Origin of the sequence: Clostridioides sp. GD02367, from assembly GCF_045900275.1 — a bacterium.
GTDB classification, from domain to species: domain Bacteria; phylum Bacillota; class Clostridia; order Peptostreptococcales; family Peptostreptococcaceae; genus Clostridioides; species Clostridioides difficile_A.
The window spans coordinates 1-56,632 of the sequence record NZ_JBJODK010000019.1; the positions used below are offsets into that span (position 1 = coordinate 1).

Genomic DNA, 56,632 nt, shown 5'->3' on the forward strand with positions numbered 1-56,632 from the left:
CTTGAATGATATTTCTCTTATCTTCTCCCCTTCTTTTTTAATGTCAAATTCACCTAAATTCACTATATCAACAGTTTCAAATCTTTTTTCTTTCTTTATAAATAAACTATCAAGTGGAGTTACTGGAAAATGGAAATCTATTTTTTCTTTTTCATTTTTTAGATATATGTCTATTACCAAGTTATCACTTCCTTTCTAAAATATGTTTGAACATTACACCGCAGTTTTCTTACCATATATTCACTTCCTTTGATTTTTTGTATAAAAAAACACCTACATGTTTGTAAGTGCTTACTGTATTTACAGTTTTACAATTAAATTTATTCATTAATTTAGATTCATTATTATTTTGTATAAAAAATTTCATCTTTTTATTGACTATAAAAAATATTATAGGTAATATTTTTTCTAATTTGTGGTATAATAAAAGCAAGAAGAACTACAATCTATTTAGTCGTAGAGTGGAGTTCATTAAAACTCAATCATTTTTTGGATTTAAACATAAATTTAAATTCAACTATTAGGTCACTCTTTGCACGAGAGTGGCTTTTTGCTTTTTTGATTAATTTACCAATTACGTAAGCTATTAGAGTAGCTGTTAAGCTAGCTAATACGCCAATCAAAAAATTATCCATACATACACACCTCCCTTCTATACGTTGGGAGGATAATCTTTTGTATGAACTCCACTCTATAAATTGTAGATTACATCTTCTTGCTAAAAATATTATAACATATATATTTACATATTTTTCCCATATATTGCTTTTTTCATTATAATCACATCCTTTCAATTAAAAAAACACCTACTGTTTAAGTAAGTGTTCTTTGATATTTTTAATTTTAAGTCCACATAGTTAGTATAAAATTATTTACTATTACTTTACTGTTTATCTCAAAAGAAGACTTTACATACCACTTAGTTAATATAAAACTGCTGTTCTTGTTTCCTCTTTTTCATCCTCAAAAAACTTTACATACCACATAGTTAATATAAAACTCTAAGAGCTGCCATTGCATCATCCATAAATTCAACCTTTACATACCACATAGTTAATATAAAACCTAAAAAAAGTACATTTCTTGCTATAACATCATAACGCTTTACATACCACATAGTTAATATAAAACAAGCTGAGACTCTTAATACCGCATTACAAAAAGCTTGCTTTACATACCACTTAGTTAATATAAAATCAGAAGACGTCGTAAGGGGCTTGTGGGAAGGTATTACCTTTACATACCACATAGTTAATATAAAACAATTTTGAAACATAATTCTTTAAGAGAAAAAGCATCTCTTTACATACCACTTAGTTAATATAAAATGCTTTGCTGAGACTCCAACTGTTCCTACTATAGACTACTTTACATACCACTTAGTTAATATAAAATAATAACAGAACTTACAGGAACTATAGGAGATTTAAACTTTACATACCACTTAGTTAATATAAAATCCCAAAATAAACTTAGCATTTTCAATACTTATACATATATAACTCTCTCAAATTTGCAGTGAACGGCTAGTAGCGCAATTGATAACACTTATCAAACCTGCTCAATGCCTTGTGTTCCAATTGTTAAACCATACTTAAACATAAAAATTGAACACTGCAAAACTCTTTCCTATATTATACCACTTTTTAACATACAAAGCACTTGAAACAACAGAATATCCAAGTGCTTTATCCATATTATTCTACTTATTTTCTCTCTCTTCTTGTTCTCTAAGAATACCTCTCAATATCTCTGCATATTCTTGAAATTTTTCTTCGCTATTTTGTTTTAGTTCATATAACGCATTAGCAAATTTCACAAAATACTCTATATCTTCATCAGTTTTTAAATTATATTCATTAAGTAAATTCTCACGCATTGTATTAATCCCCCCCCAAATTAAACTAAACTAAATTATTTAATACAATCTTATAAATTTACTCAATCTTATAAACTACATGATAATTCTTCTTTTCACCCTGTATCTTAGCAGGTCTATTATTATCATCTATCCAACACTTAACCTTATCTATTACACTTTGTGTATACTTATTGACACTTCCACTCCAACCTCTTTTACTCTCTAGTACTACTAACTTTTCATTATCTTGTATATCTAACTTCTTAATAATTTCACCTACTGCATGAAACGCAGGTTTATTAGACTTAGAATAAATATTTAACTTAGTTGCTATTTGTACTGTGTCAAAGAAGTGTTCCTTTTCTTCTATTTCAAGAGGTAACTCTATTCCTGCCTTTTTGTAAATAGTTTTTGCTGTAAGTAACTTTGCTTTTTCATCTATTCCAGCATTATTTAGAAAAGGAGTTAGTATTTCTATTGTTTTATTAACTGTGTCTAGGCTTTCTATTTCATTTGCCTTGTCACGTAGTGATTGAGGGTTGGCATTATTTGTTATGTATGCACCTGTTTGTCTTATACTTGGTAAAACTTCTCGTCTAAGCCATTTTCTAAACTGTACACCAATTGGTTTATCTGTGTATTGTAAAAATCCATATAAACCATCTTCATAAAAAATAGTTATACTTCTAGCTTTATTACTAATTATATTATTTGCGACTACATTTAAAGTAGTTACAAAATCATTAAATTCATTTCCTTTCAATACATCATACTCTTGTTCAATCTCAAAGTCTTCTGCTTTTATGCAATCCTGTATTGTTTTAGATACATCAGCATAATCGAATAATCCAACTATTTGATTAGCTATCCAACAAGATTTTTCTTTCCACATAAAAGTATAAATTTGACTTCCATTGAACTCTTTTACTATTAAATTTTTCATAATATTACACTCCTTAAATTTGAATTTTTTTAAGGAATGATGTATACTAACATTAGTATATTTGTAGTATACATCAATAGGGGTTACTCAATCTTTGGTCGGGGAGAGTGACCCTTATTTTTTATTCCTTCTCTTCTAACTTCTCAATACCTTTTCTTACAGCTTCATTTTTAGTAATACCATATTTTTTTGTATATGTTTCTAAAATTTCTTCATGCTTACTATCCAATCTAACTGTAATTCTTTTATTCATAGCAGTTTCCGTTTTAGGTCTGCCAACCTTATTTTTAGTTATAGTAATCACCTCCTGTATAATTATCGGCTGACACTTATTATTATAATTGATGTCTGCCAATAATTCAATAGGTTTTTACTAATTTTTTCTAATTATTTTACTCAACCGACCAAATTTGAGCAAAACAAAAGCACCTACCATAAAAGTAAGTGCTTTCTTTTTCTATTTAGTTTTTCTCCACATAGTTAATATAAAACGGAATAAATATATACATTTTATGCCAATTGATTCATTCTTTACATACCACTTAGTTAATATAAAACTGCTCTCTCGTAGTCTGGCAAATCTGTATATTCATGCTTTACATACCACATAGTTAATATAAAATATTGCATGGTTATATTATTGCACCACAGGACTTCACCTTTACATACCACATAGTTAATATAAAATACGAGGATTAAATGATAATATGGCAATAATATTGTCCTTTACATACCACATAGTTAATATAAAACACAAATCAATAGACTTAATTTTATGCGACCTTCCTTACTTTACATACCACATAGTTAATATAAAACCAGCATGGCGATTGGCAAGAGTAAATTACTATCAACCTTTACATACCACATAGTTAATATAAAATCTTTATAGTAGTAGTTTTTATTCCTTTATCTTTCAACTTTACATGCCACTTAGTTAATATAAAATTTGGAAATGTAAGCCAAACTGCACATCATTTAATAAGCTTTACATACCACTTAGTTAATATAATCTTCTATTTCCATTATACCACTTTTTAACATACAAAGCACTTGAAACAACATAATATTCAAGTGCTTTGTATGTTCATACTTATTTATTTTCTCTTGTTATAAATTCAATAATTCTTTTTTCTTCTTACTAAATTCTTCTTCTGTTATTGCTCCCATGTCTAATAACTCTTTTAATCCTTTTACTTGTTGTATTGCATCATCATTTGATTTTATTTGTTTTTCTTTATTATTTTCTAAATTATTCTTACTTATATTTATTTTTCTCCTTATATTGTCAATAAATTCTTGGCTATGAAAATTAAGTATTGAATCTTCAGCTATTATTTCCCTTAATTCTCCATGAGAAAAATATTCAATACTTATAAACAACTTTTCAGTTTTACTTTTTTTATTTCCAGTTCCTGACAACCCACCAACAATTGTTCCCATAGGGCCAAATAAAGTTCCTATAGCTGCTCTTCCAACAACAGACTTATTATTATATGCTATTTCTTTCTCACTATACTTATTTACACTATATAAATCAGAAAATTTAATACGCATTTTTTCTTCTTTTAAAAGTTTGCTCTCAATAACTAAACATGCATTATGGTTGTCAATAATTATACTTATTGCTTCACCCCTACAATTAGGAACTCCAACAGAATTATAGTAATCCATCTTCATTACCCCTTGTTTAACTATTTTATTTTTATTTCTTAATATAGTATCTGTCTTTTTATCTTGCATATCTGTTATATTTTGATTAATTATATTGCATATTTTATCTTTTGAGTTACTTTTAAAATACAATACACTTTTTTTGCTTTCTATAATTAGCATATCATTATCAATAAATACTTTCTCTATATCTAAAAGTTTTATTTCACTAATAGGTACTTGTTGCAATGTATATACAGATACTATTTTTTTATCTATATACATAGTACATGTAAGTTCATTGTTAAAATGTGGGTGCCCTTTTATATACATAAGCTTAAAATTCTTTATGTCATCTTTTCGTTTAAAAAAATTCATTTTAATCCCCTCATAAATCAAATCAATAGTCTATAATGTTATTATAACATCTATAAGGAGGATTTTTTTAACAATAATTCGACATTATCCAATATCTTGTAATGCTTCTCTTAGCTCATTTTCTACTTGAGACAATATTTCTTGTATCATTTCTTCTTTGTTATTGTTGTCTTGAATATTTATAGATATTCCACCAACATTAACCGCATTGCTTCCACTAGAAATTATGTTTTGTGGTTGAGCTTCTTGATAAATTCTATTTTCTGTATTATTAAATTCTTCTTGTCTAGTAGGAAAATCCCTAACATTATTAATAATATTAGAAGTACTATTTTGAACACTACTTGTAGAATTAAAGCTAGTTCCTAATTTTTGAGATATTGGAATTACATTATTACTTGCTTTAGTTCTAAGTATTTGCCCTGCTTGTTCATATAAACTTAATGCTCTACTTCTCTTGCTATTAGAAAGAGGAATGACCATTTCAGGACCTGCTTCTCCACAAATACTTGGTTTACTTGCAACACCACCATCTGCAAAATGGTCTAGTATATTGCTTACTCCACTCTTTACTATACTTACAAAACCGGTTATTTTAATGGAAAGTTTCTTTTTAAGAGAATCCCACGCTGATTTAATTGAATCCACTTTGCTTTTAAATCCATTTTCTACAAGACTTACAAATCCACTTATTTTTCCAGATAATTTAATCTTTAATCCTTGCCACCATAAACCAACTTGTTGGACTTTTTGTTGAAAACCATTACTTATAAAACTAACAAATCCACTTATTTTTTGACTTACATTAGCTTTTAAATCAGTCCACCATTGTTTTATTTGCCCTACTTTTTCTGAAAATCCATTATCAATAAAATTTACAACTGCTTTAAGTGGTGCTCCTAAAACCCCTTTTACACCTTCCCATAATGATTTAACTACATCTCCAATACCTTTGAAAGCATCAGAAAATCCTTGTTTTATTTTTTCACCATCACCACTAATTATTCCACCTATGATTTCAAATATTCCTTTTACTATATCAATTACACCTTTTATAGCACCTGCCACAGTGTTTATAATGGATGTAATTGCATTAATAACAGAAGTTATAACTAAAACTATAGAGGTCGCTACACCTTTAAGTAACCCTCCCCCTATATCTCCGAAAGTAGATACTAAGGAATCTTTTATCTGCTTTAAATAGTCTATAAAAGGTTTTGCTGCTTCTTTTAATTGATTGAAAGCATTTCCTAGCTCTTTGAAAGATGTTCCTACACTTTGTGTTGATTGTTTTAACTCATCCATATTAGTTTTAGTTGTTTTAGTTGTTCCATCATCTTTAACAGGCTTAAATAAATTTGAAAAGAAATCTTTTATTCCACTAAATGCCTCTTTTATTGGTTCGAGAGCTTTTCCTAACTCTGCAAAACTAGATTTTAAGTTATCAAAAACTGGTTTTAAACTTTCTTTCGTTTCTAAAACTTTTTGTTTTAAATTTTCGAAAGGTGTTTTGATATTTTCATCAAATACATTTTTTAAACTTCCAAAAGCTTCTTTTATACTGTCCAAAGAGCCCCCAAAAGTTTCTTTAAGATTAGAAAAAGATTGTTTAAATGTATCTATAGCAGGTTTTATGCCTTCTAAAAGTTTATTTTTTAATTCCGTTGCTTTGTCACCTACAAAAGAAATTATATTATTAAATACTTCTGTTGCAGATGTTTTGAGTTCTTCAAATTTCTCTTTAATTTTCCCAATACCTTCACCTATTTTTTGACCTAATGAGCTTATATATGCTTTTGCTCCGTTTGATGAAGCTTGTAACTCGTTTGATGCTTTCTCTCCAGATAAATTGACAGGTTGAACTTTTGGAGCTGCTTTAGCAGGATTTTTTAAGAAATCTTTTAATTCATTCCATTTTTTCTTTATACCTTCCACTTTTTTACCAAACTTAGTATCCAAAATATCGACTACAGCTTGGATTGGTGATGTCACAAAATCTATTAATCCACTCCATAATGATTTAACAATATTTATAACCCCTTTAAAAATAGTTTTAAACCCATTAGCAACTTGGCTCATATCTCCATTTATAAATCCTTTAGCTATATCAGCTATTCCTTTAAATACATCTATTAATCCATTTACTACTCTTGTTATTGTATTCACTATAGCTATTATCTTATTAATAATCACATTGAACGAATATATAAATTTTATTATAAAAACTGTTGCCAAAAATTTTATAACTGGTGATAATGCATTTATAAACATTGAGCTTAATTTAGAAAAAGTTAAAAACAAAGGTTTTAACGCACTTATAAGTTCTTTAAATTTACTTTTTATTTGTTCTATAAAAGGATTTAAAGATTTTAAAAAATTAGATATTGATTTTCCTATGTTTTTAATACTGCTCCTAAACGTTTCAGATTTTTGATAAGCAAGTAAAAATGTTCCTGCTAACACACTTATGGCTAAAACTATTGCACCAATAGGTCCAAGAATCCCAACTATTCCCCCAATTAGTGTTGATGCTGTAGCTATCTTTGTAATTATACTTATTACACTAGAAATTACTGTTAAAGCTTTAAAAGCCATAAATCCAGCAACAACAACACCAATAATAGAAATCACACCTTGTAAAACACTTTTAATTTTATCAAAGTTATTTATAAAATTACTCACAAAGTTTACAATTGAATCACCAACTTTAGGCATACTACTAATTATATTTTTCATAAAGTTTCTTGTTACTGGACCTAATTTTTCTCCTATACTAATTTTTACATCATTTATAGTGTTTTTTAATTTAGCGAACTGCCCATTCAAGGAATCCATCTTCATGTCAGCTATTCTTTTAGCTTCTTCCTCGCTTTCAGCTATGGCTTTTTTTAGTTTATTGTAGTCACTTTCACTAGCATTTACTATTGCAGCCCAACCACTTGAAGCATTAGCTCCTACTATATCTCCTAAAGCTCCTACTTTTTTCGTGTCACTAAGCTTACTAAGTTTATTTCTAAGTTCATCTATTGTTGCAGCTAAATCTAAGCTTCCACTTTTAGTTGTTTTCATTTCTATTCCATATTTTCTCATAGCTGTTGCGGCTCTCTTAGGCTCATTTATAAGTCTTAAAAGCCCCATCCTTAAAGAAGTCCCTGCCTGACTTCCTTTGATAGCGCTACTCGCCATTAAACCTGTTGCCAGAGCTATATCCTTCATAGGTACACCTAATGAACCTCCTAGAGAGCCAATGAATTTAAGTGTTTCCCCAAATAACTCAACATTGGTGTTAGAGTTTGTTATAGTTGCAGCCATAATGTCAACGAATTGTCCTGTATCTTTAGCAGTCATTCCTAACGCAGTTAATCCATCCAATAGTTATTATCTCTAAGCTTTTTATCTTAGACTCTAGAAGTTTCCCTCATTTTCATCGGCTTGTCTTTTCAAGCCTAGTTTGGCGTACATTTTCACCCTCGTCTAATTCGTTAGGGTGTTCGGCACTCTTGGGAGTATTATATTTATTCAACTCCTACGCTCTACGGTGTATTACAACCTTTCGTAATCTGTAATATTACCTCGGTACTTTCATATTCTTATTAAAAAACTTTAGTATAATAAAAAGCATCTTAAAATTTAAGATGCTTGATTCTTGTTATTTTTCATAAATTCTTCAAATTGTTCTTTCTTGTTATCTCCAAATCCATATAAATTGTGAAATTTATTATGGCATATCTCACATAAAGTTACTCCATTATCTACATTAGTTCTTTTCTCTTTGCACCAGTTATAACCATCTAAATGATGGGCTTCTAAATTTCCACCTTTATCATCACTACAACATTGACAAGTATAATTATCTCTTTCATATACAAGTCTTCTCCATGTGTTATACCCATCTATGCATCTTAATTTCACTCTATCTTCTTCACTTAAATCCAATTTGTAAAATGGATTATTTTTTCCTACTAAAATTACTTGTTGATGTTTAGCGTTACAGTCTTGTGAACAGTAATGATATTTATGAATTTTATATCTATGTCTCTTAACATTTATTTCTTTCCCACAATTATCACAGCTACAATTAATATCTCCACCTTTGAAATTTGGATTGCTTTCTTTTTTTAGAATTTTCTTTTGATGTTCTGCTTTACATATCTGAGAACAATAAAAGTTTTTTTTAGTTGTACCATCAGAATTTTTAATAGTACATTTAAGTATATTAATTTTTTTTCCACAATTACTACACTTAACATCAATATTAGCTTTTTTAAAGTTAGGATTACTTTCTCCTTTTAATGTTAGCTTTTGGTGTTTAGACCTGCATTCAGATGAACAATAATGGTGCTTTGACCTTTCTATCTCATATGGTCTTTTTTCTATTTTTTTGCCACAATAATCACATTTTGTTATTACTTTCGGAAACTTTAATTCATTGGAACATTTCCTTGAACAACACTTCTGATTAACCTTTCCATTAAATTCTTTCCCACAATTTTTACATAGATTTTTCATTTTTAAATACCTCCGCAGTATTTTTCCTACTTAATTTATAAAAGGGAAGAAGTCTCGGAAATACTCCTTTTCAATTAGGCTCGCGACTTCCTAATCTATCCCTATAAATATTATACTATAAATTATCAATTAGAACTTAGAATCTACCGATTTTGCCGAATGTTTTATGCTATAGATTTCTCCATAACCGACCAATGTATTTCAGTCACAATATCAGACGTTAGTGCCAAATCTGTTCCTCCTGTTGCTGCTAAATTCAAGATGCCTGGCATACCTTCGATAATCTGATTAGTTTTCCAACCTGCCATACCTGCATAATACATTGCATCAGCCACTTCCCTAGCTGAATATGCAGTTGTTTTTCCAAGTTGTCTAGCTTTATTTGTTAAACTTTCTATTTCTTTTCCGCTTGCTCCTGTGACAGCTTGAACATTTTTCATTCCTTGTTCAAAATTAGCAAAAGTTTTTATAGAAGAACCAAACCCTATACCTCCAAGTGCAACAGTAATTGCTGTTGTTAATTGAGCGAATTTACTTATTGCTCCACTTATAAATGAATCTATTTTACTTCCAATACCACTCAAAGTTGGACTAGCTTCATCTTTTAATTTTACAATTGCTTGATAAGTCTTATTAGAAAACTCTTGTAATTTACTCTTAGTACGAGAAATAGCATTTAATGCTTCTTCACCTTTTGCTTTAATATTTATTATTGTGTTGTTTTTGAGTTCTCCTAACTTACTTCTAGTTTGAGAAATAACTCTTAGTGCTGGGTCAGCTTTCATATTCAAGCTAATTATTGTAGCCACAGTCAAATTTTGTACCTTTGCCTTTACTTTATCTACAATTTGACTAGCTTTGTCTCTAGCTTTTAACAAAACTTCTCTTTGTCTACTTGTAAGTAAACTATTTACTTTATTTTTAACTCTATTTACAACGCTAGATGCTCTATCTTTTGCGTTTATAGTTGTAGATATTGTTCTACTCACTCTTTTCAAGTTGTTGCTAATTCTATTTACAACACTAGACGTTTTATCTTGAGCTTGGATGGCTGGATTAGCTTTTATCCTATTAAGTGCTTTCATCCTTTTTTCAGTTTGCTTCATGTATCTTTCCATAGCACTTAATTTATTTTTAGTTTGTTCATCTCCTGTAATATCAATAACAACATCAATGTGATACATCTCTTTTTTAGCTATTTCTCTCACCTCGCTTTCGGTTTAAATTTTATTTCTTTTTCATAGCTTTGTTTTCTTGCTCTATTTCATGTTGAGTAAAAACTCTAAGAAGCTGTTGAGGTGTTTTCTCTCTTTTTAGAAAATCTTCAGGAAGAACACTATGTTTAACATATGCATTATATAAAATAGTAATCTCCCCACCTCTTTTTATTAGTTTTTTATATCATCATCACTTAATTCTTCATAAAATCCAGATAACTCTAGTACTTCATCACTAATTAATGCGATTTCACCTGCTAAAAACTTTCTTCTTATAAATTCCACCCCACTAGAAACATTCATAGAATTAAGAAGCCTTGCATCGCCAAAATTAGGAACTATTGTAGCTTTTTCTATTAGAGCTATATTAAATTCATCTTCCATTAGTTTACTTTCCCTTCTACCCCTTACCTTAGTAACTTTTGTATATTTTTTCTGCAATGCACTTATCTCTTTTTCTGTTAAAGCTCTAAGTGTGAGTGGTATATCTAACCTTTTTACAAAAATAGTTTTTTCAGGTAATATAGCATCCTCTGTTAATTTCATAATTATATTATCTTCTTGTTGCTTTGCTATTTCATCTTTAGTAAGCTCTCTTTCTTCTTCTATTTCTTCATTTAAAAATTCTTTATCTAAGTTTGCCATTTTTAACTTCCTCCAATTTTATAGTTTTATAAAAAGCTACACATAAAATTAATTACGTGTAGCTTAAATTTATTTATTATGCTATTTCATCTAACAACTCATATCCTTCAAAAGTTCCATCTATTTGTATTTCTATATTTTCATCAGATTTTATGCTTGCTAGTTGTATTTTATCTACCATGCAATTTTTATATCTAATTCTTTCATATCCAACTAGCCCAGGATTTTCTATTTCTGTAATTATTTCAAATTTATTAAATCCTTTTTTAATCCATTTAGACGTAGTTTTAAGTACAGTAAAAGAGAAAGTACCTTTTTGAGTAGATGCTTTATTAAGTTCCCATTTGCAACCAATTACTCTAAAAGTCTTTTTATCATTTTCTACCTCAGCTGTAAATTCTGTTCCATATCCTTCTTCTTCTCCATCAATTATTATTCTAGCATTTGAACCATCAACAACATTTGCAGCATCTATAATATTTTCATCATATTTGCTCATCTTTTACACCTCCTTTATCCTAAATAACCAGTACCATATATTTTTTTCATCACATCAACCTTAATAGCATCCCATTTCCAATAAAACTCATCTGCTTTGGCAGTTGCTTGAAGCTCTGTATCTATATCAACATTAAACTCTGATATAATACCTTGTGACATTAATTCTTCAAAATATTTCTTTAATGCACATATAACAGTTGTCTGTCCTGTCGCATCATTAAATATTTTCCCTACAAACTCTTTTCTTTTCAATGAAGTATCTTTATTTATAGTGTTAATAAACATAATATTAGAGATATATCCCATAGCTTCATTCTTATCATCTACATACTTTTTAAATGTGTTTACATCATCAACTATAATCACGTCTCCATCATCAAAATCAAGTATTAATGTTCCTGACTTTAAGCACTCTTTAATCTCCGATTGGCTTAGACGTGGTTCTACTTCCTCAAATATAGTCTTAGCATTACATACACTACCTGTTATGCCTTTGCTTACTGCTAATGCTCCTATATAAACAGCTACTTCGCTAGGTGTATATTTTATTCCCTCATAATAAGCTGAGCTTCCAGTGTTAATTATATTTTCATCATTAAAACTTTTTGATTTATCATTAATTTGTTTTATATTATCCTCTGTTTTTCCACCTAGAAATAACAGTATGTCTTTTCCTAATTCTTTATTTTTAGCTACCCAAGCCTTTGTAGTTTCTTGTAAAGCTTCCTCAGCTACACCATCAAGTACAAAGCTATCAAAACTATATCTCTCAAATTCTTCTAATGCTTTTAAATAAGACTCATTTGTTATAGATGTGCAACCATCATTACCACCCTCGAGTGCTACATTTACTAAGTTTGCTAATGTTGTATCACTATCAGCTACTTTAGTTGCAATTACATACTCATTATCTAAATTAGAGTTTATTTCTAGCACTATTTCATCTATAGTACCTTTGACACTTGAACTAAATAATTGCTTAGTTCCTTCAAAGAATATAAAGTCTTTTTTATCTGCATCAACTAAATTAGATTTTATTGTTACATTAAAGTTTCTAGCTGTTGGATACTTAGTTTCTAGCTTAATTACATCTTTTGCACTATTCTCTGTAGTATCTTTTAGTGTTAATGTCCCCTTCTTTTGATTTCCATCTACAAGCCTATATAAAAGTAATTCCTTTACATTCCCTAATAAAGCTAATTTACCTAACTTATATGCTGAATAGTTCATATCATCACCAAATAAAGTTTTAAGTTGTCTCAAATCATTTTTTATTGTTATTACCTTACCAACTTCTCCCCAATTAGCCCTAATAGGCATTGCTAATCTACCCTTTAAACCTGTGTTTGCAGACTTTTCTGCTTGTGTTTTAAAGCGATTGTAAAAACCAGGTATTTCTTTTTTCTCTTTTTCATTCCATGTTCCAGTTGCCATATACTATTTCACCTCTCTTTCTAAAAACTCTTTTATTGCTTTCTCAAACTCTGATTTTGTAAGTTCTTCTTTCTTACAATTAAATAAAGCACCTGCAACTACTTCTTTCTTGTAGCCAAGTGCTTCACTATTTTTTAAGAAATCATTTTTCAAATATTTTTCTTCCTGCTTACTCACATTAATCTTTTTATTATTTGTTTCAGCCAACCCTTGCACCTCCTATCTTAAGTTTCCATTACTATAAATTTCATTCATAATAGGTCCTTCTCTTTTTATCTTACCTATCATTTTAAATACTACAGTTAATTGTCCTGTGGTAAACATGTCTGATTCTCTATCTTCAACTACACTAACAAGAGTTAAGTACATATTCTTATCTTCTCTAAGTCTTACTCTCTTATCTATTATTAACTTAGTCTCCAATTCTTCAAGAAGCTTAACTATTTCATCTTTATTTTTACTTACAACATGACATTTCATAGTTTTAGTAATCTCAATCAGACGATAGTTAATCCTTTTATTTTCAATATTTGTAGTTCGCCATAATGCACATGGAGCTATAAAGTTTTTCTTCCAATTATCCTTGTAACTCTCGATTTCTAATAAATCTTTTGTGTACTTAGATAAAGCTTCAACCCATCTATCACTAGTTATATCTTCTTTATCATCTAAAGCTATTACACTAAACCTTAGACATCTTATTATAGCTTCCCATTCTTCATCTATGACATCTTGACCAACTGCACCTTCATAAATACATGTAAATACCTCGTTGGTAGTATCATCTGTTATAGTTTTAAAATCTAATATTTCTATAACTTCTTTTGTAAGTTCATCTAATTTATTAAATGTGGTTCTTTTCTCATATAACCAAATATTTATGTTTCTTCTAAAACCTATAACCTCGCCCTCGCTGTCAGAATCTTCGCCTTGAACAATTACAGCATATGGTTTTATAGTCTTTTTATTAGGTACAGTTGGTTCATAACAATCTTTAAGCCTTGGTATATTATCAATTAAGGTTTTTCTTATTCCTGCTCTCATATTATTTACTCCAATGCCCTTCTATTAATTTACCTATCTTAGGCATATTCCTGCTGACCGTAGTTTTTAAAGAATGTGTGCCTTTAGTTCCAGGATGTTGGACCTTCATAACAGGATGTGAAGCTCCATTCCAAAACAAAGCTTTTGCACTTCTTGGTTTTATAACATGAGGTGCTGAACCTTCCTCTAAAACAGTTCCATAGTCAACTCCATGCCCTAATCTAACAATGTATTGATTTCCTCCACCTAGACTAGTTCCTGTTATACCTTGTCTTGCATTCCCTGTCCTATCAGTCCATTTTGCACTACTCTTAGCTTCTCCTTCTAACATAAAAGCTATATTCATACACAAAAGTGGCATTGTAGACTTCTTCCTATCAATTTCATTTATAGCCTTAGTAAACACACTCATAATAAATCACCTCTAATCTAGCTTTTCAAGACCACATATATAACCACAAACCTGTTCCTCAACTACAATAGGATTTACATAGTTTAGTTTCATAGTGCCTTCAATACATTTAAAAGTTATATCACTTTCAGTATTTAATCTTAAACTAGCTTCTCTATCTGCAACCATACCAAAATTTTTATTTTTATAAGCTGTACCAATAGTTTCACTATTTATTACTGTATCATTAGTTTTTTCGGGATATATAACTACTGTTAGTTCTTTTATTTCATTTGTAATCTCAATAGCTCCATCCACTATTTGTTTAATTTCCTGCTCTATAGTTATTGTTTGAGGATTTAAAGCTATCCCTCGATTAATAGTTTTTATTATCTTATCAGCTCTTAATTTTCTCATTGGCCATCAGCTCTTATCATAGATGTCTTATATCCTGTAATAGTTGTTTCATTCTTTGATTTTTCTTCTAAATAGTCAGTTTTATATATATCTGCTAGAGTTAACCAATACGAACTGTTGCTAGACTTAGTTTCGATAGGACCTATTTTTATTTCATCATCTGTAGCACCTTTTAATAAACAACCTCTCCATGAAGCTTTTAGGATATTATTATCATTAGATTCAAGAAGTAACTGTAATTGTTCATCTGTAAAATAAGGATACTCTTCTTCTTGCAAATTGAGTTTTAATTTATCTAAATTGTTAATAGCCATGTCTACTCACCATCTTTGTTGAGAATCTCATTATTATTCTTTTCCTCAGCTTCTCCTATTACTTCTATATATCCTTTTTCTTCCATAGATTCTTGGTCTGCTTTTCTAATCTCAAATACATCACCTATTTTATAGCATTCATTATCATACTTTAGATATACCAAAGCTTTTACTTGCATTAAATTATCTTTCTTTTTAGCCATAATATCCTCCTTTTTTAAGATGCTACTGTAGCAAAGAAGCAATCATCTGCTCTTTCAAAACTTGGTATTCCTACCATAGAAACTTTTGTATCTATTGCAACAGGGTCTTCCTTAACCATAGTTGTAATTGCTATGCCAGTTTTTACAACTTGTGTATCTAACTTACCACTACCATATTGACTGTCAAATTCTTCAGGAGTAGTTCCAAATATGGTTTTTCCTAATGTACCTTTTGGAATCAAAGACACAAGATTGTCTTCATAATAATTCATTGAAATTTCTTCTTCATTCAAGAAAGTTCCATTTAGAATTGCTACTTCTAAATCTAACTTTTTCTTTAAAAATGAAATATAATCTTCATCAGTAATTATAATATCTCCAAAGTTTCTAGTTTTCAAATCTTTTGTTATAGCTTCATTTTGAGTTATATATATAAAGGTCTTTTCAGTTAATAACATTCTTGTTGGTTTTTCTAAGCCTTCATCTACAAATACTTTTTGCCATCTTTTTATGTCTCCCACTATATCAGCTTTAGGGTCGCTCCACATTGCACTTCCTGTTAAAGCTTCTTTATGGTTAGCTGGTATATCATAATCAACAACAACATCTCCATCTTTTGTAATCAACTCTATTTCACCTTTTTGCATCAATTGAGCTCTCATTCTTGTCATTTGAACTCCTGCTCCATCAACTAGATTTGCATAATTTTCAAAAACTGTTTTTGTCAGAAATTCTACTAGATTTTGATTGTTAGCATCTTGATATATAGTTAATTGTCTTCTGTCATTTTCATCAATTCCAACAGCTTCTTTAAAGAATGGCATTTCTTTTTTCTTTATAGATACATCTGCTTTTAATGCTCTTACTTTTGCTGCTGAATTAAATGTACTCATTCTTAATGCAACTGGATTTTTCTTACTACCTTTTGCTATTTCTATCTCTGTAGATAATTGCTTTGTTACTGGAAATAGAGCTTCATCAATAGTTACTCTTGGTGGTAAGTTTTTAATATATAAAGCTATTTCCTTTGAATTTATAAAGTTTTTTAATTCCATTAGTCTTTTCATCCTCCCATTATATAAATAATATTCTTCCTGCTACTGCTTTTTCAGCTTCGACAGTTATTTCTTCATTTGTGTATTCTTTTAATCTAGTTTTATTAAGAAAGCCGTGTACTAACACTGGTAATATTTCTGTTCCTTTTGAATCATTAAAGTCAACCTCATTAAATACTACTCCATAAGTTGTTGCATCATTTACAGGTATTCCACTACTATTTACTAAAGTACCTGCTGGTAATACACCATCAACTAACTTACTTTGTACATCTGTCTTTTTTACCTTAAAATTTAAATTTATATAATGCTCTCCTGCTATATCTCTAATGTCTTTTTTGCCTACAGAAATTGTTTTTGAGCTTTGTCTCATTTTTTTATTCCTCCTTTATAATTTATTTAAAAAAGCTATCTAGTGATTCTGTAGCTTTACTTGCTTCTGCTTTTTCAGCTGCTAATCTCTCGCCTAGACTCTTTTTCTCGCTTCCTTCTTCACTTGATGTAGTAGAACCTAAGTTATCAAGTTGTTTACCATCTATTTTTATCTTTATATCTTCTTTATCTTTAAATAAATAACTATCACTTTCTTGATAAGCTTTTATTTGTTCATCTAAGCCAATGAAATTACCATCAATTAATTTAACATTTTCTTTGTTTATTAGGGCTGCTAAAGCTTTTGGATTTTTAGGATTATAACTTTCAATAGCTCTTTCAAAAGCTGTATTAAATTTTAAAACCTCAATTTCTTTTTCTGCATTTTCTTTAATTTCTTTATTTGCATTTTTAAGACTTTCAATTTCATCAGATAATTCTTTGTTGTCTTTAACTTTGCCTTGCAAGTCATTTAATTGCTTATCTCTATCCCCTATTTGCTTTTTATACTCTTTAATCTCTTTATTAGCATTTTCTAACTCTGTCTTTTCAACATACTTAGAGTTTTTAATATTATCTAAAAGAAGCTTATTTTCTTTATCTTTAGATAATTTTTCATAAACTTTTTGTCCTTCTTCATCTCCAAGTAACTTTTTAAAATACTCTAACATTCAATTCCCTCCTTTAATGATTTTTGTAAATTTTTTACTACTTCATTTGTTACAAGATTTAAATCAAACATATTAGGTATTGATATTTCATCTGAAACAAGTTTTATTATATTTTCACTTATTATCAATGTATAATGAGAATTATAATTTTCTCTTAAAAAATCTACTACTGGATTACAAAGAGATTTCAATTTATATAACTCTAACTCTTTCCTTAAAACATTTTTTTCTTTCTTTTCATTATTTAATTTTCCTTGTAAACAATTTATTTCTTTAGATTCTCTTACTACTGATTTTATTCTTTCTTCTTCTAAATCCATACTTCATGCCCTCCTTATAATTAAGCATAATAAAAGCACTCATTAATATTTAATTAATAAGTGCTTACTTTATTTTTGTATCAATTTCTTTAACTTTTCTTTATACTCAGCATAACTATTGTATTCATCATAGTTAAACCCAGGTGCGTTTTTACCATATTTCTCTTTATATAATCGTCTTAACTCTAACAATTTTTTATCTTTTCTCATTTCTTCAAGCAATCTAAATCCCTCCTAACAATTCATTAAATATTTTATCCAAATCATTTAAATGTTCTTTAATAAAACTATTTATTTCTTTATTATTTTGATACTTTAGTGTAAATAAATTAGCAAATATTTCTTTTTCTTTATTTCTGTTTTTACTCCAATATTTTTCGCTATGAGTTGCTAATAAATCCTCAAATTCATTATTAGATAATGCTCCTAGTATATCACTAATAAATTCATTATTATACAACTCATTAGAATTAGTATATATACTTTGCAAGTTCTCAATATTCTTCATAACATATATAGAGCTATTTTCAATAGCTTTTTGGAACTTAATATTATTATAGCTCTTAATTTCTTTTATATCAATTCTATGTGCAAACTCATGAAGTAAAGCAGCTTCTTTATTATATGATTTAAATTCCTTAATATTTGGGTTAATACCAACTAAATCAACCTTAGTATAATAAATAAAAGGTATTTTTTGACTATTATCAATTAGTATTTTGCTTGGTTGCACATACTTGTTAATATATTTTTGAACTTGTTTAGGTGCTTTCTTTGACTTATTCTTAATTGAATTAGTAAGGTTCTTTTTAATTCTATCATCTTTACTATTTGTAGCTATTTTATTCTTTTTATTTCTTTGTTTCTTAATAAGTGGAACACTATTATTTTGCTGTACTGCTCCATTATACCAACTATCAAGAATATCATTATCTCCACCAGTTGCCCAATCATTCATCATTTTAGAAGCTTCACTAATTGGTACAATTACTTGAACTGGATAACATAAACAATTAGGGTGTGGAATAGGATATTTTTCGGGTGGGAAAACTCCCTCACCTAATCCATATCTATTTTGCCCTGCATACTCGTCACATTCATCCTCGCCCCTCCATTTTACTTGTCTAATATAATGTTGAGAACTTAGGTTCCATTGCAGACCAACGCAAAATGGATTATTTATCGCATTTTGAACACTTGTTTCTACAAAAGCATGTGTTATAGAGGTTCTAGCAAGTCTTTGAGCTTGATAAGATATACTTTTATTCATTCCAATTTCTAACGTCTTAGCATCTGTTCTTTTAGTTGGATTAACATAATTATCTAAGCTCTTTGCTAAAATTTTTGCATTAGCACCTCTTGCAACATTAGCTTTTATTAATCTATCAATATCTTTTCTATTTTTATTACTATAACCCCAAATCCTACCCTCTAATGACTTTTTATCTTTATAAAAGTTACCTGTAACTAGTTTTTCCACTACACTAGTAGTTGTCTTTATACACATAGCATCACATGCAAGGTTCATAGCTGTATTTGGAACTATTGATTGATAGTAATACATTTGTAATTCTTTAGATATATTAGAAGCTTCTATTACACTTTTTTCTGTAATAGGTACTAATCTTTGATTTAACTCGTTAATGTACTTCTCGATTGATTTATTTAGCTTTTTTAAGTATTTAGTATTTAGATTTAACGCTTTATTTTTAGCAATATCACTTAAAATAGTTTTACTAGCATCTTTGTAGACATTTAATATCTCTAATTGTACTTTTTTATCTAATAATAAAAGTTTTTTTCTAGATTCAAGAACTTTTTTTGTATAAGAGTTGTCTTTCATATTAATACCTTGTTATTCTTCAATATTCTTATTAGAATTTTTATTATTAGATTCATTATTTAACTCTTCATCAATATTATCAATCTCTATATCTGCGTCTTTTCTGAACTGGTCTTGCTCTACTGATTGTATTTTTTCAATATCTTCTAATATTTCATTAAAAGATGTTTCATAATCATCATCACTACCAAAGTCTTTTATGTAACTTCTATGACTTCTAACATTATTGTTAACTTCCTCCATTGCTAAACGCTTGTTGTCTTCCTCGTCTTCGGGTATTGGGAATTTCTTTTCTAAAACTATTAAATAGTCTAGTTTAGTCCAAATTTTATCATAGTTATCATAACAATTAAGTTTGTCACATGCTTCAATTATTAAATTAATCAATAATTTTATACCTGGTTCCCAATCGTTCCACTTCTCGTAGCATCTAGCTATTAAATCATAATAAATATACTTCAAAGCTTTAGCACTAGGGATATTAAGAAGCTGTTCAGGCTTTGGAATACTCAATTTATCTGACATACTATCTTCAAGTCTCTTTAAAAACATATTAATTGGTTCAGCACTAGAGAATGAACTTTCAACCCTTTTTGCTTGTGCCTGTTTCCCATTTTCACTTGCATCATTACTTTTTAATGGCATCAGTGCATTAGGAGCTATTTTTGTTTTATTTACAGTTTCCTCAGTAGCATCTATAATAGCTGTTTGACCAAACATTTGAAATCTTAGAGCATCTGAGAAATCAGAAACTCTTCTATTGAGCTGATTTTGAAGCTCTTTTAACTGTGTTATGTCACTTTGACCTCTTGTATTTATTAGGTCGCTTTCATTTAAAAATAATATGCATGGTATTTTTGTAAATATTGTATTATATGTTTCAACACTGATAGGATTACTTAAATCTTTCTCTTTGAACTGTTCTATTTTAAACTTACACACATCATTTTCTAAATAATAAGTATATCTATTGTATAAATTATCATCATCTATTTTACTTATAAATCTAACCACTACAACTTTAGTTAGATTACCTTTCATATCAACTTCATAATTAAAGTCGCTTGAATCGTGGTAATATAAACTAATTGGTTCATTTTTATTAGCTTCAATCCTTAATAATACTCTTTTAGTTACTGTTGCAATCCTAAAAGCTTTTAGTGTCTCGCTCCAAAATTTATTATCATCTAATATATCATCAATGAAAATTCTTAAATTCTCACAAGCTTCTTTATCTTTTTTATCTCTAGCTTTAAACAACAAATTAGGCTCTTTTCCTAAAAAAAATCTTGCTTGTTTTTTTATTAATTGTTCTATTTTATTGTCAATTAATTGTGTTGGAACATAGTCTAAATCATCATTTACAACCCAACTTTGACCTAATAAAGTTTTATCAAGTTTATACTTATCTTCTTCGCTAACTGCACCTTTATAGAAAAAATAATCTTCTTTTATCTTTCTCATTTCTTTCTTTTGTTCAGATGTTAAACCAAGCAAAGTATTTTTTACACTATCCACTAGAATATGACTCCTCCTTTCTTATTATATTGATTTTGTATATTATTTTTCTTCAGTCCTAATCCTTTGTTATAAATATCATTACTATATTTTAGCTCTTTAATGTCTGATACCTCATAACCGTCAAGTGCATACCATATAGCACTAAATGTGTGAGGGTCTATATTAAATTCATCATATATTAGGTTGCTATTTTTATCTGTAGCATATGTTAGGTTCTTTAATTCTTTTATTGTGTGTTTACACTCATTTGAACAATAAATTTTTTTAAATCTCTTAACCTTCTTAGTATTTTGTAGTCTACTTCCAGCGTATTTCTTAGCACCAAATATATTAAAACCTTGTTGTCTAAAATATTTTATAGTCTTAGGTTCAGCAGCATCAGCTTTTATTAGTTCTTGAGTATCTTTAAATTCCTTAATATCTTTAACAGTCACATCATCTGTAGTTTGATTCTTATAGTACTCCCAATAGATATACAAATATTTGTTTTCATGGTCTATAGCTAATCTTAAAAGTGCATTGTATGATTTTTCAAATCCAAAATCGAATCCAACTTTATAATACCTTTGTGGTATATTAGATATTTTATTTATAACTTCTTGATGTTCCATAACTTCAAACTGTGGTAATACCTTAGTTCCATTTATACCAAATCTTCCTTTTCTTGCTATTCTGTATAAATCGTAGTCATATTCTTTCATTTCATCAAGTTGCTCTATATAGCTTTTTGGCAGAAAAAAATTATCATCTGCAACTGAATGATGATAATATGTATTATTTTTTATTACTATTCTATTTTTATATAACACAGTATCATCTAATATAAACCTGTCTTTTTCTTCATCTCTAAAGAAATGTTTATAGGTCCAGTTATCTTCGCCAATTGGATTAGTTGAACAAATTATATGATTAGATAGACTAGGATGTCTCAAACGTCCTAAGAGTTCTTTAAAGCCAGTGTATTTGACTTCTGAACATTCTTCCAACCATATTATAGATACACTATTTATTGATTTTAATTTGGCTGGATTATCCATGCCTTTAAAAATTATCTTACTCCCATTTGGAAATATAACTCTCATAGGGCTTGTTTTAAATGATAATATATCTCCTAAACCCATACTTTCTGCAACTTCTTCTAATAGAGAAAAACAACTATCTCTCATTGTGTCATATACTTCTCTTACCACTAAAGCTTTTCTTTTTTCTTCAAGAAGCTTAATAATTAATTTAGTTGCTACATGATAACTCTTTGAACTTCCATATCCTCCAACAAGAAAATAAAATTTGTAATCCCAATTGAATATAAAATCATAAAAGTGGTCATTTGATATAAATTTACTTTCCATTTTCTCTACTCGCTTTCATAACTTTTACAGTTATCTCTTTATCTGTATCATCTTTACTTAGGTTATCAACCTCACATTTTAACTTTTCAACTCTATTTTTCTGCTCCTCTGTAGCCAAATTCCAATCCTTATGAATCATTTCATCATACTGCTTAATTAAACTCCTTAACTCACTCATAGCCCTACTCTGTGCATTAAGAAAAGATGCTTGCCTATCCCACGCAAATTGAAATTCATACTCTATCCTCTCGCCATTTTCTGTACTTTCATGTTTCTTGAGTTCCTTAATCATTTCTTCTTTATCTTTTACATACATTATCTTTTGTGCTCTTATTATTGCTGCATATTGAATGGTTATCTGTTCCCAAAGAATATCGAATTTATCTTTTATAGATATTTCTTGTATTAGCTCTTGAGTTTCTTTGGGCAAATATTTTGAGAAGAAACCAAACTTTTCAGCATTCTTATTTCCAGGAGGTCCAGTGGCATTTTTATTACCTATGGGTGCACCCCTTTTACTTTTAGGTGCACCTTTCTTTTTTTCACTAGACCAATTGTATCTTTTTATCCATGACTTTAAAGTGTTTAAACTAATGTCATACTTTGCTGATATTTCCTTTTGTTTCATACCTTTTAGGTAATCTTGTTTTACCTTTTCTTTGACATCTTGCACATCACCACCTCGTTTGTTTGTCGTTTTGAGAATAAAAAAAGAACTCTGGTTAGAGTTCTTTAGTTTATTTAAAAATTCTATCTATCTTATTTTTTTCTTTTGGATATTTATTTTTAACTTCTTTTTCTATGTATTTATTAAATTTGTTTTCCTGTGTAATTCGAATAATTGGCGCAAATGCAACAATCATTCCTGATACCATAACTAACATTAAATCATCTTTTTCAATTAAAAAATTGCTTTCTAAATTCAATACCTCTAAAATTTCATCTGTAATTATTGACTTTTTTACATTAAATTTATATATATTCATCTGCCAGTAACAAAGAATATATATGCTTCTTTCTAGCATTTTATTTATGTCATTTTCATTTTTTTGATTCAAATGTTTAATAATATTCTTGAATATCTCAATATAATAAGTATCTATTTTTAATATTTTATCTTCATTTTCTTCAGAGTACTTATCATCATAAATGTTAAGCGTCTTATCAGAAAAAAGCATTCTAATCTTTTCATTTTCATTTTTTGCTTCTTCTAATCTTAAAGTAGCATTTTCAATGTTATCAACTATATCCTCCAGTTTTTTGGATGTATCTAAAAGACTATCTTTAGTGTTATCTGATTTAGTCTCTCCTATTAAGGTTAATATAATTGCTAAAACAGATAATATTATTCCAGATAAAGTTGCCCCAAAAGCAATCCATTGTGATAAGTCTTTATTATCATATCCTCTATCTGTTATAACAACCACTAATGCTAATATTAATATAACTATAATATAAAACATGTGAACTTTCAGTTTATCCTTTGAAAAAATTTTATCTGAATCCATAATTCCTCATCTCCCTCCAAAGTATAAAATTCAACTTCAAAGGTCAATATCCTTCAACAATCGTTCGACAACTACAAAATAATATAAAAAAGACCAAGTCGAGATAACTTAGTCTTTTTCAAGAGAATATATTATACACTTGTTTCATACTACCATTATAACAGGATTAAAATATCATTAAAATATCATCTTTTTATCATATATTTATCAAACAATTGATTTTAGACCATCTACACCAAATAAATATATACCAAGTTCTATTATCATCTCATTAACCCAACGTCTTGATGTAACTACTCCACAGTTTAATATTTCTGATATTTCTTCATAAGTTTTTTCATCAAAATAGTAAAGCTCCAATGCTCTATATTTTTCATATGATTGTAATCTCTCTTGTCTTAACTTTAAAGTTTTTAATGCTGAATCTATATGAGCTATCATAATAATAGTTCTTGTTTTACTTTTTTTAATGCTTAAAATATATAACTCTTCATCTTCAAAATCAGATAAATTTTCTTCTAAATAATCTACTTCTTTAGCTTCACTTACTGCTGAGTTTATATGTCTTTTAAAATCATTATAATGCTTCATCAATAATCTAGTATTATATAAGACTCCTTTTTTTCTCTTTTCTCTTTCTTCTTTTCTTAATTCTCTTACAATTTCTTTTATACTTTCTTTATCCACTTAAACAACTCCTTTTTCTATCTTTAAATTTCATATTAAGCTTATATAATCTTATGTACCTCTCCAAGCTCATTATCTTCACTATCAAAGACTTTATAGATTACAACATTGCCTCTTTGTCTTTTGAGCTTGTAATTTACTGTTATATCTATAATTGATTTTCTCTTCAACTGAAATACTACAGTGCTATTTCCATAATCTCTGTAATTACTTATTAATTCTTTTATATTTATTTCTTGTACTGATTTCTCCATTGTACCATCACTATTCATAAAGTAAGATGTATCTCCAAATACTTCATCAAATACAGAATGCATACTTTCTTGTATTTTTTTATTATTTTCTATAAAATTATCCATATGGCTCCATAAAGCATTAAATAGTGGCATTTCCCAATCTGGACAATCAACAAAATCTTTATATCTTCCTTTTCTCCATCTATATTCTCCATGATGAACAAAGATTAATTCATATATAAAGTTAAAATCTCTACTCATTTCTTCTTTAGAATGTTTTTTCATAAATTCATGGTATTCATCTAATATCTTTTCATTAGCTCCAATCAATTGACATATTTCTTTTTTAGTAAATTCTTTATTTATACTATCAAATAATGGTATTAAAGCATTTCCATAGGCACATATAAGAGATTCACAACTATCAAGTAAACCTTCTAAATAGTTTATATACTCTTTAATCTTAGTCTTATTACCAAGTTCTTGCTTTAAATACGATTTATATTCTCTTCTTTTATCTCTTATTCTTTCCATGTCTTTTAAGTTATCTCTTATTTCAAACTTGTATTTCACTAATAAATTACTTAAAAATAATCTATCATTAACCGTATTCTCAGTAAGATAAACCTTTGCTCTATCCTTTTGAATTCCAGAAAAAGAATTTAATGCTTTTTCCAATACTTCTTTTTCTCTTTCTTCTTTTGTTTTAAACGCAGTTATCATATTAATTCCTCCAAAATAATCATTTTTGAATAGAATATACTATATTAGTATATCCTATTTTATTTTATACTAGGTATTATATAGTCATATTATGCTTACTTATTTCTAGTAGACACTTTTCTTTAAGATTTTGTATTGCCCTATGTTTACCACTATATATCGCGTTATAAGATTTATTTATTTTTTTTGATATTTTTTCTGTGTTATATCCTTTTAGATACATCCTTATAATTTCCTTTTGTGGCTGAGGAATATATCTAATTTTTCTTTTCACTATTTTCATTTGTAATTTTTTCTCAGCTTCTATTTCTTTCTCAATTATGATTTCATCCACCAATAAATCTTCATCTTGTATAAACTCTATAAGTTCTGTATATTCATTAGAATCTACATTTTTATTTAAAACTAAAATCTCATTTGCAAACTTTTTTGTTTTACTTTTATTTACTAACTTAATCATGTTATTTTTTATAACTTTTTGAAAATAAGCATTTACATGTTCTATTTCAATTTTATAATTCATTGTAGCTTTCCATAATTCTGCTTGTGCTTCTGCTATTAAATCATCTTTTTCAAAAATACCTTTTAAATACTTCACATAAATAGATGCATTAATTTTTATATCTTTATCAAGAACATTTAGTATATCATTAAAAGCTAATTCATCTCCACTTCGAGCTTTTCTAACTAATTCTTTCAATATTTCATTTTTATCCATATCTCTATCCCCCATAAATTCTATAATTCAATCTTTTGCCCTTTAATTCAATCAAATAATTTTTACTCATTTCAATTAATCTACTTCCAATAGCCTCATCTATTTCGATAAGCTCATCAAAATTTTTTTCTGTTGATACAATCAATGGCATTTTATTTAAATATCTATAATTAACTATTTCAAACATTATATTTATGTCACTATTTGTTATATTGCCTTTATATAAATCATCAATTAATAATACCTTAGCTGATTTATACTTTCCAACTTCTCTTCTATAAACTTCTTCATCCATTATATTTTGCTTTATTAATGTCATAGAATCTCTGTAAGGCATATAAATAACACTTATAGACCTATTCATTAGACTATTAGCTATTGCTAGTGATAGATGAGTTTTACCACTTCCTACTTGTCCCATAAACATAATTGAATTTCTTCTAATTTCTCTTATTTGTTCAAAATAATTTGAATACTCAATAGCTTTAGTAAATGCTTTTGCTACTAAAGAATCTACTTGATAATTAAAATTATCAAACTTTAATTTTCTAAATTCTTCACTTACTCCACTATTTTTTAAAATATCTTCTGCTATCCTAAGTTTCCTACATTCACATTCTTTAAAACCTTCATCAGTTTCTATGAAAAGTCTATCCTTACATTTTAAACATTTATATTCAGTATCTTGGTTCAACTCCAATGTCTCTAAGTGCCTGTCTTGCTCTTTCAAGCTCTTTATCATTGATTCTTGTGTTTTTACTGTTAAAATCAAGTTCTGTACTCTTTGTTTGAGAATTTCTTTTTCCTTGTTTGTCATTTTTTAATCCTCCCAAACTATTACTTTTTCTTTTTTTCTTTTTGTATTCATTCTGATACTCTGTTAAATCTAAATTAGTCTTTATACCTACTTCTATCCAGTTATTCAATATGGTTTTTATATATCTATAATTTTTAACTCCATTTGATGTTGCTTCATCAATAGCTCTTATAATTACATCAACCTCCATACCATCATCTAGAAAGCCTAGTAACTCTAAAAAGTTGTTTGGAGTAATTACACCTATATATTTTTCAAAGTATTTTTTTATATAAGCACTTTCTTCTTGTTCCTTATTAATAGTAATAATAGTATTATTATTTTCTTTTATACTATTTTCTTTTATGTTGCCTAAAAACTGGATTTCAGTTTTACTGTCGCCGGTTTTTTCGCTCCCTGGTTTTCCGATTTCGGAATTAACCGTATTCGGTATATTGAAACACGGTTGACTTTTAACATCTTCCTTTTCTTCTATTTTAATTTGAGGAATATCAAATATATCATATCTATATCCTTTTATTTGACCTTTATCATTTCTTATTTTACTTCTTATTACAAATCCTTCATTCATTAGCTCATTTAAAGCACTACTTATCCTTGATTTGCTATCTTTTCTATAGCTAATTAATGATTTTGCATATATCTTGTGACTTCCTGATTTTTGAAATCTTAACATTTGTGTAACTACACCTATAGCTGAGTAGGTTAGATTTTTATTATCTAATATCGCATTTGGAACCCTTGTAAAAGGGTCTTCAAAATTTATATGAAAATATGTTTCGTTATCAAAGTTCAATATATCACCTACTTTTCAATATTTTCAAATGACTCTTCATATATTTTGTACTCATACCCTCCAAGTACTTTGCCTGTTAAAGTATCTCTTCTTATCTCTCTACTTACATAACCTTTTTCTATGAGTTCATTCAGAATATTTGCTGTTGAATCTCTACCATTGCTACTTTTATTTTTTAAATCTTCTAGATATATTTTTTCATTTTCTGACTTAGTCATTAAATATAAATGAAGACCTTTAGCTTGCCAACTTAGATTACTATCTTGTAAACAGGCACTATTTAATATCACATAGAATTGTTTATTACATCCTTTTACAACATTCACAATATCACCTAAACTTTCTAATATACATATAATCTAATTTTTTATTTGCATAACACTGCCATTTTGATGTATAATCTAATAAATATAATTTGTTTTTTTATTGAATTGAGCCTCGTCACAGGCTCTTTTCTACATTTGAATACTTAATGGTCTATCTGTTTCAAATTCTTCTCTCATTAGCAGTTCTTCTGCTTCTTCTGTATCTTTTTCTATTCTCTTGTACTCTGCATATGCTTCATGCTTAATTCTGTCTTGCTCATCTGTTGTAAGTCTTCTATCTGCCCATGCTCTTTTTACTATATCCAAATATATTAAGTATTGTGATTTTCTGTATTTTTCTATTTCCTTGATTAATTCTTGTCTACTTTTCATTTTCCAATCCCCCTATTGATTCAATTTCTGAATTTAGCATAAGCAAAATATCCTCATATGCTCCTAATTCTTTTTCATCTGCTCTACACTTATATCCAATTGACTTTTTAAATTCTATCCTCTCATTTAGAGACTGTATCTTATATTCTAAAAATCTTTTAGTTACTTCCATCTTCAATCCCCCTTAAAGTTCAAGTCCTCTTTGTTTACATTCTTCCATATAAGCTACACACTCTGCATAAAATCGTAGTGTAGGTACTTTCTTGTGTTTTTTGCAAAATCTTAGAAACCATCTTAGAGTCATTTAAATCACCCCCTCTCTAATTTCTTTCATTTCTCTAAGCATTTCTTTGATGTTTTTTCCTTGATTTCTAGTTATAAAATCATCTAATTCATAACTAGAAACTTTAGTCGCTCCTACATCAACAGATTTTAAAAGTCCCATTTTTATTAACTCATATCCAAACCCTTTATCTATCTTTAATCTCTTACTTGCTTCTTCAACAGACATTAAATAATCTGGATAACCTTTACTTATAACAATTGTTAGCTCCTTTGGTTCTAATAATTCTATTTTCGAAGTTTCATTTAAGTACTTTGAGATTTTATTTTTATAGTTGTTTAAATTGATTTCTACAACTTTACGAATACTTTCTGAAAAACAAGTTGATATATTATCTAGGTCATTAAAACTTTTATCTTCTTGCTTATCTAAATTAAAGTTAGATATATTACTCAATTTTCTCACTCCTTTTCAAAATATTCTGTATTTAGTTTCTATCTTCCAACTAGTTCGTCTAATGTAAGGTCTAAATAATCAGCTAATTTTATCAATGTATCTATCGTTGGATTTTTATTTTTCCCTCTTAAAATTGCATATAAATTTCCTGAATCTACTCTTATTTCTTTTGCTAATTTCCATGCTTTTATGTTTCTATCTCTTAAAATTTTATTTATGTTGTCATTAATTGCCATTAATTTCCTCCTTTGATATAATATATTTGCAGGATAAATCCTATATCTTTTTATGAAAGTTGGTGATATTATGCAGTTCAGTAAAGATATATTACATACTCTTACTTTAGAAATTCTTAAGGAAAAATATGATTTTAAAAATTCTTCTGAAGAAGAACTTTTAAAACATTACCATGAAATCTTTTTGAAACTTTCAGAAGTCAATAATAGTTTTTCTAAAGGTGATGGTCTCAGTGTCTTTAAACAAACGTAGGCACTAAATTATATTTAAGAGCTTCTTTGCAAAAATCTAGAATATCTTTTGAGGAAAGGATACTTTGTTCATTTTCATTCAATATATTAAGTATCCTTTTAGCTATTTGTAACTCTTCTTTTGATAATATTAATTCTGTTTCATTATTTACATTGTTCACTACACTTTCAAATGAAATTTTCATTTAATTACACACTCCTTTAATTTCTATATTTTCTGAATCACTTTGTTGCTCCAGTTTTTCATACTCAACTTCTTTTGTACATATGCAACATATCTTAGGCTTCAATCCTTTTTTAACTTCTACCTCATTATTAAACCCACAATGCGAACACTTGCAAAAATATCTTACTCTTGAATCGCTTGTATTATTTTTCATATATTTAACCTCCTAGTTAATAATTAATTAAAATAATATATTTCAAAATATTCTGTATTTAGTTTTCAAAGTGTTAGTTTTATCTAGTTATCAAAGCTACTTAAAGCTTTTTTTATAATAGGTATCACATTTTCATAATATCTAAAAGTTGTAACTTGTTTATTCGAATGTTTAGCCTTATCCCAAACCTTAATGCCATATTCATCTGTTTTCAAATTATAAGCATTTGCTAGACTTCCAACTTTATTAGCTGAAACTCCTAATATTTTACCTATTTCTGTAGCTGAATAAGTTTTTTTATTTGCTACAGGTAATGGTATTAATGCTTCTCCATACAGTTGTTCTGTTGCTTTAGAATACATAATCTGTTTATATTCTTTTATATCTACATTTTCTGCTATCTCTAGATATATCTTTGCTTCTCTTGCCCTTGCATTTTTTAATCTAGCTTGAGCATTCATGTATTTTATTTCTGATTCATCTTTAATATATTTAGGTTTTTTATTTTCTTTAACTCTGAAATAGTTATTAACTAATTCTCTTTGTACTGTCCAAGCTAAATCATCTGTTAGAGATTTTACTAGCATTAGATAACCACTTTCAGTTATTAAATATGTTCCAGAGTTATTTATTTCAGAACGACGAATTTCGTTGTTCCCGATATCAGATGGTTTAACAAAGAAATAGTCCACACCTTCTATGAAGTGTTTCTTATTTTCTCTAAAATTTCTTCCTGCTGTTCCTTCTACTCTTTCATGAATCAAATCAACTTCTTTGAATGTCACAACTCTTTCGCCTTTAAACTCTTTAATTTGCAATTCCTTATCATTTATTAAAACTAAGTTATTCATATAATTTTCTCCTTCCTATATTGTTTTCTTTGAAAGTTTCAGAATTAAAATTGATTTAAAAATGTCTTCTAATTCTTGCATTACCTCATTCCAAACTTCTTCTTCATCTTCATCAATTACATCATCTTCAACTATTTCTATGAAATCATCTTCCTTTTTTAGATAATCTTTGATTTCTTTATGTAGCTTCAAAGTTATACTTGAAAGACTTCTCATTTCTAATTTTGGTAAGAACATTACTCCTGCCTCTGTGCTTTTTCTAACATGTTCATAGCCTAGCAAATTATTGTTATATATAGATACCATCTTTGCTACTATTTGATTGTTTGGTATCCTCTTGTCGTTCTCGTAAGCTCTTAAACTCTCTACAGATATGTCCAGTAGTTCTGATGCTTTTTCTTGTGTTAAATTGGTATTTTCTCTTCCTTTTTGGTATATATTTTGGTATTGATATGACATTCAGTTTTCCTCCATTTCATCTTATAATTAATCTATAAAATAATTTAATTAATTAAATCTGTTATTTCTATACCTAATGCTTTTGTAAGTTTACATAAAACATCTATCCTAGGATTATATTTATTTTTTTCTAAGTCACTAATTGTTGTTTGTGCTATACCAGTTTTTTTGCTTAATTCAATTTGAGATAGAGAATTGCTTTTCCTATAATATTTGAGCTTATGACCTATGCACATTAACCTCACCTCTTTTCTTCTTAACTATATATCGTTAATATATTTTTATTATAAACCCTTCTTTCGCTATTGTCAACGTTATATCGTTAATTATTTTTAAAAAAATGTGTTATCATTTATTTAAACGATTTCACGTTATATATGGAGGTTTATTATGTCTTTATTAACAGCAGTATCCAAACGAATATTAGGATTATGTCAAGAAAATGACATTACAGTAAATAAATTATGTACAATGGCAGGTGTTACTCAATCTACGATAGATAGTATTTTAAAAGGTAAAAGTAAAAACCCTGGTATATGTACAATTAAAAAACTTTGTGATGCTCTAGATATAACAATTATTGATTTTTTTAATCACTCTTTTTTCAAAGATTTAGATATTGATATTAATTAATATTTGTTGAATTTATTGAATAATTGCAAACTTTATAACTCATGTGAAGGTACTTATAATTAATAAGTATCCTTTTTTGCTTTTTATTGGGTAATACTAGTGTTATCTCTACTAATTTGATATATATTTTGGTATTAATATGACATTTAAATTCCTCCTTTTAGGATGTATAATTAGTTTAATCATTTAAATATTTAAACGCTATGTTTAACTTATATCTAAAAAAATTTCTTCTAACTCAACACCAAATATTTTAGATATTTTGAAAGCATATTTTATTGGAAAACTTCGTTTATTATGTTCATACATAAAATATCTTTGGCGAGAAATTCCCAATAATTCAGCCATCTCAGTTTGAGTTAGACCTTGATTTTCTCTAATGATTTTTAGTCTATTCATTTTTTTCACCTCTCTTTTTTAAACATATTGTTTAATATATTTATATTATATTCAAACACAACGTTTAAGTCAATACTTATCACAACATTTTGTTTAATTTTTTTAGTAAAATTTTTACCTATGATATACTATAGTAAACAAAATGTTTATTTTGGAGGTTGAAAATATGACTTTTGGAAATAGATTGCGTAAACTAAGAGAAGATAATAATATTAAACAAGTTGAATTGGCAAAAGTATTTAATATAACAAGTCAAGCCTTGTCTCAATATGAAAGAGATTTAAGAATGCCTGACGCAGTTTTACTTGATAAACTTGCAACTTATTTTAATGTTTCTGTTGATTTTCTTTTAGGCAGAAACTTGAATACTTTATCAAAAGAGATAGATAATGAGATAAAAAAAATAGTTGATGCAATATTTGAATTAGATAAAGAAGATAGAGAAAGTATATTTAAAATAGCTGAATTAGATAAAGGAGATAGAGAAGCCATTTTGAAAATTCTTGATTCTTTAGATAATAAACAGAAATAAAAATACATTGAGTTGTATCCAATGTATTTTTATTTTTTTATTATAGGAAACTTAAAATAAATTTCTGATTATCTTTTTATAACTTCTCATATGTCCGTATAGCTTGCTTTTAAAGGCTTTACGGACTTTTCTTATTCGGTTGATACTTCACGTTTCTTCTTATATCTACTCATGTTTTGGCTTTCAAACGTGGTAAATTGAGTGGTAAATACATTAGGCTATTAGGCTTATCAGTTCATTCTTTACTCCGTCCATTGACACATGAGCGTACAAGTTCATTGTGATATTGATGTTGGAATGACCCATGATGTACTGTAAACTTTTTGGGTTCATGTTCTTGTTTGCTAATCTCGTACAGAACATGAGGTGTTATCTTTGGCAACTTATCCTCATGGCTCTTGTTAGGCTTCTTCACTCATAGGAACTTTTCGTATTCCGCTTTTGGTCTTTGGGGTTTCAATGTAGTAGCCTACTTCTTTGTTTCTCATTAACTGGTGATCTACGTTGATGAAATTTTGAATAAATCTTATTTTTAAATAAAGCAGATATATCACTATCCTTATGATTTTGATATTGATTTTCAAATCCCTTATATAGTTGAAAACCTACTAATGTACCTGCCTCAAAATAAATATCATCATGTATAGAGATAAAACTACAAACAATGTCAAATAGTTTATTGTCATTTCTACTTGCTTCTGAATACAGTTCTTCAAGTTTATTGAAGAATGTATCAAATGATTTTTCAATTAACATATCATAGTTATCTAGGACGTTCTCATTATCTCCTATCTCACGAATGAGATAAGCCATAAAGTTTTCAAATTTACTTCTTTTTAGTATACGATTTGATTCACACATAATTTTCTCCTTTATTAACGGTATAAGGTTAATTTATCACATACACAACACTTTATCAATGGTATACCATTAATGTTGCGACGTTAAATAGTATATACTTAAATTAACCGTACACGAGTAAAGGAGAGAACATATATGACATATTCAGATGTAATAATAAAAAGGCTAACAGAATTATGTAATGAGAGAAATATAACAACCAATAAATTAGCGACTTTATCAAGAATAACACAATCAACAGTTGAAAACTTGATGAAAGGTAAAACTAAAAATCCAAAGTTAAAAACATTACATAAACTGGCACTAGGTTTAGATATGACGGTATCCGAATTATTAGATTTTCCAGAAATGAATGAAACTGCTTTTGATGATGAATAGTTAAGAATGACAGAGGGTAGGCAGTCATTGCTATACGTTTTGAATTAAGCTATAATAAATGTACAAATTAGAAGTTGTAGGAGAAACATTATGAGATTAGAAAAAGCAAAACAAGAAAAGATTAAAGATATAGTGGAGATGTCAAAAAGGGCATTTAATTCAGATGTATTAGTTGGAGGTGAAAATGATGGTCCTCCAGATTATGATTCAGTAGAGTGGCATAAAAAAATGCTGGAAGGGAATCATTTGTTTCAAGCGATGGTGGAGGATACGATTGTAGGCGGAGCAATTTTATTTCTGGACGAGACAGGAACTAAGTTGTTTATAGGAAGAATTTTTATTGACGATAAGTATCATAGAAATGGATATGGAAAGTCATTGATGGAGAGTATTGAGAAAATATATCCGACCGTGAAAGAGGTGCATCTTGATACACCAGTTTGGAATGTAAGGACAAATTCTTTTTATAAAAATTCAGGGTATGTTAAGCAGAAACAAGAAGAAGGTTTTATTTTTTATAAAAAAGTACTGAGTTGATAAATCCCAGTTTGTCGAGCAGTTAATCAAATAGATTGACTGCTTTTCTTCTGTAAAGAAAAGACACTTCAAAATCAAAGTGTCTATCAATACTATAATTATTAAGTCGTATCAATGCTCAATCAAATGTGGTAAATGAATAGTAAAACACACAATAAACAGGCTTGAATAAATTGATAAGTCAAGTGTTTATACAGATAATCGACTTTTAGTTTTTATTTTAACTTTAATAAAAATATATATTTTTAATCATTTTTTTATTTTTCATAAGAATCCTTATAATTTTCGTGAAATTTTCATAATCATTTTCGTCCTTTTCCCTTAACATTCTTATAATAGCAACAAGTCTTTCTTTATCATTTTGCATACTACCACCCCTTCTTTATCCCATATAAGAACTTATGTTCGTTAAAATAGTTAGAATCTACCTTTTTTTAAGCTTCATTGCAAATTGAATAAAATTAAAATAGTCTTTTGGAATTACTTTTCTTATATTTCCTCTAGCTAGATAGAGTTATTTCTTACTTATATTTTAGCACAAATTTCCAACAAAAAACGTGCTACTCAAGCACATTTATTACAGAAAACTACACAAACTATTAATTATAAAAATAATTAAAAGTGAGGTTAAATTAAATGTTAAGAAAATTAAGAAAACACAAAGGAATGACACAATTAGAGTTGGCAGAAAAATTAGGTTGGAATAGGAGTCAAATTTCAAAGCTAGAAAATGGTAAATATAAAGACATAACAATATCTACAATAGTAGACTTATCTATTGCATTAGAGGAAGATTTTTTATATTTATGTGATATTTATGGGAAAAAAGAAATGGAAAAAAGAAATAAGAAAAATTTATGTTAATAAGAAATACAATAAATAGTGCAAATTTATCAAATAAAAATAGACTAGCTAAACACTAGTCTATCCTTCATACTACTAATAACACCTTTTACAAGCTACATAACCTTTTGACTCTGCTTCTTCCCTACTCATAGTAATTGCACCTTATACCAATAAGGCGTAAATATTCTTAAGTTTTTAATCAGCCTATTTGTTATACAAAATATAACGGCTACTTTCAGCATCTAATAATGCAAAGCCACATGATAATAGCGTTTTTTCTGATGCCTTATTCATATTGTCAATGTCAGCGGTAACTCTCTTAGCATGCGGAAAAGAAAACACCTTTTCCACAAGCAATGTAATCATTTCCTTACCCAAACCTTTTCCAAGGTAAGCTTCTTCTCCTATCAGGTAGTCAATTCCGTATGAACCCAATATGGGCATTGTTCCAAAATCCTCATCTTTACTATCTTCACATTTATAGTATTGGCATAACCCAATCGGGCGCCCTTGAGACAGTACAATAAGATGTGTTAGCCATTGAAATTCTCCATTGCGCTCTTTTAGTTCATATATCCAATCACTAATTGAAACACCCAGATGCGGTATTTCATACCACCTTTTAACATGTTCCCTATTCAACCAATTTTCAACTAACGATATATCATCATCGTTTAGCAGTCTTAGTTCTAACATCATATTCACCTACAATCTTATTCGCCTAATCTGCGTTATTAGCCGTCTCATCCCAAAAAGGCGGCATTAAATCAGCCCAATAAATTGGAATTTACTTTTTCCCATATTTATCATTTCCAAGTGCGATAAATCCTGCTGTAATAGCAAGCGCAAGCATAATATCGTGTTCTCCAAGCGGGTCTGTTACAATCGAATATACCAAAAACGCAGTACAAATTAGCAATACCACTAATATGATACCACGCACAATTTTTCTGCTTTTTGACATCTCGATAACCTCCACAATTTTTCATTTGCCACGTACATCTTATCTGCCTATGGTGTATTAAGCTCTTGCCATTTATTTTATTCTACAATTCCAATATAATTCTGTCAAACTTAGATAAATCACTTTAAGTATTCTTACAAGCTATTATTTTTATTTGAGCACCAAATAGGACACCATTTTGCACTTTCATACAAACCTATTTTATCAAAAATACAGTAATCATGCCATTTTCAGCTTGTAGAGAAACTATAACCAGCTGGGAAAATTACTATTTTTTACTAATATCATACAATCCTATTAATCAAATAAAACTTATGTATGATAAATACTTATATTGATTTTTAATAATTCTTTAACTTTTATTGTATATCCCTCTCTTTATACATTTTAATTAAATTATATAGTAAACAAATAAGAAATGTTGTCGAAAACAAAAATTATATATTTTTATCTGAATATAAGCACATAAAATAATTATTACTAGTTTTCTACCTAAATGCTATTTACTTATACTTTAACTGTTATAAAATATAATTAAGGCATATTTTTGAGAGGAGAAATTTTTATGAAAGGTGGAGTTAGAAAAAGAGGTAAGAAGTGGTATTACTATTTTGATACAGGTATAGTAGATGGTAAGAGAAAAAAGGTAGAAAAAGTTGGTGGAGAAACTAAAAAAGAAGCTGAAAAAGCTTTAAGAGATGCAATAAATGAATTTGAAAACTCTGGTACCATATTTGATGAAACCAATATTAGTTTATCTGATTATTTAGACTTCTGGTACAAAGAATATGTACTTCTAAATTGCAAGTTTTACACTCAAGGTAATTATAAAAGGGCTATAGAAAATCATATTAAACCATCACTTGGAAGATATAAATTAAAATCTATAAATCCTGCTGTTATTCAAGAATTTTTAAATATAAAATCAAAAGAAAAATATACAGAAAATGGTGAAGAAAAAAATTACTCAAAAGGAACTTTAAAATTGATTTATGGTGTTTTAAACACTTCTTTAAAATTAGCTGTATACCCATATAAACTTATTAGAGAGAATCCTGCTCAATATGTTAGTATACCTAAAAACTTAGTAAAAACTAATACTAGTAATAAAGTTAAAACTATTACCTTAAATGATTTTGATACAATATTACATAAGTTTCCAGTTGGGACAAATGCCTATATTCCTTTGATGATTGGGTTTTATACAGGTATGAGAAAAGGTGAAGTATTAGGCTTATTTTGGGAAGATATAGATTTAGAAAATAATATAATTAAAATTAGAAGAAACTTAGTAAGGAAAAAAGATTCCAATTTTGAATTAGCTCCCCCTAAAACAAATTCTTCAATAAGAGATATTAAAATTGGTGATACTCTATCTAAAATATTAAAAGATGAAAAACTAAATCAAAAGAAGCAGAAAGTTAAAATAGGAAAATGGTATAAAAAAACAGAATATAATTGGGTATGCAGAAAAAAAGATGGTTCATTTGTAACTCATGGTGATATTGACATGGCAATAGCAATAATAAATAAAGATTTAAATATTGATTTCAATTTTCATTGTTTAAGACATACACATGCTACTTTACTTTTAGAAAATGGTGCTAATATTAAAGATATACAAAAGCGTCTGGGTCACAGTAAAATAACTACAACAATGGATACTTACTCTCATGTCACACATAAAATGGAAAGTGAAACAGTAAATATTTTAGAAGGTCTCAGAATATAATTTGCCACCGATTTTATAATACGGTGGCAAATCGGTGGCAAATTAGCATTTTTTCACTCTATTTATCATCTAATTCGTTGAAATCTAGCGATTTAGTTACAAGTACTTGAATTTCAGTTACAAATTCCTCTACAATCCCAGTCTCATGTATATCTATCTTGTATATTTCTATAGGTGCAGCAATTACTTTATAATTATTTTCTTTTATAAATTTAAACACCTTTTCCATATATATTTTATTATTAGAATTGCTTCCAGCATAGTTTAAAGTTACATAATATCCCTCATCAAAAACTATATTATATATTTCCTCACTATTCTCTAAAAAACAAAATACAGATTTAAACTCATTGAATATACCTTTGCTGATTGCCTCAGTAGAAAAAGCAGAACCAATATTATTATTTCCAAGTATATTAAATCTATCTTCGTATTCTTTTTGTAATTTTTGAATCAAAAAATCAAAATCCTCATCTCTTTTTATATCAGCATTTAACTCTAAAGCTTTTCTTTTTTCTATATATACAACCTCTATCTCATCTATTTTTGTATTTTGAATTACACTTTCAATTGAACTTAATCTTTTTATAATATTTTCCTTATGACTTATAAGTTCAAATATTTTTTTATCAATTAATTCTAACTCTTCATTTAAAATGCTCTTTGTAGACTCTATACTTCTATCATCTAAATATTCTTTTATTTTTTTCATTGGAAAATTCAAACTTCTAAACTCTTTTATTAAATTTAGTTTCCATATATCTGATATGTTATACATTCTATATCCATTTACATCTCTAACTGGCTTTAGAATACCTATTTCTTCATAATACATTAATGAATCTCTTCCAATTCCATATATTTTAGATATCTCTCCTATTTTATAGTAATCTTTCATTTATACAATAAAATCCTCCATAATCTTATTTTTATTTTATAATCTATATGTTTCTATCTATAACTATAGTTTTAGAATATACTAAAAATACCTCTAAAACAAGGATACGAAAATAAGTAATCTGTAATCACCCATTAAAATCTATTTATTTTCCTATTATAATATTTCTGATTTTAATCTTTATAAACAACATTTTTAGATTTGTAGTTTTTTACACCTATAGATATTATGTCTTTTTTACAAGATTTTTTATATTAAAATAAATTTCTATAAATTATCATTTTATTGATTTAGTAAGTTAATATTTATTATAGTAAAAATATAAAATTAGACTTAATTCAAATAACTGAAATTAAGTATATGAAATCATTGCTATGATACGAATTTATTTATAATAAATTAATTATAAATAAATTATTTATTCATAAAATTATTAAAATTAATATTAGCTATAATGAGTTCTATAGTGTCAACTGCATAATCTGCAATCTATCTATTTATAAAAAAATATGATATAATTGCATTCAAAAAGGAAATCTTTCAATACTCGAACTTAATAATTAACTAATTTTATCTAAGATTATTACTAGACTAAAAAATTTTTATTTTTAATATTATAACAAGTAAGTTGATACATCTAAGTTTGAAATACTTATTAAAAATAGATTAGTCAAATTATTTATAAATTAACATTTAAATATTTTTAGCATAAATGTGTTTATCGTCAAAATTTCAAATATCTTATGGAGGAATACCATGCAAAATTATGATTATATAAAAATGTTAAATAAAAAGGTAGAACTATTAGCTAATGAATTAGATAATAGAGATTATAAATTAAAAGTCTCAAATGAAATAGATTTTTTTTCTAAAATACCAAACAGGGAGTTTGTATACCAATATATTGATGACTGTATTTCAAAAAATATACATATTGGAGTTATGTTATTAAATATTGATAACTTTAAATTATTTAATGATATATATGGATACTTGGTTGGAGAAAATCTATTAATCAACCTAACTCAAGAACTGTTGTACTTTATTCCAGAATCAAATGGAATAGTTGCTTATCTAAAAGGTGAAGGATTTTTAATTGTAATTCCTAATGTATCAAATGAAGAACTAGATAATATAGGTACAACCATTATAAAGAGTGCTAGAGAATTAAAAGTACAACTTCCTAATGAAAAAGAAATACACTCTAATGTTACATTTAGTATTGGTAGTACTATTTGGGATGGCGAACCAAATGTAACTACTTTAGTGATTTTCAATCAAGTATACAGTGCTTTAAAAAAGGCCAAAATAGAAGGTAAAAATAGATACATACCATTTGATTTTGATGATAATAATTTTTATAACAAATTGGAAAATGATAAAGAATTTTTATACGAAATATCACATGCTTTACAAACTAAACAAATTGAAGCATTTTATCAACCACTCTATAATATAAAAAACAATACTATAGTAGGATGTGAAGCTCTTGCTCGATGGAGACATCCAATTAAAGGACTTCTTACTCCAGATAAGTTTATACCTTTATTTGAGCAATTTGGTTTAATAACAGAATTAGATTTATATTTATTTGAAGAAAACTGCAAAAATATAAGAAGATGGATTGATAACAATGATGTTTTTGTTCCAATTTGTTGTAATTTTTCTCGTCTTCACTTTTTTAATCCTAATTTTCCAAGTATGCTAAAAGGCATTACCGAAAAGTATAGTGTTTCTACATCAAATTTCAGCATTGAAATCACAGAAAATGTATTGCTAGAAAATACAAATACTATTATTCAACATTTAAATGAGCTTCGTTCTTATGGTTTTTCTGTATCTATGGACGATTTTGGTTCTGGATATTCATCTTTTGGTATGTTGCAAAATCTACCTTTTGATGTAATCAAAATTGATAGAATATTTTTATCTCATAATTTGAATGATTTCAAAAATGCAACAATTTTATACTCTATAATAAATATTGCAAGAGCTCTTGGAATGCTTACAGTGTGTGAAGGTGTTGAGACAGAACAACATGTAGAATTTATTAAAAGTATAAATTGCGATATTGCTCAAGGTTATTATTATGCAAAACCTATGGAATGTGCTCAATTTGAAAAATTACTATCTAAAGAAAATAATTCAGGAGAAATGTTTATAAAATATTCTGATATAGGAAAATCCTTAGTAGAAAAGATATTTGATGAATTTTTTATTATGCAAGACATGAAAAAACTAAAATCAAATGTAACTGAAGATATTCAATGGTCTGACTTTTACAGCAAAACGGAAATTACATCTTTTGCTAAAATAATAGAACACTTTGAGAAACATATTAAAGGTAAAAAATTTTCTATTCTTTATAAAAGTATAACTCCACATGATACTGACTCAAATTTATTATTAATTAGTGGAGAAGCTGTTTTATCAGATGAGTCTGCTGAATATCAAAAGTATAGTAATTTCTATTTTAGTGCAAATTGTATAATTTCAGAAAATAGATTGCTTTTAAAAAAATTAAACCTAGACTTAATTAAAACAGCTGGCTATATAAATGAGTTTGAATCATATTCTATACCTAAAATGACAAACACTCATCTTGATGAAAGTAATATTTTATCACAATTTTATTCAATGTTACCTGTAGGTATAATTCGTTATGATTTATTTGGTGATATGATTATTACTTATATGAATGAAGAAATGTTTGATATTATAGGTTATACAAAAGAACAATTTTTTGGTGAGATGGGTGGTAACTTAAGAGCAATTGTTCATCCAGACGATTTAGACTTTATTTATAAAAAGAGTTTGGAAATGATTGATACAAATAAAATTGAACCTTTTTTATATAGATTTATAAAGCGCGATGGTCAAATTGTTACAGTTATGTATACACAATGTAATCTATATGCAATTGACGGAAGAGCTATTGCACAAGGTATGTATATAGATATAAATAAAATAAAAAATTTAACAGAAGTCTAATCCAAAACACTTTATTTTAAAGAAACTAATATATTTAAATAAATTTTTCAAAGTATTTTATAAATGTAAGCATCTTTCATTAAGTTATATTGTTGATAGAGTAAAAAATTTTGAATCTATGATGATATACTTATATAAAACATTGTTTAACAACATTTTTAATTTAAGTATATTAATGTATAATATAACTGAGATGTATAATAAAAAGAAAGGGGGAATATCATGAGTATACTCCTAAAAAAAGCACCTAAATTTGCAAAACATATTATAATAAACTTTTATGTAAATAGAGATATTGATGAAATATTAAAACACCTTTCTAAAGATATCACATGGATTGGACCAGGAGAACAGGAATTTCTCACTTCTTTTAATGAAATAAAAGATTATTTTTATGCAGGTCAAAATGAAGTACCTTCTTGTGATATAAGTAATGATACATTTGAAATTGTAAGTGAAGATAAAAATAGATGTATGGTATTAGGAAAATATACTGTTAGTACTAAAGAAAATGCACAAATGGTCTTAGAAGTAAATCAACGTTGCACATTTGAGATAATTGAAGATAGAGAAAGATTACTAGTAAAACACATGCATATATCAAATCCTTATGGTGAAATGCAAATTGATGAATACTTCCCTACTAAAATTGGAACACAAAGTTATGATTATTTACAAAGATTGTTAAAAGAAAAAACAGAAGTTATTGAAATGATTACAAATAATATCAATGGTGGATTAAAGGGTAGCAATGATGATGATACATTCTCCTTTTTCTATGTTAATGAAGGATTGCCTAAGATATTGGGATATACCTATGATGAGTTTATCGAAATGAGTGGTGGTACCGCAGTGGGAGCTGTATATCCACCAGACTTGCCTAAAGCACTAGGAGATTGTGAAAGATGTTTTGCAAATGGAACTACATATTCAACTGAGTATAGAATACGCAAAAAAGATGGAACATTAATGTGGGTATTGGATTCTGGAATGAAATCATTAAATAATGACGGTGTAATAAAAATTAATAGTATCATTACTGACATCACCCAACTAAAAAATATCGAATCTGAACTAAAATTAGAAAGAGAACGCTATCGTATTGCTCTACAAAATATTACAGATATTATGTTTGAATATGACATTGGAAATGATAATTTGATAAAGTATCAACGTGTAGAAATTGACAGGAAAATTGAATTAGAAAACTTTGAAACAAAAAATTATTCTAAATTGTTAGAGTCTGGAGCAATCATTCATCTTGATGATATTGGCAAATTACTAGAAGTACTTCGTGGAAACCTTAGAGAGACAATTGAAATAAGACAATTAAACTCATTAACTAGAGATGAATGGAGATGGATTCGTGTTCAGTGTTCAGTTATCTATGATAGTGACCATAATCCTATCAAAACAATTGGTGTTTTGAAAGATATAACTGAAGATAAATCTAAATTAGAAATTTTAATTAATCAAGCTCAACGTGACCCACTAACACAACTATACAATCAAAGAGTATCAGAAAACTTTATACAAGAGTACTTCTGTAGTTCTGATAAAAAAACTAGTGATGCTCTATTAGTTATTGATATTGACGATTTTAAAACTGTAAATGATACTTTTGGACATTTAGAGGGGAATGAAGTTTTAGTTGCTGTATCAAAAATATTACTACAAAACACATGTGATAAAGATATAGTTGCTCGCATTGGTGGAGATGAATTTATGATATTTATAAAATCATTAACAAATGATTTAGTAATCAAAGCTACTAATAATATTTTAAATGATACAAGTAAAATAAAAGTGAAAGATAATCATAAAATAACACTAAGCATTGGCATTGCTTTTGTTAATAATTCAATTAAATCGTATAAAGATTTATTTTCTAAAGCTGATAAAGCTCTGTATATATCAAAAGCAGCTGGAAAAAATCGTTATAGCATATGTGAATAATAAAATTATTATATTATATCTTTGCCTAAAAATAACTTATAACTTAGGTATTGTTATTTATAATTATATTAATCATAAAGTATATGATTATTTAAAAACAATCATCATATACTTTATGATTATTTTATATAAATAAACCTTCTGAAACTTTATATTTAAACTCCTTCCCTAATTCCATATAAATTTTCAAAATAAATTTATCTAAAGACATAAATCCAGTTTATTTTTAATTTTATTTTTTATATAAATTAATCATCATTTTTAAATATATTTTTGGCTTATATTATTGCCTATGAATTATATCGATGATATACTGATACTATTTAAAACATCTTTCATCTGCAGAAAGGATTACTATATGATGAAAACAAAAAATTTAAAGAATATTCCGTTTTTACTTACAGTCTTTGTGGATATTTTAATGGCAATTGCAGTTTTCTATCTAATGAACTATGTACAATATTTACTGCAATCAGATGTTAAAATTAATTTAACTGAAATTGTAACACAAAATAAAGATGTAATTACAAATAAATTAATGATGGAGGTTAATAATTTAGACCTTGTTTCCAACCAAGTGTCAGAAAGATTTTCACAATCAAAAGACAAAAGTCAGGATAGTTTAAAATCTATAGCTTTAAATTATTCAAAAGAAAAAAATGATGATAGACTTTTCTTTGCATCAGAAGATGGAAAGGCAACTTTTCCAAATGGCAAAGAACTTGATATTTCAGGAAGGCACTATTTTAAGCTAGTTTCTAAGGGGATTCAAAACATATCTGAACGAATAGTTTCTAGATTAGATGGGGAGGACATTTTTGTTATAAGTGTTCCTATAGAATCTCATGGAGAAGTTATTGGCTCAATTCAAAAACAGTATACACTGAAAGAAATGTATAATCTCTGTTCAGTTTCTCTATTTTCTGAAAAAGGTCATATGTACATTATTAATAGTCAAGGATACATTCTTATAAGTTCTGAGCAGGATATATACAATAGAGAATCTGATAACTATTATAGAATGATTTTTTTACAGAACCCAGAGGTTTCTAAGAGTCTAGAGAAAGATATACAAAACAATCATTCAGGTATTATGGAAACAGAGCTAAATGGTGAAAAATATTTTTCTGCTTATACTCCTATAGACAAAGTCTATGATTGGTATTTAATCTCAAGTGTATCTACTAACGCAGTTTCAGCAAATACAAATATTGTTATTAAGTTATTCTATTTTATTTTATTGGTTGTTGTAATGTTTTTTGGTTTTAGCATGATATATTTTTTATATTTAAAAGACAAACAACAGACTAAGTTAAAAAAAATTGCATTTGTAGATACTATTACACAAGGCAATACATATACAAAATTTATGTTTGATTTACAAAATCTCCTACGCACAAATACAAACAAGCAATTTTATATTTTTACTTTTGATATTGATAATTTTAAATACATAAACAATTTTTACGGATTTGATGTTGGAGATAAAATTTTAAGAAAAATTAATAAGATTTATACTAAGAGACTTTCTATAAATGAACAAGTTGCTAGAGTTTATAGTGACCATTTTGTTGTTCTTCTAGAAGATGCCTCTGAACAAAGACTTAATTCCTTATTTGATTCAGAATTAAAGATAGAAGGTGTTACAGTATACCTTTCTGCTGGTTTATATCTAATTATTAATCGAGATGAAAGCATCAATCTTATGGTTGATAAAGCAAACATGGCAGCTCAAAAAATTAAAGGGATGAGATACAAAAGAGTGGAAATTTACTCTGAGAAGTTTGATAAACAGATGATTCACAATGAACAAATAAAGAGAGCTATTGAAAAGGCACTTGATAATGATGAAATTATTCCTTTCTATCAACCTAAAGTTGATATTAATAGTCACAAATTAGTTGGTGCTGAAGCATTGGCACGTTGGAGAACTGATGATGGAAAATTAAGACCTCCTGGTGAATTTATTTCAGTATGTGAGAAAACTGGATTAATTACAGCTGTTGATATGACTATATTTGAAAAGACTCTAAAATTTATTAAGAGAAATTTAGAAAAAGGTGTGAATTGTGTTCCAATTTCTGTAAACTTTTCGCGCATGCACTTTCTTAATAATGACTTCTTAGATGTACTTCTTCAAAAATTAGATGAGTATAAAGTACCACCTCATCTAATTGAATTAGAACTTACTGAAACTATAATTTTTGATAATTATAAAATGATTGAAGAATTTATAAACAAAGTACATGATAATAAGCTTCAAATTTCTATGGATGATTTTGGCTCTGGTTATTCCTCACTGCATATGCTAAAAGATATGGACATAGATATTTTGAAAATTGATAGAGGCTTCTTAAAAGATACTGCAAATAGTGATAAACAAAAATCTATTTTTGCTGCCATTACTCAGATGGCAAGAAGTCTAAATATCAAGGTGGTAGTAGAGGGAGTTGAGAATATAGAAAATGTAGAACTTATGCGAGAGTTTGGATGTTCTATTGCACAAGGCTATTTCTATTCAAAACCTATAAGTGAACAAGATTTTGAGAGACTTTATCAGGAGGGAAAAATATAATGAAACGTATTATAAGTTTGATTTGTATAGCAGTTCTTTTTTTAGTTAGTTTGTCAGGATGTAAAAGTGAAAAACAAAATGTAAAAATTGGTGTTTCTTTTGGTGTTGGAAGTGCCACACGTTGGCAACATGAAAAAGAATATATGGAGCAACAAGCTAAAAAACTTGGTGCTGATATAGAGGTACGCCTTAATCAAACAGATAAACCAAAGACACAAAAACAAGATTGTTTTGAAATGATAGATAATGGAATTGATGTCCTTATTATTACTCCACGTGATGTAAATAAAATTCAAGAAATATTAGATTATGCTAAGGAAAAAAATGTACCAGTTATAAATTATGCTCGTGTTGTTTTGGGCGAAAAAGTTGACCTTTTTGTAGGATATGATAGTAGTAGAATTGGACAGAGATTGGGTCAATACCTTTCAGAAATAGTTTATGATGGAGATTATATTATACTTCAAGGTGACCCTGGTGACAATAATGCTAAATTATTGTACCAAGGAGCAATGAGATATATCTCTCCTATTAAAGACAATATAAATATTCTTTTGGATGCTCCTGTAAAAGGTTGGTCTCCTGATGAAGCAAAGAAGATGGTCATTGAAGCAGTAAGTTCTAATAATAACAATATAGATGCTATTCTTGCCCCAAATGATAAAATAGCAGGAGCATGTGTTGATGCATTAAAAGAATTAGGAATTTCAAAACATGTAGTTATTACTGGTATGGATGCAGAAATAGATGCTGCTAAGCGTATTGTTGAAGGTACACAAGATGTCACAATATATATGGATTTAAATGAGCTTGCTTGTACTGCTGTGAATGAAGCAGTTCATATGGTAAAGAATGAAACTATAAATGTAAATTCAGAATTTGATAATCAAAGTGGTAGTACAATTAAAGCTAACCTTATAACTGGTCAACTGGTTATTAAAGAGAATTTAGATAAAATACTCATTGATAATGGTTACTTTACTAAAGAACAAGTCTATGGTAAGAATTAAACTTTAAATATATAAAAATATTAGATTATAAATATTTTATTACAAATACTTAATATTAATATAGTCTATCAAATAACAACTTATTTATATAAAAAAGTGGACTCTTAAAAGAGTTCACTTTTTATTTTAAATATAAAATTGTCTGTCTATAAATGCAAATTCTTTCTTAGAAACTTTCACATTCATAATTTTTAAATATTAAGCTCAAGTTCATAGTTGTTGCACATATACTATACTTCATTTCTACTGGTATACACTCTACTCCATTTATAAAATCTATTATGTATTAAATGCCAAAATACATCTACTCCCTATTATTCTGCCATAGCTGGAAATTCATAGACTATCTTTAACAACATTTCAGTGAAAATTAATGTCTTCTTAGCATCTTCCTCGCTTACAATACAAATTTCATGAGTAGCTTCATTTCCTATCTTTCTTATTTGGTTCACCCATTTTTTAGAATTAGGTAATATATAATTCTTTTTATCAAGCCATTCAACATAAAATATAAATGTCTTATTTTCTTCAGCACCTAAATGTACTGCTACATTCATTAGTAACTTTCTGCAACATAAAGCTACTGATGTAAATGCATTTACACTAAATGAATTTCGAGCTTCTTCATATAAATTTTCAACATCTTTATTATTAATATGTAATACATCATTCCCAGCTTTGGACATTGGATACTGTCTATTGTCTTTATCAAAATAAGTTGGATTACCACAACTAGGACATACATATATGCTTATTTCAACCTCTTTTTCTGGACTAGTACGATAAATACCTTCATAACCTTTTTCACTTCCTACATAGCAACCACAATATCCACAAGTGTAGTTTTTACCTAACAATTCATTGTCTATTCCTTCCCAAAAATTCATCATCTTCACCTCCAAATACTTAAATTTTTCTTATTTCAGTATCAGAATATAAATCATCTTTACTTCCTTTAATTTCTACTATTTTTAAATTCACCAAATTCATTATTCTCCAAAGTATAAACCAATCTTTTACACGCATTTCATCTTCAAACAAAGATTCTGCAACAGCTTCAATTAAAGGTTTCCATTTATCACTAATATTTTTTAGTATATATTTATCAAAATAAGTTTCTTCAACACTTTTAATTTCTTTTCCTATCAATGCTCTAAAAATAGTATTTTCTTTAACTAATACATCCCATTTATTTTTAATTTCTAGCTTTTCATTAAATTCAATTTCTGATGCCTTGTTTAAAAAGAAATAAGTATCTTCTGGAGACATTTCACTAGTAAACGAATATTTCATTATACCCTCTTCTATCTTTTTTTCATCTATTAATGCAATTTTTATGTTTTTATCTTGAAACTTACTCACTATATAATATACGCCACATAAATCCCTTGAGTTATTTGCACACCATATTATTATATCTCTATGTTTTACCAAACTTCTATCTTCTAATAAATTTGGCTTGAATAATAGTTTAGGATTATTTTCAAAATCAGCTCTAACTTTAAAAATATCTTTTCTTAATTCATAATTATTTACATCTGAAATATCACCTATTGATAAATCATCTTCAAATACTACAATTTTATTATGTGGTATTAACTCTAGCTTCATTGCTTCTTTTAATATATAATAACAAACATCATCAAAACATATGTATGCCATGCAACTCACCTCTCTGTACAATTAATAATTTATTTTATTATAATATATAAACTGTACTTGTTAAACAATCCTAGATTATTATAGTATTATTTATAAAATTAGTTGATATATTTTTATTCACGCTTTTCATAATATAAGTATGAAATAAACTCTATAATAATGTACATCATGCTTAGAATTGCAATTGGAATAAAAATAAACATATACAATATATTTTCTGTTAAATAATAAAATAAAAAGCTACATATACTAATAATTGTTGTAATCCAAAACATAATATTTCCACTCTTAGCTTCACTTTTTAACTTTATAAGACGATTTCTTTCATCCATAGATTCAATCCTATCTTCTTGTGTAGCTTTTTTAGAAAATGCCCGAATAAGAGTTATAATCCCAAATAATAAAATTATTATAGAAAATACAACATGCTTAATTTGCAGTGTTAGCCAATCTTCAGGATATATAATATCTTTTGTTAAACTACATATTCCTAATATTGTAGCCAAAACACCAAAGGTAAAACCTTTTTTATTATAAATTTTCATATTGTTTATCCTCCAACTCTTTATTTTCTTTAAGATAGCATAAATCTTCTACTGTTGTGCCAAATACCTCTGAAATACGATAAGCAAGCATGAGCGAAGGAGCATACTGTTCTTTTTCTATAGAAATAATTGTTCTCTCGCTCACATAAACTAAATCAGCAAGTTGTCGTTGTGTCATTCCAATGGAAATTCTTAATATTTTAATTTTAGTTTTCATTGAATACTCCTTTTATAATATGAAGTTCACTTTATATAAATAAGTACTAATATAAAATCTGTTTCAGGAAGATTAGGCATGCAGATATAAAAATAAATATGAATAGATATTATTACTTATTAGAAGAAATGGACAAAGAAGCATGTGAAAATATAAGTAAAATATTATTCAAATAATAGTCAGCTAAATGCCATTTTAAGTACTTTTTTTATTAGTCAGTTAAATATCAGCAATATATATAATAAAATCTACTTATAAAACACTTGAATTTACTATTATTTAATAAAATTTATAATTATTTACTCTTTGTTGTTGACATTAGTACTATACCATATCTTTATTTGTAAATGTTGTTATTCCAATATATTCATATCTTTTTATATGCTTTTGTCAGTTAAATGTCAGCAAAACATTTTATACATAGTATTTACATAAGTTTTCCACAACTTATCCCCAATATTATCCACAGAAAAAAGGTAGCACTTATATTCGTCGCTACCTTTCATTTATTAATCTTCATCCTTCCAACTTTTTATCCAGTCCCCTATTTCTGTTATTTTGTCTTCTGTTATTTCTTCTCCATCATGTAATTTTGAAATAAGTTCTGATAAAGGATTGTTATGTAAACCTCCAAAAATTCTTTTACCTTCTAATTTCAAATATTCTTTTTCTTTCACTAATACTGTATAATGTACATGTTTTCCAATTCTCTGAGAGATTAAAAAACCTTTTTTAGTTAACCTTGTTAAAAGCGTAATTGTAGTTGTATGTTTCCAGCCATATATTTTTTCTATCTCATCTGCAACATCCTTCGATGTTACAGTTTTATAACCTGAGTTCCAAATGAATTTCATGATTTTTAATTCTGCATCTGGTAATTTCTTATTTATCATAATATATTCCTTCTTTCTATAAAACCTAAAATCTAACTTAAACTAATAATAGGAGCTTTTTAACACAAAAACTACAGGTAAAATTTACCATATATTCTACGTTTTAGATTATTTTTATCTTTCCTCTAAAAGAAATTGACATTTTACTTATTTTAGGATATTATGAAGTTGACTTCACATGAAGTTAGCTTCATATAGAAAGAGGGTATGGAATGAAAACAAAAGTACGAGAATTTCGAACAAATATGGGTCTAACACAGCAACAACTTGCTGATTTAGTCCATGTATCAAACAGAACAATTATTTCTATTGAAAAAGAGCAATATAATCCTTCTCTTATGCTTGCCTACCGTATAGCACAAGTATTTGATACAACGGTTGAAGAACTATGTTGTTTAAAAGAAAATAAAGAAATGGACGACAAAAAACATGAAAGTAAAGAATAGACGAGGTTTTATAGTAGGTATTATAGCTTCTATGTTATGTTGTGTTAGTATAGTTATTTACTGCATTTTAAAAGAACAAAGATTCCTAATTTCATCATTCCTTTTAATTACAATAGCAATCTTTAATTTTTACAATGCTTTTTCAAGAAAAGGCATTGTTGAAGAATTGCACGATAATGCAGATGAAAGAGACTTATATTTAACAATGAAAACAAGTCATATATTAGTTAAAATTATGAATTATACATTATGTGCCTTTACATTTCTTTTCATCATAGCTTATAGTGCATGGAAAAATCAATCACTTCTAGTTATAGCTATAACATTATGCATCATTGAGATTTTTTTATTTGTTGCATATTTACTTATCAATATATTTTTAGAGAAAAAAGAGTAAATACAAGAGGTGATATAAATGTGTTTTAAGACTTATATACTAAAAAGAGTAATAAATAACAAGCAATTAGAAATAACTCGAAGTTTTGACTTAGATAATCTCATTTGTACTGCAACAGAAATATTGAAAGATAATAAGATTGATTTGATAATTGTTGATGAAGGAAATAACATTGTTTGGAGAAATGAAAAAAGCACTCCCCAACATGAGAATGCTTAGTTACAGATATAGAAGTGTACTGCGAATACACTTCTATTTTTTTATTATATCATAAATTATTGATTAAAAAATAGCTAATACAATAGTTTTTAAGATAGCTCAAATAATCTTCTTGAGTATTTATATAGATTATTGAAATTTGAAATAAGAAAAAGACAAAATTACTCCATATCTTAAATCAAATTAAAGTCTATATTTATAGTATATAATTTATAACTTTTACCCATCTCAAATATTGATATTTCCATATCATATGATGTATTATAGGTTTCATCATATATATTCTTACGTTTAATGTTAATTGTACCCACCTTAATATTTTTCCTAATATATATACCATGTTTATTATTTTCTCTAAAATTATCTATAAGTTCACTCGATAATTCCCTAATATACATTTCAGTATACGTGTTTAAACCTATCTCAACTTCTTGTAAAGAAGAAATATATTCCTTCTCGACTTTAATATTTTCATTTATATCAAACTCGTTAAAGAATTTATTACATACTTTTAAATCCTCATATGTTAAATCCTTAGTTTTAACTATATTTTGAGGTTTTTCCCAAAATACTTCTATTTGTATTGCCGCTTCTTTTCCTACATTCACAAGTGTTAACTTTATAATATCTGAACATATTGGAACTTTGTTTGGCATCTGAATTTCATTAAACATACAAGGAGTACCATAAGTTTTATACAAATATGCATTTTTCTTAATAGGAATAACCTTAGGCTCTCTTTCCCTAGATATACTTTCTTTTAACTCTTCATTATCTTTTTTAGCCATTTCTCTAGTTATCAATATAGCACCTAATGTTGCTAACCCTCCAAATATACCACCTAAAAAACTGCCCCAAAAACTTAGCCACTCACCATCTGTTGAATTATGTGTTCTTATATCCCAATATAACACCCTATTTATTAACAACGGTAAGCCAATACATATAATAAGAATTGCTATTACACTTATAAATATGGTTAGTATCTTATGCCTTTCAATCCAACTTTTATTTTTATTATTTATCTTACTCACTACTTTGCCTCCATTTCTATAATATATATTCTACCATTTTGTACAAAATAAAAAATCCCCTAAAGGGGACCTTGAGTGGCTAACACCACTCTTATTTGTTATCATCATCTTTATGGTAAAAATCTGCATCACAATTAGGCTATAGTAAAATTGGCATACCTTCCACTCTGTTTTTTATTATATCATACGTTCTAGGTTGCTGAAAGGACCTATTTAAATCGTTTTTAAGATATGTTAAGTAAGGTTATTGATATTTATTATATTAATGTATTTCAAAAAATAAGCACTCCTATAAAAAGAGTGCTTTGGTGTATGTTAATGTATATATCTAATATAATTATAACATGTCTTATGTTTTAGTATGATAATTTTAGTTCATTTTATTATTACAACTTTTACTTATTCATATTAATAATAATGTATACAGATAAAATTATTTATATATATATATGTTATATTTAGCAACTTTATCCCATGGTAACCTATTTTATGATATAATTACTATAAAATTTCAAATTATTTTCGTATTATTAAATGAAGTTTATACAAAATTACTTAACTTATGGAGAGTTTTATTATGTTAGATTTTTTTATAACAACTGTTTCTTCTATTATAGAAATTTGGGCATGTAAAAAAGTATTTGATTATACAAGTAAAATCAAAACTAGTTTAATAAATTTATATTTTTTAATTTCCACTTTTATTATTATTTCTACTTTATATATTAATGTTGGTGCTGATAATAGAATATTAATATGCATTTTTGTAATGTTTATTTTTTATAAATTGAGTTATGAGGTTAATCTTTACAAATGTTTGATAGTTTCATTTTCTTATTGGGCAATATTAGTATGCATAAATGCATTAAGTATGATAGCAATAGTTTCAATAAATAATTTGAGTTCTATGAATATTTTATTAAATGATAATTTTTATAGATATGAAACTATAGTGCTAGGAAATGTAGTTCTAATTACTTTATTATACATTTATAAATCTATATCTAGTAATCTACAAGTTACTAAAAAAGAAATTTATATGTGTATACCAATAGTCGCAAATATGATATCATTTTTTATATTTTATAAATATATCTTAAAACTACTAGATATTTCTTCTGCTACTAGATTAGATATTTTAATCATGGTACTATTATTAACTTTTTCTAATATAACATTAATTTATAGCATAGTTAAAATATTAAAAAGTAATAAAAAATATATTGAATTAACTAAACTACAAGAAAAAATAAATTCTGAAAATAAATATTATAGCAATATAAAAAAATATTATCTTAAGACAAAAGAATTAAACCATGATATGAAGAATCATCTTATTTGCATTAATGAAATGAATAAAAAAAATATTGATACTAGTAATTACATAAAGGATATAGAAAAAAAGCTTGATGAATATAGCAATATATTTGATACAGGAAATATTACTTTAAACATCATATTATCAGAAAAAAAAGAACTTTGTATAGAAAAAGGAATTGATTTCACAATTAATATAAACTTTAACAATTGTAATTTTATTAAAGAAGAAGATATATGTTCTATCTTTGCAAATGCATTAGATAATGCAATTGAAGCTTGTGAAAAAATCAAAAACACTGATAAAAAAATAAAATTACAAGGAATGATAGTAAATAAATTCTTTGCAATAAAAATTACTAATACAAAATCAAATAATATTTTATTAAAAAACAATAATTTTTTGACTACAAAAGAAGATAAAGAATTTCATGGATTAGGAATAAAAAGTATAAAAAATTCTTTAGAAAAATATGATGGTGCAGTTTCTATAGATTTCACAGAAGATTTATTTTATTTAAATATGATGATACCAATTAGAGAATCACAAAAAGATTCAAATATTGTATATGAGAATATTTAATACCTATAATTTATTAATAAAATTATTTAAGGAGAAAGTTAAATGATAAAATCTTGTTCTGATAAAATAGCTTTTTTATTTGTTTTAAATCAAGTAATAGAAAAAGATGATTTAGAAATCTGCTCCTATGGGTTAGAAATTTTACTATCTTCTATACTAAATACTCTAATTTCGTTAATAATAGGTTTAATATTAGGTAAATTTATTTATTCTATAGTATTCTTAATATCTTTTTGTACGATAAGGCAATTTTCAGGAGGATATCATGCAGCTAACAACAAAAACTGTATCCTAATTTTCAATAGCATTTTTTTTATTTCTATGGTTTTGGGAATAATTTTAAATAATTCTATCCCTATCCCATTATTTTTAGCGATATTGTCTAGTTTCAACCTTCTGAGCATTTTTATTTTTGCTCCAGTATGTCATGTGAACAATCCGCTAAATGAAACAAAATATAAAAAAAATAAGCTAATTTCAAGAGTTATATCTAGCACCTTATTCTTGATTGTTTTTCTAGGTTGCAAATACTTAACTTTATACAATTATGTTGTATATACTTTTTTAGCTTTATCTTGGATAAATTTATTACTAATTATTCAGATTATTATAAATAAAAAAATATCATAGGGAGATGTTAATATGAAAAAAATTCTATATCACTTCATGAAAGCCTGTAGTGTATTAGCTATGTTTGCAGCATTTTTATCTGCAAACACAACTTCACTATGGCATGTATATCAGCCAAAAATACCAGAAAAACTAAAAAGATTCTAAAAAATACCAAAATAAGGTAACAACTAATTTTAGTTGTTACCTTCCTAATAATCAATGCTTAAATTTTGATACACTAAAATTTTTAACTTGAGACTTGAATAACTGTTCAATCTCACCGACTATACTCTGTATCTTATTTTCATATCTTGAATCATAATATATATTTATCTCACCTATGCTATTTATGCTTATAGAATAGTCTTTTCTTTCTATTATACATATGCTTCCACAATCTGATAAATCATTCTTGTATATTAATTTTAATTGTCTTTTTATCTTGAGAAAGTCTATTGCTGGATAAATATTATTTGGATAAAAACTTTTATCATTTATTAACATATTATCCACCCCTTATCGTTTTATTTATAAAACTTTATACCTTATTAATAATTATATTAAACATATTCTTCCATATATTCATAATTATTTCATATAAAATATTTACTTTATCTATTAATAAAATCTAATGCTTTATAAAGAGTATCAAAC

At 27.2% G+C, this 56,632-nt stretch carries 73 protein-coding genes, 2 pseudogenes and 2 CRISPR repeat arrays (1 of these 77 cut by a window edge); of the genes and pseudogenes, 17 read left to right on the plus strand and 58 right to left on the minus strand.

The genetic code is table 11. From position 1 onward, the window contains the following. The 38 genes and pseudogenes from Q3223_RS18365 to Q3223_RS18550 all read right to left on the minus strand — a co-directional run. A pseudogene (locus tag Q3223_RS18365) lies at positions 1-180 on the minus strand (phage portal protein); the annotation flags it as partial. A gap of 302 nt (positions 181-482) precedes the next feature. Beyond that, positions 483-794 (minus strand): type I toxin-antitoxin system toxin, encoded by a 312-nt coding sequence (locus Q3223_RS18370; RefSeq protein ID WP_407812347.1) that lies wholly within the window; start codon positions 792-794, stop codon positions 483-485. A gap of 112 nt (positions 795-906) precedes the next feature. Then, positions 907-1,460: direct repeats of the CRISPR family, unit length 29 nt; unit sequence CTTTACATACCACATAGTTAATATAAAAC. A gap of 242 nt (positions 1,461-1,702) precedes the next feature. After that, entirely contained in the window at positions 1,703-1,879 is a 177-nt protein-coding gene (locus tag Q3223_RS18375; protein WP_223195758.1) for a hypothetical protein, read from the minus strand. 58 nt (positions 1,880-1,937) lie between these two features. Next, a complete protein-coding gene (locus tag Q3223_RS18380) occupies positions 1,938-2,804 on the minus strand; it encodes a BRO family protein (protein WP_223195759.1) in 867 nt (288 codons plus the stop codon). A gap of 121 nt (positions 2,805-2,925) precedes the next feature. Further along, the gene (locus tag Q3223_RS18385) at positions 2,926-3,108 is read right to left on the minus strand and encodes a CopG family transcriptional regulator (RefSeq protein WP_021378871.1); all 183 of its coding nucleotides are present in this window, start codon (positions 3,106-3,108) and stop codon (positions 2,926-2,928) included. Between the two features lie 225 nt (positions 3,109-3,333). Beyond that, positions 3,334-3,819: a CRISPR direct-repeat array (repeat unit 29 nt; unit sequence CTTTACATACCACATAGTTAATATAAAAC). Positions 3,820-3,914: 95 nt separating this feature from the next. Then, positions 3,915-4,835, minus strand: coding sequence for an SHOCT domain-containing protein (locus Q3223_RS18390; RefSeq protein WP_054270858.1), 921 nt, complete (start codon positions 4,833-4,835; stop codon positions 3,915-3,917). 84 nt (positions 4,836-4,919) lie between these two features. Beyond that, entirely contained in the window at positions 4,920-8,207 is a 3,288-nt protein-coding gene (locus Q3223_RS18395) for a phage tail tape measure protein (protein WP_407812348.1), read from the minus strand. A 258-nt stretch (positions 8,208-8,465) separates the two neighbouring features. After that, the gene (locus tag Q3223_RS18400; RefSeq protein WP_407812349.1) at positions 8,466-9,344 is read right to left on the minus strand and encodes a hypothetical protein; all 879 of its coding nucleotides are present in this window, start codon (positions 9,342-9,344) and stop codon (positions 8,466-8,468) included. A gap of 164 nt (positions 9,345-9,508) precedes the next feature. Then, the gene (locus Q3223_RS18405) at positions 9,509-10,552 is read right to left on the minus strand and encodes a phage tail tape measure protein (RefSeq protein WP_235626749.1); all 1,044 of its coding nucleotides are present in this window, start codon (positions 10,550-10,552) and stop codon (positions 9,509-9,511) included. 180 nt (positions 10,553-10,732) lie between these two features. Beyond that, on the minus strand, positions 10,733-11,206 hold the full coding sequence (locus Q3223_RS18410; protein WP_407812350.1) for a phage tail assembly chaperone: 474 nt from the start codon (positions 11,204-11,206) through the stop codon (positions 10,733-10,735). A gap of 76 nt (positions 11,207-11,282) precedes the next feature. Next, positions 11,283-11,705 carry a phage tail tube protein gene (locus Q3223_RS18415; RefSeq protein WP_095905078.1) on the minus strand — a complete coding sequence of 141 codons (423 nt, stop codon included), beginning with the start codon at positions 11,703-11,705 and terminating at the stop codon, positions 11,283-11,285. 14 nt (positions 11,706-11,719) lie between these two features. Further along, positions 11,720-13,141 (minus strand): phage tail sheath subtilisin-like domain-containing protein, encoded by a 1,422-nt coding sequence (locus tag Q3223_RS18420; protein ID WP_407812351.1) that lies wholly within the window; start codon positions 13,139-13,141, stop codon positions 11,720-11,722. A gap of 3 nt (positions 13,142-13,144) precedes the next feature. Further along, positions 13,145-13,348, minus strand: coding sequence for a hypothetical protein (locus Q3223_RS18425; RefSeq protein ID WP_227841810.1), 204 nt, complete (start codon positions 13,346-13,348; stop codon positions 13,145-13,147). A gap of 12 nt (positions 13,349-13,360) precedes the next feature. Beyond that, positions 13,361-14,185: a hypothetical protein gene (locus tag Q3223_RS18430; RefSeq protein WP_407812352.1), complete on the minus strand. Its 825-nt coding sequence runs from the start codon at positions 14,183-14,185 to the stop codon at positions 13,361-13,363. A 1-nt stretch (position 14,186) separates the two neighbouring features. After that, positions 14,187-14,597, minus strand: a complete 411-nt coding sequence (locus Q3223_RS18435) for a hypothetical protein (RefSeq protein WP_231300610.1) — start codon at positions 14,595-14,597, stop codon at positions 14,187-14,189. A 12-nt stretch (positions 14,598-14,609) separates the two neighbouring features. After that, positions 14,610-14,993, minus strand: coding sequence for a hypothetical protein (locus tag Q3223_RS18440; protein ID WP_223195768.1), 384 nt, complete (start codon positions 14,991-14,993; stop codon positions 14,610-14,612). Further along, positions 14,990-15,307, minus strand: coding sequence for a hypothetical protein (locus Q3223_RS18445; RefSeq protein ID WP_407812353.1), 318 nt, complete (start codon positions 15,305-15,307; stop codon positions 14,990-14,992). The genes Q3223_RS18440 and Q3223_RS18445 overlap by 4 nt, the downstream gene beginning before the upstream one ends. 2 nt (positions 15,308-15,309) lie before the next feature. After that, entirely contained in the window at positions 15,310-15,510 is a 201-nt protein-coding gene (locus Q3223_RS18450) for a hypothetical protein (protein WP_054270867.1), read from the minus strand. A gap of 14 nt (positions 15,511-15,524) precedes the next feature. After that, entirely contained in the window at positions 15,525-16,577 is a 1,053-nt protein-coding gene (locus Q3223_RS18455) for a major capsid protein (protein ID WP_223195771.1), read from the minus strand. 7 nt (positions 16,578-16,584) lie between these two features. Beyond that, positions 16,585-16,938, minus strand: coding sequence for a hypothetical protein (locus Q3223_RS18460; RefSeq protein ID WP_223195772.1), 354 nt, complete (start codon positions 16,936-16,938; stop codon positions 16,585-16,587). Between the two features lie 22 nt (positions 16,939-16,960). Next, entirely contained in the window at positions 16,961-17,608 is a 648-nt protein-coding gene (locus Q3223_RS18465) for a phage scaffolding protein (RefSeq protein WP_407812354.1), read from the minus strand. Continuing rightward, positions 17,602-17,928, minus strand: coding sequence for a hypothetical protein (locus tag Q3223_RS18470; protein ID WP_223195774.1), 327 nt, complete (start codon positions 17,926-17,928; stop codon positions 17,602-17,604). Before Q3223_RS18470 ends, Q3223_RS18465 begins: the two co-directional genes overlap by 7 nt. Before the next feature lie 69 nt (positions 17,929-17,997). Then, positions 17,998-18,150: a hypothetical protein gene (locus Q3223_RS18475; RefSeq protein ID WP_332850906.1), complete on the minus strand. Its 153-nt coding sequence runs from the start codon at positions 18,148-18,150 to the stop codon at positions 17,998-18,000. A gap of 1 nt (position 18,151) precedes the next feature. Then, positions 18,152-19,771, minus strand: a complete 1,620-nt coding sequence (locus Q3223_RS18480; RefSeq protein ID WP_332850905.1) for a hypothetical protein — start codon at positions 19,769-19,771, stop codon at positions 18,152-18,154. A 12-nt stretch (positions 19,772-19,783) separates the two neighbouring features. Next, positions 19,784-21,289, minus strand: coding sequence for a phage portal protein (locus Q3223_RS18485; protein ID WP_407812355.1), 1,506 nt, complete (start codon positions 21,287-21,289; stop codon positions 19,784-19,786). Next, complete coding sequence (locus tag Q3223_RS18490) at positions 21,289-22,641, minus strand: PBSX family phage terminase large subunit (protein WP_407812356.1); 1,353 nt, start codon at positions 22,639-22,641, stop codon at positions 21,289-21,291. Before Q3223_RS18490 ends, Q3223_RS18485 begins: the two co-directional genes overlap by 1 nt. After that, positions 22,631-23,314 (minus strand): phage terminase small subunit, encoded by a 684-nt coding sequence (gene terS / locus Q3223_RS18495; protein ID WP_407812357.1) that lies wholly within the window; start codon positions 23,312-23,314, stop codon positions 22,631-22,633. The genes Q3223_RS18490 and terS overlap by 11 nt, the downstream gene beginning before the upstream one ends. Before the next feature lie 64 nt (positions 23,315-23,378). Beyond that, on the minus strand, positions 23,379-24,149 hold the full coding sequence (locus Q3223_RS18500; protein WP_407812358.1) for a hypothetical protein: 771 nt from the start codon (positions 24,147-24,149) through the stop codon (positions 23,379-23,381). A gap of 207 nt (positions 24,150-24,356) precedes the next feature. Next, positions 24,357-24,836, minus strand: a complete 480-nt coding sequence (locus Q3223_RS18505) for a hypothetical protein (protein ID WP_407812359.1) — start codon at positions 24,834-24,836, stop codon at positions 24,357-24,359. Positions 24,837-24,877: 41 nt separating this feature from the next. Then, entirely contained in the window at positions 24,878-25,795 is a 918-nt protein-coding gene (locus Q3223_RS18510; RefSeq protein ID WP_407812360.1) for a hypothetical protein, read from the minus strand. A 76-nt stretch (positions 25,796-25,871) separates the two neighbouring features. After that, positions 25,872-26,513: a sigma-70 family RNA polymerase sigma factor gene (locus Q3223_RS18515; protein WP_407812361.1), complete on the minus strand. Its 642-nt coding sequence runs from the start codon at positions 26,511-26,513 to the stop codon at positions 25,872-25,874. Between the two features lie 4 nt (positions 26,514-26,517). Continuing rightward, on the minus strand, positions 26,518-27,255 hold the full coding sequence (locus tag Q3223_RS18520; RefSeq protein ID WP_243192976.1) for an ATP-binding protein: 738 nt from the start codon (positions 27,253-27,255) through the stop codon (positions 26,518-26,520). Beyond that, a complete protein-coding gene (locus Q3223_RS18525) occupies positions 27,191-28,126 on the minus strand; it encodes a DnaD domain protein (RefSeq protein ID WP_243192878.1) in 936 nt (311 codons plus the stop codon). Before Q3223_RS18525 ends, Q3223_RS18520 begins: the two co-directional genes overlap by 65 nt. Before the next feature lie 8 nt (positions 28,127-28,134). After that, complete coding sequence (locus Q3223_RS18530; RefSeq protein ID WP_407812362.1) at positions 28,135-28,452, minus strand: hypothetical protein; 318 nt, start codon at positions 28,450-28,452, stop codon at positions 28,135-28,137. Between the two features lie 129 nt (positions 28,453-28,581). Further along, a complete protein-coding gene (locus Q3223_RS18535; RefSeq protein WP_243192875.1) occupies positions 28,582-28,824 on the minus strand; it encodes a hypothetical protein in 243 nt (80 codons plus the stop codon). Beyond that, positions 28,814-28,996, minus strand: coding sequence for a hypothetical protein (locus tag Q3223_RS18540; RefSeq protein ID WP_407812363.1), 183 nt, complete (start codon positions 28,994-28,996; stop codon positions 28,814-28,816). Before Q3223_RS18540 ends, Q3223_RS18535 begins: the two co-directional genes overlap by 11 nt. A gap of 132 nt (positions 28,997-29,128) precedes the next feature. After that, positions 29,129-29,572 carry a helix-turn-helix domain-containing protein gene (locus tag Q3223_RS18545; protein ID WP_407812364.1) on the minus strand — a complete coding sequence of 148 codons (444 nt, stop codon included), beginning with the start codon at positions 29,570-29,572 and terminating at the stop codon, positions 29,129-29,131. A 29-nt stretch (positions 29,573-29,601) separates the two neighbouring features. Beyond that, a complete protein-coding gene (locus tag Q3223_RS18550; protein WP_407812365.1) occupies positions 29,602-29,799 on the minus strand; it encodes a helix-turn-helix domain-containing protein in 198 nt (65 codons plus the stop codon). 70 nt (positions 29,800-29,869) lie between these two features. On the opposite strand from Q3223_RS18550, the gene Q3223_RS18555 reads away from it, so the two are divergent. Then, the gene (locus tag Q3223_RS18555) at positions 29,870-30,052 is read left to right on the plus strand and encodes a hypothetical protein (RefSeq protein ID WP_131779260.1); all 183 of its coding nucleotides are present in this window, start codon (positions 29,870-29,872) and stop codon (positions 30,050-30,052) included. Here Q3223_RS18555 and Q3223_RS18560 read toward each other — a convergent pair. The 5 genes from Q3223_RS18560 to Q3223_RS18580 form a co-directional block, all read right to left on the minus strand. Then, complete coding sequence (locus Q3223_RS18560) at positions 30,039-30,236, minus strand: hypothetical protein (RefSeq protein WP_021425900.1); 198 nt, start codon at positions 30,234-30,236, stop codon at positions 30,039-30,041. The genes Q3223_RS18555 and Q3223_RS18560 overlap by 14 nt on opposite strands. Continuing rightward, entirely contained in the window at positions 30,237-30,431 is a 195-nt protein-coding gene (locus Q3223_RS18565) for a hypothetical protein (RefSeq protein WP_407812366.1), read from the minus strand. Positions 30,432-30,514: 83 nt separating this feature from the next. Then, complete coding sequence (locus tag Q3223_RS18570) at positions 30,515-31,282, minus strand: ORF6N domain-containing protein (protein ID WP_407812367.1); 768 nt, start codon at positions 31,280-31,282, stop codon at positions 30,515-30,517. A gap of 15 nt (positions 31,283-31,297) precedes the next feature. After that, positions 31,298-31,741, minus strand: a complete 444-nt coding sequence (locus Q3223_RS18575; protein ID WP_407812368.1) for a helix-turn-helix domain-containing protein — start codon at positions 31,739-31,741, stop codon at positions 31,298-31,300. Positions 31,742-31,785: 44 nt separating this feature from the next. Next, a complete protein-coding gene (locus tag Q3223_RS18580) occupies positions 31,786-31,977 on the minus strand; it encodes a helix-turn-helix domain-containing protein (protein WP_021401571.1) in 192 nt (63 codons plus the stop codon). A gap of 154 nt (positions 31,978-32,131) precedes the next feature. Between Q3223_RS18580 and Q3223_RS18585 the strand changes: the two genes are divergently transcribed. Then, complete coding sequence (locus tag Q3223_RS18585) at positions 32,132-32,374, plus strand: helix-turn-helix domain-containing protein (protein ID WP_021401517.1); 243 nt, start codon at positions 32,132-32,134, stop codon at positions 32,372-32,374. Between the two features lie 207 nt (positions 32,375-32,581). Here the strand turns inward: Q3223_RS18585 and Q3223_RS18590 are convergent, their stop codons facing one another. Then, the gene (locus Q3223_RS18590) at positions 32,582-32,773 is read right to left on the minus strand and encodes a helix-turn-helix transcriptional regulator (protein ID WP_167640219.1); all 192 of its coding nucleotides are present in this window, start codon (positions 32,771-32,773) and stop codon (positions 32,582-32,584) included. 166 nt (positions 32,774-32,939) lie between these two features. On the opposite strand from Q3223_RS18590, the gene Q3223_RS18595 reads away from it, so the two are divergent. Beyond that, positions 32,940-33,305 carry a helix-turn-helix transcriptional regulator gene (locus tag Q3223_RS18595; RefSeq protein WP_231300584.1) on the plus strand — a complete coding sequence of 122 codons (366 nt, stop codon included), beginning with the start codon at positions 32,940-32,942 and terminating at the stop codon, positions 33,303-33,305. Positions 33,306-33,518: 213 nt separating this feature from the next. Here Q3223_RS18595 and Q3223_RS18600 read toward each other — a convergent pair. After that, positions 33,519-33,829, minus strand: a pseudogene (locus tag Q3223_RS18600) (site-specific integrase); the annotation flags it as partial. Further along, positions 33,762-34,166 (minus strand): hypothetical protein, encoded by a 405-nt coding sequence (locus Q3223_RS18605; RefSeq protein ID WP_407812369.1) that lies wholly within the window; start codon positions 34,164-34,166, stop codon positions 33,762-33,764. The pseudogene Q3223_RS18600 and the gene Q3223_RS18605, both read right to left, overlap by 68 nt. 135 nt (positions 34,167-34,301) lie before the next feature. Between Q3223_RS18605 and Q3223_RS18610 the strand changes: the two genes are divergently transcribed. Then, positions 34,302-34,544 carry a helix-turn-helix transcriptional regulator gene (locus tag Q3223_RS18610; protein ID WP_167640215.1) on the plus strand — a complete coding sequence of 81 codons (243 nt, stop codon included), beginning with the start codon at positions 34,302-34,304 and terminating at the stop codon, positions 34,542-34,544. 90 nt (positions 34,545-34,634) lie between these two features. Next, positions 34,635-35,081, plus strand: coding sequence for a GNAT family N-acetyltransferase (locus Q3223_RS18615; protein WP_407812370.1), 447 nt, complete (start codon positions 34,635-34,637; stop codon positions 35,079-35,081). Positions 35,082-35,307: 226 nt separating this feature from the next. Here the strand turns inward: Q3223_RS18615 and Q3223_RS18620 are convergent, their stop codons facing one another. Then, positions 35,308-35,448, minus strand: coding sequence for a hypothetical protein (locus tag Q3223_RS18620; protein ID WP_159067252.1), 141 nt, complete (start codon positions 35,446-35,448; stop codon positions 35,308-35,310). 269 nt (positions 35,449-35,717) lie between these two features. Between Q3223_RS18620 and Q3223_RS18625 the strand changes: the two genes are divergently transcribed. Next, positions 35,718-35,945 (plus strand): helix-turn-helix domain-containing protein, encoded by a 228-nt coding sequence (locus Q3223_RS18625; protein WP_107613008.1) that lies wholly within the window; start codon positions 35,718-35,720, stop codon positions 35,943-35,945. A 186-nt stretch (positions 35,946-36,131) separates the two neighbouring features. Here the strand turns inward: Q3223_RS18625 and Q3223_RS18630 are convergent, their stop codons facing one another. Beyond that, entirely contained in the window at positions 36,132-36,623 is a 492-nt protein-coding gene (locus Q3223_RS18630) for a GNAT family N-acetyltransferase (RefSeq protein ID WP_219674209.1), read from the minus strand. Between the two features lie 91 nt (positions 36,624-36,714). Then, positions 36,715-36,870 carry a hypothetical protein gene (locus Q3223_RS18635; RefSeq protein WP_407812371.1) on the minus strand — a complete coding sequence of 52 codons (156 nt, stop codon included), beginning with the start codon at positions 36,868-36,870 and terminating at the stop codon, positions 36,715-36,717. A 586-nt stretch (positions 36,871-37,456) separates the two neighbouring features. On the opposite strand from Q3223_RS18635, the gene Q3223_RS18640 reads away from it, so the two are divergent. Next, entirely contained in the window at positions 37,457-38,623 is a 1,167-nt protein-coding gene (locus Q3223_RS18640; RefSeq protein ID WP_407812372.1) for a tyrosine-type recombinase/integrase, read from the plus strand. A 58-nt stretch (positions 38,624-38,681) separates the two neighbouring features. Here Q3223_RS18640 and Q3223_RS18645 read toward each other — a convergent pair whose 3' ends face one another. After that, entirely contained in the window at positions 38,682-39,521 is an 840-nt protein-coding gene (locus Q3223_RS18645; RefSeq protein WP_074178959.1) for a MerR family transcriptional regulator, read from the minus strand. 756 nt (positions 39,522-40,277) lie between these two features. On the opposite strand from Q3223_RS18645, the gene Q3223_RS18650 reads away from it, so the two are divergent. The 4 genes from Q3223_RS18650 to Q3223_RS18665 all read left to right on the plus strand — a co-directional run bounded on the left by Q3223_RS18650 (position 40,278) and on the right by Q3223_RS18665 (position 48,053). Beyond that, positions 40,278-42,512 (plus strand): EAL domain-containing protein, encoded by a 2,235-nt coding sequence (locus Q3223_RS18650; RefSeq protein WP_219674157.1) that lies wholly within the window; start codon positions 40,278-40,280, stop codon positions 42,510-42,512. Positions 42,513-42,734: 222 nt separating this feature from the next. Continuing rightward, the gene (locus Q3223_RS18655; protein WP_407812373.1) at positions 42,735-44,468 is read left to right on the plus strand and encodes a diguanylate cyclase; all 1,734 of its coding nucleotides are present in this window, start codon (positions 42,735-42,737) and stop codon (positions 44,466-44,468) included. Between the two features lie 361 nt (positions 44,469-44,829). Then, positions 44,830-47,043 carry an EAL domain-containing protein gene (locus tag Q3223_RS18660; protein WP_407812374.1) on the plus strand — a complete coding sequence of 738 codons (2,214 nt, stop codon included), beginning with the start codon at positions 44,830-44,832 and terminating at the stop codon, positions 47,041-47,043. Then, positions 47,043-48,053 (plus strand): substrate-binding domain-containing protein, encoded by a 1,011-nt coding sequence (locus Q3223_RS18665; protein WP_407812375.1) that lies wholly within the window; start codon positions 47,043-47,045, stop codon positions 48,051-48,053. The genes Q3223_RS18660 and Q3223_RS18665 overlap by 1 nt, the downstream gene beginning before the upstream one ends. A gap of 314 nt (positions 48,054-48,367) precedes the next feature. Here Q3223_RS18665 and Q3223_RS18670 read toward each other — a convergent pair whose 3' ends face one another. From Q3223_RS18670 to Q3223_RS18690, 5 genes are all read right to left on the minus strand, one after another. Next, positions 48,368-48,943 carry a DUF4145 domain-containing protein gene (locus tag Q3223_RS18670; protein WP_243192950.1) on the minus strand — a complete coding sequence of 192 codons (576 nt, stop codon included), beginning with the start codon at positions 48,941-48,943 and terminating at the stop codon, positions 48,368-48,370. Between the two features lie 16 nt (positions 48,944-48,959). After that, positions 48,960-49,715, minus strand: coding sequence for a DUF3658 domain-containing protein (locus Q3223_RS18675; protein WP_407812376.1), 756 nt, complete (start codon positions 49,713-49,715; stop codon positions 48,960-48,962). Between the two features lie 113 nt (positions 49,716-49,828). Beyond that, complete coding sequence (locus Q3223_RS18680) at positions 49,829-50,260, minus strand: hypothetical protein (protein WP_054269900.1); 432 nt, start codon at positions 50,258-50,260, stop codon at positions 49,829-49,831. Beyond that, positions 50,247-50,477 (minus strand): helix-turn-helix transcriptional regulator, encoded by a 231-nt coding sequence (locus Q3223_RS18685; protein WP_054269899.1) that lies wholly within the window; start codon positions 50,475-50,477, stop codon positions 50,247-50,249. Before Q3223_RS18685 ends, Q3223_RS18680 begins: the two co-directional genes overlap by 14 nt. Positions 50,478-50,986: 509 nt before the next feature. Beyond that, complete coding sequence (locus Q3223_RS18690) at positions 50,987-51,370, minus strand: BlaI/MecI/CopY family transcriptional regulator (RefSeq protein ID WP_074178957.1); 384 nt, start codon at positions 51,368-51,370, stop codon at positions 50,987-50,989. A 212-nt stretch (positions 51,371-51,582) separates the two neighbouring features. Between Q3223_RS18690 and Q3223_RS18695 the strand changes: the two genes are divergently transcribed. The 3 genes from Q3223_RS18695 to Q3223_RS18705 are packed head-to-tail and all read left to right on the plus strand — an operon-like array spanning position 51,583 to position 52,432. Then, positions 51,583-51,816, plus strand: a complete 234-nt coding sequence (locus Q3223_RS18695) for a helix-turn-helix transcriptional regulator (protein WP_407812377.1) — start codon at positions 51,583-51,585, stop codon at positions 51,814-51,816. Then, positions 51,800-52,213, plus strand: coding sequence for a hypothetical protein (locus Q3223_RS18700; RefSeq protein ID WP_074178955.1), 414 nt, complete (start codon positions 51,800-51,802; stop codon positions 52,211-52,213). The genes Q3223_RS18695 and Q3223_RS18700 overlap by 17 nt, the downstream gene beginning before the upstream one ends. Before the next feature lie 18 nt (positions 52,214-52,231). After that, positions 52,232-52,432: a hypothetical protein gene (locus Q3223_RS18705; protein ID WP_407812378.1), complete on the plus strand. Its 201-nt coding sequence runs from the start codon at positions 52,232-52,234 to the stop codon at positions 52,430-52,432. Positions 52,433-52,605: 173 nt separating this feature from the next. Here the strand turns inward: Q3223_RS18705 and Q3223_RS18710 are convergent, their stop codons facing one another. Then, on the minus strand, positions 52,606-53,466 hold the full coding sequence (locus Q3223_RS18710; RefSeq protein WP_407812379.1) for a hypothetical protein: 861 nt from the start codon (positions 53,464-53,466) through the stop codon (positions 52,606-52,608). A gap of 577 nt (positions 53,467-54,043) precedes the next feature. Between Q3223_RS18710 and Q3223_RS18715 the strand changes: the two genes are divergently transcribed. The 3 genes from Q3223_RS18715 to Q3223_RS18725 are packed head-to-tail and all read left to right on the plus strand — an operon-like array spanning position 54,044 to position 56,143. Next, positions 54,044-55,366, plus strand: a complete 1,323-nt coding sequence (locus Q3223_RS18715) for a sensor histidine kinase (protein ID WP_227832638.1) — start codon at positions 54,044-54,046, stop codon at positions 55,364-55,366. 42 nt (positions 55,367-55,408) lie between these two features. Then, complete coding sequence (locus Q3223_RS18720; protein ID WP_407812380.1) at positions 55,409-55,996, plus strand: accessory gene regulator ArgB-like protein; 588 nt, start codon at positions 55,409-55,411, stop codon at positions 55,994-55,996. Positions 55,997-56,008: 12 nt separating this feature from the next. Then, a complete protein-coding gene (locus Q3223_RS18725; RefSeq protein ID WP_074178951.1) occupies positions 56,009-56,143 on the plus strand; it encodes a cyclic lactone autoinducer peptide in 135 nt (44 codons plus the stop codon). Positions 56,144-56,194: 51 nt separating this feature from the next. Here the strand turns inward: Q3223_RS18725 and Q3223_RS18730 are convergent, their stop codons facing one another. Next, positions 56,195-56,482 (minus strand): hypothetical protein, encoded by a 288-nt coding sequence (locus Q3223_RS18730; RefSeq protein WP_407812381.1) that lies wholly within the window; start codon positions 56,480-56,482, stop codon positions 56,195-56,197. Positions 56,483-56,589: 107 nt separating this feature from the next. Continuing rightward, a protein-coding gene (locus Q3223_RS18735; RefSeq protein WP_407812382.1) for an N-acetylmuramoyl-L-alanine amidase family protein crosses the window boundary here: on the minus strand, positions 56,590-56,632 show its 3' portion. 716 nt of this gene lie beyond the right edge of the window; only the last 43 of its 759 coding nucleotides appear in the window; its start codon lies off the right edge, out of view; its stop codon occupies positions 56,590-56,592.

Excerpts from the sequence above, each read along its gene's own strand:
- Q3223_RS18450 (WP_054270867.1), bottom strand. The coding sequence starts at position 15,510 with ATGGCTAAAAAGAAAGATAATTTAATGCAAGTAAAAGCTTTGGTATAT.
- Q3223_RS18625 (WP_107613008.1), top strand. The coding sequence starts at position 35,718 with ATGTTAAGAAAATTAAGAAAACACAAAGGAATGACACAATTAGAGTTG.
- Q3223_RS18470 (WP_223195774.1), bottom strand. The coding sequence starts at position 17,928 with ATGGATTTAGAAGAAGAAAGAATAAAATCAGTAGTAAGAGAATCTAAA.
- Q3223_RS18705 (WP_407812378.1), top strand. The coding sequence starts at position 52,232 with ATGTGTTTTAAGACTTATATACTAAAAAGAGTAATAAATAACAAGCAA.
- Q3223_RS18420 (WP_407812351.1), bottom strand. The coding sequence starts at position 13,141 with ATGGCAACTGGAACATGGAATGAAAAAGAGAAAAAAGAAATACCTGGT.
- Q3223_RS18540 (WP_407812363.1), bottom strand. The coding sequence starts at position 28,996 with ATGGAAGTAACTAAAAGATTTTTAGAATATAAGATACAGTCTCTAAAT.
- Q3223_RS18630 (WP_219674209.1), bottom strand. The coding sequence starts at position 36,623 with ATGTTAGAACTAAGACTGCTAAACGATGATGATATATCGTTAGTTGAA.
- Q3223_RS18655 (WP_407812373.1), top strand. The coding sequence starts at position 42,735 with ATGAGTATACTCCTAAAAAAAGCACCTAAATTTGCAAAACATATTATA.
- Q3223_RS18460 (WP_223195772.1), bottom strand. The coding sequence starts at position 16,938 with ATGAGACAAAGCTCAAAAACAATTTCTGTAGGCAAAAAAGACATTAGA.
- Q3223_RS18515 (WP_407812361.1), bottom strand. The coding sequence starts at position 26,513 with ATGGATAAAAATGAAATATTGAAAGAATTAGTTAGAAAAGCTCGAAGT.
- Q3223_RS18615 (WP_407812370.1), top strand. The coding sequence starts at position 34,635 with ATGAGATTAGAAAAAGCAAAACAAGAAAAGATTAAAGATATAGTGGAG.
- Q3223_RS18375 (WP_223195758.1), bottom strand. The coding sequence starts at position 1,879 with ATGCGTGAGAATTTACTTAATGAATATAATTTAAAAACTGATGAAGAT.
- Q3223_RS18440 (WP_223195768.1), bottom strand. The coding sequence starts at position 14,993 with ATGAGAAAATTAAGAGCTGATAAGATAATAAAAACTATTAATCGAGGG.
- Q3223_RS18390 (WP_054270858.1), bottom strand. The coding sequence starts at position 4,835 with ATGAATTTTTTTAAACGAAAAGATGACATAAAGAATTTTAAGCTTATG.
- Q3223_RS18410 (WP_407812350.1), bottom strand. The coding sequence starts at position 11,206 with ATGGCAAACTTAGATAAAGAATTTTTAAATGAAGAAATAGAAGAAGAA.
- Q3223_RS18590 (WP_167640219.1), bottom strand. The coding sequence starts at position 32,773 with ATGAATAGACTAAAAATCATTAGAGAAAATCAAGGTCTAACTCAAACT.
- Q3223_RS18610 (WP_167640215.1), top strand. The coding sequence starts at position 34,302 with ATGACATATTCAGATGTAATAATAAAAAGGCTAACAGAATTATGTAAT.
- Q3223_RS18480 (WP_332850905.1), bottom strand. The coding sequence starts at position 19,771 with ATGAAAGACAACTCTTATACAAAAAAAGTTCTTGAATCTAGAAAAAAA.
- Q3223_RS18725 (WP_074178951.1), top strand. The coding sequence starts at position 56,009 with ATGAAAAAAATTCTATATCACTTCATGAAAGCCTGTAGTGTATTAGCT.
- Q3223_RS18605 (WP_407812369.1), bottom strand. The coding sequence starts at position 34,166 with ATGTGTGAATCAAATCGTATACTAAAAAGAAGTAAATTTGAAAACTTT.
- Q3223_RS18520 (WP_243192976.1), bottom strand. The coding sequence starts at position 27,255 with ATGATAAAGAGCTTGAAAGAGCAAGACAGGCACTTAGAGACATTGGAG.
- Q3223_RS18665 (WP_407812375.1), top strand. The coding sequence starts at position 47,043 with ATGAAACGTATTATAAGTTTGATTTGTATAGCAGTTCTTTTTTTAGTT.
- Q3223_RS18595 (WP_231300584.1), top strand. The coding sequence starts at position 32,940 with ATGACTTTTGGAAATAGATTGCGTAAACTAAGAGAAGATAATAATATT.
- Q3223_RS18690 (WP_074178957.1), bottom strand. The coding sequence starts at position 51,370 with ATGATAAATAAGAAATTACCAGATGCAGAATTAAAAATCATGAAATTC.
- Q3223_RS18580 (WP_021401571.1), bottom strand. The coding sequence starts at position 31,977 with ATGTGCATAGGTCATAAGCTCAAATATTATAGGAAAAGCAATTCTCTA.
- Q3223_RS18585 (WP_021401517.1), top strand. The coding sequence starts at position 32,132 with ATGTCTTTATTAACAGCAGTATCCAAACGAATATTAGGATTATGTCAA.
- Q3223_RS18575 (WP_407812368.1), bottom strand. The coding sequence starts at position 31,741 with ATGTCATATCAATACCAAAATATATACCAAAAAGGAAGAGAAAATACC.
- Q3223_RS18535 (WP_243192875.1), bottom strand. The coding sequence starts at position 28,824 with ATGAAAAGTAGACAAGAATTAATCAAGGAAATAGAAAAATACAGAAAA.
- Q3223_RS18565 (WP_407812366.1), bottom strand. The coding sequence starts at position 30,431 with ATGAAAAATAATACAAGCGATTCAAGAGTAAGATATTTTTGCAAGTGT.
- Q3223_RS18700 (WP_074178955.1), top strand. The coding sequence starts at position 51,800 with ATGAAAGTAAAGAATAGACGAGGTTTTATAGTAGGTATTATAGCTTCT.
- Q3223_RS18640 (WP_407812372.1), top strand. The coding sequence starts at position 37,457 with ATGAAAGGTGGAGTTAGAAAAAGAGGTAAGAAGTGGTATTACTATTTT.
- Q3223_RS18685 (WP_054269899.1), bottom strand. The coding sequence starts at position 50,477 with ATGAAAACTAAAATTAAAATATTAAGAATTTCCATTGGAATGACACAA.
- Q3223_RS18430 (WP_407812352.1), bottom strand. The coding sequence starts at position 14,185 with ATGAGAGCAGGAATAAGAAAAACCTTAATTGATAATATACCAAGGCTT.
- Q3223_RS18465 (WP_407812354.1), bottom strand. The coding sequence starts at position 17,608 with ATGTTAGAGTATTTTAAAAAGTTACTTGGAGATGAAGAAGGACAAAAA.
- Q3223_RS18510 (WP_407812360.1), bottom strand. The coding sequence starts at position 25,795 with ATGATAACTGCGTTTAAAACAAAAGAAGAAAGAGAAAAAGAAGTATTG.
- Q3223_RS18560 (WP_021425900.1), bottom strand. The coding sequence starts at position 30,236 with ATGAAAATTTCATTTGAAAGTGTAGTGAACAATGTAAATAATGAAACA.
- Q3223_RS18730 (WP_407812381.1), bottom strand. The coding sequence starts at position 56,482 with ATGTTAATAAATGATAAAAGTTTTTATCCAAATAATATTTATCCAGCA.
- Q3223_RS18670 (WP_243192950.1), bottom strand. The coding sequence starts at position 48,943 with ATGATGAATTTTTGGGAAGGAATAGACAATGAATTGTTAGGTAAAAAC.
- Q3223_RS18555 (WP_131779260.1), top strand. The coding sequence starts at position 29,870 with ATGCAGTTCAGTAAAGATATATTACATACTCTTACTTTAGAAATTCTT.
- Q3223_RS18550 (WP_407812365.1), bottom strand. The coding sequence starts at position 29,799 with ATGGCAATTAATGACAACATAAATAAAATTTTAAGAGATAGAAACATA.
- Q3223_RS18415 (WP_095905078.1), bottom strand. The coding sequence starts at position 11,705 with ATGAGCAAATATGATGAAAATATTATAGATGCTGCAAATGTTGTTGAT.
- Q3223_RS18570 (WP_407812367.1), bottom strand. The coding sequence starts at position 31,282 with ATGAATAACTTAGTTTTAATAAATGATAAGGAATTGCAAATTAAAGAG.
- Q3223_RS18680 (WP_054269900.1), bottom strand. The coding sequence starts at position 50,260 with ATGAAAATTTATAATAAAAAAGGTTTTACCTTTGGTGTTTTGGCTACA.
- Q3223_RS18380 (WP_223195759.1), bottom strand. The coding sequence starts at position 2,804 with ATGAAAAATTTAATAGTAAAAGAGTTCAATGGAAGTCAAATTTATACT.
- Q3223_RS18720 (WP_407812380.1), top strand. The coding sequence starts at position 55,409 with ATGATAAAATCTTGTTCTGATAAAATAGCTTTTTTATTTGTTTTAAAT.
- Q3223_RS18400 (WP_407812349.1), bottom strand. The coding sequence starts at position 9,344 with ATGAAAAATCTATGTAAAAATTGTGGGAAAGAATTTAATGGAAAGGTT.
- Q3223_RS18620 (WP_159067252.1), bottom strand. The coding sequence starts at position 35,448 with ATGCAAAATGATAAAGAAAGACTTGTTGCTATTATAAGAATGTTAAGG.
- Q3223_RS18435 (WP_231300610.1), bottom strand. The coding sequence starts at position 14,597 with ATGAGTGTGTTTACTAAGGCTATAAATGAAATTGATAGGAAGAAGTCT.
- Q3223_RS18500 (WP_407812358.1), bottom strand. The coding sequence starts at position 24,149 with ATGGATTCAGATAAAATTTTTTCAAAGGATAAACTGAAAGTTCACATG.
- Q3223_RS18455 (WP_223195771.1), bottom strand. The coding sequence starts at position 16,577 with ATGAAAAGACTAATGGAATTAAAAAACTTTATAAATTCAAAGGAAATA.
- Q3223_RS18695 (WP_407812377.1), top strand. The coding sequence starts at position 51,583 with ATGAAAACAAAAGTACGAGAATTTCGAACAAATATGGGTCTAACACAG.
- Q3223_RS18650 (WP_219674157.1), top strand. The coding sequence starts at position 40,278 with ATGCAAAATTATGATTATATAAAAATGTTAAATAAAAAGGTAGAACTA.
- Q3223_RS18445 (WP_407812353.1), bottom strand. The coding sequence starts at position 15,307 with ATGGCTATTAACAATTTAGATAAATTAAAACTCAATTTGCAAGAAGAA.
- Q3223_RS18675 (WP_407812376.1), bottom strand. The coding sequence starts at position 49,715 with ATGGCATACATATGTTTTGATGATGTTTGTTATTATATATTAAAAGAA.
- Q3223_RS18490 (WP_407812356.1), bottom strand. The coding sequence starts at position 22,641 with ATGGAAAGTAAATTTATATCAAATGACCACTTTTATGATTTTATATTC.
- Q3223_RS18645 (WP_074178959.1), bottom strand. The coding sequence starts at position 39,521 with ATGAAAGATTACTATAAAATAGGAGAGATATCTAAAATATATGGAATT.
- Q3223_RS18660 (WP_407812374.1), top strand. The coding sequence starts at position 44,830 with ATGAAAACAAAAAATTTAAAGAATATTCCGTTTTTACTTACAGTCTTT.
- Q3223_RS18715 (WP_227832638.1), top strand. The coding sequence starts at position 54,044 with ATGTTAGATTTTTTTATAACAACTGTTTCTTCTATTATAGAAATTTGG.